At 72.4% G+C, this 57671-nt stretch carries 49 protein-coding genes, 2 rRNA genes and 3 pseudogenes (1 of these 54 running past the window's edge); 16 read left to right on the top strand and 38 right to left on the bottom strand.

The features are described 5' to 3' along the window. Positions 1–322, bottom strand: partial view of a S1 family peptidase gene (locus AB0L56_RS07595; RefSeq protein WP_365420071.1) — the 5' portion only. The gene continues 587 nt to the left of window position 1, outside the view; the window shows 322 of its 909 coding nt (coding positions 1–322); its start codon is at positions 320–322; its stop codon lies off the left edge, out of view. 290 nt (positions 323–612) lie between these two features. Continuing rightward, positions 613–1764: a DUF5685 family protein gene (locus tag AB0L56_RS07590; RefSeq protein ID WP_361032879.1), complete on the bottom strand. Its 1152-nt coding sequence runs from the start codon at positions 1762–1764 to the stop codon at positions 613–615. 290 nt (positions 1765–2054) lie between these two features. Between AB0L56_RS07590 and AB0L56_RS07585 the strand changes: the two genes are divergently transcribed. Continuing rightward, entirely contained in the window at positions 2055–2492 is a 438-nt protein-coding gene (locus tag AB0L56_RS07585; RefSeq protein WP_361032876.1) for a cell division protein SepF, read from the top strand. A gap of 52 nt (positions 2493–2544) precedes the next feature. Here the strand turns inward: AB0L56_RS07585 and AB0L56_RS07580 are convergent, their stop codons facing one another. Further along, positions 2545–3735, bottom strand: coding sequence for an acyl-CoA dehydrogenase family protein (locus AB0L56_RS07580; protein WP_365420066.1), 1191 nt, complete (start codon positions 3733–3735; stop codon positions 2545–2547). Positions 3736–3881: 146 nt separating this feature from the next. Further along, positions 3882–5483 (bottom strand): MFS transporter, encoded by a 1602-nt coding sequence (locus AB0L56_RS07575; protein WP_361032870.1) that lies wholly within the window; start codon positions 5481–5483, stop codon positions 3882–3884. Positions 5484–5752: 269 nt separating this feature from the next. Here AB0L56_RS07575 and AB0L56_RS07570 point away from each other — a divergent pair, with 269 nt between their 5' ends. Together AB0L56_RS07570 and AB0L56_RS07565 are read left to right on the top strand one after the other, a co-directional pair. After that, positions 5753–7048, top strand: a complete 1296-nt coding sequence (locus tag AB0L56_RS07570) for a mannosyltransferase family protein (RefSeq protein WP_365420063.1) — start codon at positions 5753–5755, stop codon at positions 7046–7048. A 235-nt stretch (positions 7049–7283) separates the two neighbouring features. Continuing rightward, positions 7284–8282: a phosphatase PAP2 family protein gene (locus tag AB0L56_RS07565; protein ID WP_361032864.1), complete on the top strand. Its 999-nt coding sequence runs from the start codon at positions 7284–7286 to the stop codon at positions 8280–8282. 10 nt (positions 8283–8292) lie between these two features. On the opposite strand, the gene AB0L56_RS07560 is transcribed toward AB0L56_RS07565, so the two are convergent. Next, the gene (locus tag AB0L56_RS07560) at positions 8293–8508 is read right to left on the bottom strand and encodes an I78 family peptidase inhibitor (RefSeq protein ID WP_361032862.1); all 216 of its coding nucleotides are present in this window, start codon (positions 8506–8508) and stop codon (positions 8293–8295) included. A gap of 417 nt (positions 8509–8925) precedes the next feature. Between AB0L56_RS07560 and ctaD the strand changes: the two are divergent. After that, positions 8926–10611: pseudogene (gene ctaD / locus AB0L56_RS07555) on the top strand (cytochrome c oxidase subunit I); the annotation flags it as partial. Here ctaD and AB0L56_RS07550 read toward each other — a convergent pair. The 3 genes from AB0L56_RS07550 to AB0L56_RS07540 all read right to left on the bottom strand — a co-directional run bounded on the left by AB0L56_RS07550 (position 10502) and on the right by AB0L56_RS07540 (position 13459). Beyond that, a complete protein-coding gene (locus AB0L56_RS07550) occupies positions 10502–11542 on the bottom strand; it encodes a YafY family protein (RefSeq protein WP_365420059.1) in 1041 nt (346 codons plus the stop codon). The pseudogene ctaD and the gene AB0L56_RS07550 sit on opposite strands and share 110 nt — an antisense overlap. Positions 11543–11616: 74 nt before the next feature. After that, positions 11617–12918 (bottom strand): ABC transporter substrate-binding protein, encoded by a 1302-nt coding sequence (locus AB0L56_RS07545; RefSeq protein WP_365420057.1) that lies wholly within the window; start codon positions 12916–12918, stop codon positions 11617–11619. Next, positions 12887–13459, bottom strand: a complete 573-nt coding sequence (locus AB0L56_RS07540) for a hypothetical protein (RefSeq protein ID WP_361033146.1) — start codon at positions 13457–13459, stop codon at positions 12887–12889. Before AB0L56_RS07540 ends, AB0L56_RS07545 begins: the two co-directional genes overlap by 32 nt. 132 nt (positions 13460–13591) lie before the next feature. On the opposite strand from AB0L56_RS07540, the gene AB0L56_RS07535 reads away from it, so the two are divergent. The 4 genes and pseudogenes from AB0L56_RS07535 to AB0L56_RS07520 all read left to right on the top strand — a co-directional run. Further along, on the top strand, positions 13592–14071 hold the full coding sequence (locus AB0L56_RS07535; protein WP_365420055.1) for a hypothetical protein: 480 nt from the start codon (positions 13592–13594) through the stop codon (positions 14069–14071). A 12-nt stretch (positions 14072–14083) separates the two neighbouring features. Beyond that, positions 14084–17182 carry an ATP-binding cassette domain-containing protein gene (locus tag AB0L56_RS07530; RefSeq protein WP_365420052.1) on the top strand — a complete coding sequence of 1033 codons (3099 nt, stop codon included), beginning with the start codon at positions 14084–14086 and terminating at the stop codon, positions 17180–17182. Next, positions 17179–17832: an ATP-binding cassette domain-containing protein gene (locus AB0L56_RS07525; RefSeq protein ID WP_365420050.1), complete on the top strand. Its 654-nt coding sequence runs from the start codon at positions 17179–17181 to the stop codon at positions 17830–17832. The genes AB0L56_RS07530 and AB0L56_RS07525 overlap by 4 nt, the downstream gene beginning before the upstream one ends. Positions 17833–17870: 38 nt before the next feature. Further along, positions 17871–18101 (top strand): annotated as a pseudogene (locus AB0L56_RS07520) (ABC transporter); the annotation flags it as partial. A 65-nt stretch (positions 18102–18166) separates the two neighbouring features. On the opposite strand, the gene AB0L56_RS07515 reads toward AB0L56_RS07520, so the two are convergent. After that, entirely contained in the window at positions 18167–18796 is a 630-nt protein-coding gene (locus tag AB0L56_RS07515) for a transglycosylase family protein (RefSeq protein ID WP_365420048.1), read from the bottom strand. 538 nt (positions 18797–19334) lie between these two features. On the opposite strand from AB0L56_RS07515, the gene AB0L56_RS07510 reads away from it, so the two are divergent. Beyond that, positions 19335–20114 carry a hypothetical protein gene (locus AB0L56_RS07510; RefSeq protein WP_361032842.1) on the top strand — a complete coding sequence of 260 codons (780 nt, stop codon included), beginning with the start codon at positions 19335–19337 and terminating at the stop codon, positions 20112–20114. A gap of 97 nt (positions 20115–20211) precedes the next feature. Further along, on the top strand, positions 20212–20616 hold the full coding sequence (locus tag AB0L56_RS07505) for a hypothetical protein (protein WP_361032840.1): 405 nt from the start codon (positions 20212–20214) through the stop codon (positions 20614–20616). Between the two features lie 59 nt (positions 20617–20675). Here AB0L56_RS07505 and der read toward each other — a convergent pair whose 3' ends face one another. The 5 genes from der to aroH form a co-directional block, all read right to left on the bottom strand. Then, entirely contained in the window at positions 20676–22166 is a 1491-nt protein-coding gene (gene der, locus AB0L56_RS07500) for a ribosome biogenesis GTPase Der (RefSeq protein ID WP_365420046.1), read from the bottom strand. Between the two features lie 75 nt (positions 22167–22241). Beyond that, a complete protein-coding gene (locus tag AB0L56_RS07495) occupies positions 22242–22901 on the bottom strand; it encodes a lysophospholipid acyltransferase family protein (protein ID WP_365420043.1) in 660 nt (219 codons plus the stop codon). Next, a complete protein-coding gene (gene cmk / locus AB0L56_RS07490; RefSeq protein ID WP_361032831.1) occupies positions 22898–23584 on the bottom strand; it encodes a (d)CMP kinase in 687 nt (228 codons plus the stop codon). Before cmk ends, AB0L56_RS07495 begins: the two co-directional genes overlap by 4 nt. Before the next feature lie 133 nt (positions 23585–23717). Beyond that, positions 23718–24803, bottom strand: a complete 1086-nt coding sequence (locus AB0L56_RS07485) for a prephenate dehydrogenase (protein ID WP_365420039.1) — start codon at positions 24801–24803, stop codon at positions 23718–23720. After that, positions 24800–25162 (bottom strand): chorismate mutase, encoded by a 363-nt coding sequence (gene aroH, locus AB0L56_RS07480; RefSeq protein ID WP_361032825.1) that lies wholly within the window; start codon positions 25160–25162, stop codon positions 24800–24802. The genes AB0L56_RS07485 and aroH overlap by 4 nt, the downstream gene beginning before the upstream one ends. 191 nt (positions 25163–25353) lie before the next feature. On the opposite strand from aroH, the gene AB0L56_RS07475 reads away from it, so the two are divergent. Beyond that, entirely contained in the window at positions 25354–25779 is a 426-nt protein-coding gene (locus AB0L56_RS07475; RefSeq protein ID WP_365420036.1) for a Rieske (2Fe-2S) protein, read from the top strand. Positions 25780–25801: 22 nt separating this feature from the next. Beyond that, positions 25802–26548: pseudogene (locus AB0L56_RS07470) on the top strand (nucleotidyltransferase domain-containing protein). Here AB0L56_RS07470 and AB0L56_RS07465 read toward each other — a convergent pair. From AB0L56_RS07465 to AB0L56_RS07415, 11 genes are all read right to left on the bottom strand, one after another. Then, a complete protein-coding gene (locus AB0L56_RS07465) occupies positions 26516–27538 on the bottom strand; it encodes an ADP-ribosylglycohydrolase family protein (RefSeq protein WP_365420034.1) in 1023 nt (340 codons plus the stop codon). The pseudogene AB0L56_RS07470 and the gene AB0L56_RS07465 sit on opposite strands and share 33 nt — an antisense overlap. Continuing rightward, positions 27535–28254, bottom strand: a complete 720-nt coding sequence (locus tag AB0L56_RS07460) for an NUDIX domain-containing protein (RefSeq protein ID WP_361032814.1) — start codon at positions 28252–28254, stop codon at positions 27535–27537. The genes AB0L56_RS07465 and AB0L56_RS07460 overlap by 4 nt, the downstream gene beginning before the upstream one ends. A 96-nt stretch (positions 28255–28350) precedes the next feature. Further along, positions 28351–29388 carry a pseudouridine synthase gene (locus AB0L56_RS07455; protein WP_361032811.1) on the bottom strand — a complete coding sequence of 346 codons (1038 nt, stop codon included), beginning with the start codon at positions 29386–29388 and terminating at the stop codon, positions 28351–28353. Then, on the bottom strand, positions 29388–30053 hold the full coding sequence (gene scpB / locus AB0L56_RS07450) for an SMC-Scp complex subunit ScpB (protein ID WP_361032808.1): 666 nt from the start codon (positions 30051–30053) through the stop codon (positions 29388–29390). The genes AB0L56_RS07455 and scpB overlap by 1 nt, the downstream gene beginning before the upstream one ends. Beyond that, positions 30050–31069, bottom strand: a complete 1020-nt coding sequence (locus AB0L56_RS07445) for a segregation/condensation protein A (RefSeq protein ID WP_365420655.1) — start codon at positions 31067–31069, stop codon at positions 30050–30052. Before AB0L56_RS07445 ends, scpB begins: the two co-directional genes overlap by 4 nt. A gap of 588 nt (positions 31070–31657) precedes the next feature. After that, positions 31658–32209, bottom strand: coding sequence for a hypothetical protein (locus AB0L56_RS07440; RefSeq protein WP_361032802.1), 552 nt, complete (start codon positions 32207–32209; stop codon positions 31658–31660). Beyond that, positions 32194–33330 carry a ParA family protein gene (locus AB0L56_RS07435; protein ID WP_361032799.1) on the bottom strand — a complete coding sequence of 379 codons (1137 nt, stop codon included), beginning with the start codon at positions 33328–33330 and terminating at the stop codon, positions 32194–32196. The genes AB0L56_RS07440 and AB0L56_RS07435 overlap by 16 nt, the downstream gene beginning before the upstream one ends. A gap of 412 nt (positions 33331–33742) precedes the next feature. Further along, a complete protein-coding gene (gene ald, locus AB0L56_RS07430; RefSeq protein ID WP_361032796.1) occupies positions 33743–34867 on the bottom strand; it encodes an alanine dehydrogenase in 1125 nt (374 codons plus the stop codon). A 146-nt stretch (positions 34868–35013) separates the two neighbouring features. Next, positions 35014–37071 carry a tetratricopeptide repeat protein gene (locus AB0L56_RS07425; protein WP_361032793.1) on the bottom strand — a complete coding sequence of 686 codons (2058 nt, stop codon included), beginning with the start codon at positions 37069–37071 and terminating at the stop codon, positions 35014–35016. Between the two features lie 206 nt (positions 37072–37277). After that, positions 37278–37904 (bottom strand): NUDIX hydrolase, encoded by a 627-nt coding sequence (locus tag AB0L56_RS07420; RefSeq protein ID WP_365420029.1) that lies wholly within the window; start codon positions 37902–37904, stop codon positions 37278–37280. 110 nt (positions 37905–38014) lie between these two features. Continuing rightward, entirely contained in the window at positions 38015–39664 is a 1650-nt protein-coding gene (locus AB0L56_RS07415) for a CTP synthase (protein WP_361032787.1), read from the bottom strand. 463 nt (positions 39665–40127) lie between these two features. On the opposite strand from AB0L56_RS07415, the gene AB0L56_RS07410 reads away from it, so the two are divergent. Then, positions 40128–41930, top strand: coding sequence for a glycoside hydrolase family 15 protein (locus AB0L56_RS07410; protein ID WP_365420652.1), 1803 nt, complete (start codon positions 40128–40130; stop codon positions 41928–41930). 135 nt (positions 41931–42065) lie between these two features. Beyond that, entirely contained in the window at positions 42066–43697 is a 1632-nt protein-coding gene (locus AB0L56_RS07405; protein ID WP_361032784.1) for a PucR family transcriptional regulator ligand-binding domain-containing protein, read from the top strand. Between the two features lie 14 nt (positions 43698–43711). Here the strand turns inward: AB0L56_RS07405 and AB0L56_RS07400 are convergent, their stop codons facing one another. From AB0L56_RS07400 to AB0L56_RS07380, 5 genes are all read right to left on the bottom strand, one after another. After that, positions 43712–44833: a glycosyltransferase family 4 protein gene (locus AB0L56_RS07400; RefSeq protein ID WP_365420025.1), complete on the bottom strand. Its 1122-nt coding sequence runs from the start codon at positions 44831–44833 to the stop codon at positions 43712–43714. 863 nt (positions 44834–45696) lie between these two features. Further along, positions 45697–47439 carry a DNA repair protein RecN gene (recN, locus tag AB0L56_RS07395; RefSeq protein ID WP_365420023.1) on the bottom strand — a complete coding sequence of 581 codons (1743 nt, stop codon included), beginning with the start codon at positions 47437–47439 and terminating at the stop codon, positions 45697–45699. A 164-nt stretch (positions 47440–47603) separates the two neighbouring features. Continuing rightward, positions 47604–48509, bottom strand: a complete 906-nt coding sequence (locus AB0L56_RS07390; protein ID WP_365420021.1) for an NAD kinase — start codon at positions 48507–48509, stop codon at positions 47604–47606. Next, positions 48506–49321 (bottom strand): TlyA family RNA methyltransferase, encoded by an 816-nt coding sequence (locus AB0L56_RS07385; RefSeq protein WP_365420018.1) that lies wholly within the window; start codon positions 49319–49321, stop codon positions 48506–48508. The genes AB0L56_RS07390 and AB0L56_RS07385 overlap by 4 nt, the downstream gene beginning before the upstream one ends. Before the next feature lie 7 nt (positions 49322–49328). Beyond that, on the bottom strand, positions 49329–49643 hold the full coding sequence (locus AB0L56_RS07380) for a hypothetical protein (protein ID WP_365420015.1): 315 nt from the start codon (positions 49641–49643) through the stop codon (positions 49329–49331). Positions 49644–49685: 42 nt separating this feature from the next. Here AB0L56_RS07380 and AB0L56_RS07375 point away from each other — a divergent pair, with 42 nt between their 5' ends. Further along, the gene (locus AB0L56_RS07375; protein WP_365420012.1) at positions 49686–50033 is read left to right on the top strand and encodes a sterol-binding protein; all 348 of its coding nucleotides are present in this window, start codon (positions 49686–49688) and stop codon (positions 50031–50033) included. Between the two features lie 3 nt (positions 50034–50036). Here the strand turns inward: AB0L56_RS07375 and AB0L56_RS07370 are convergent, their stop codons facing one another. From AB0L56_RS07370 to AB0L56_RS07355, 4 genes are all read right to left on the bottom strand, one after another. Then, complete coding sequence (locus AB0L56_RS07370; protein ID WP_365420009.1) at positions 50037–50921, bottom strand: ABC transporter ATP-binding protein; 885 nt, start codon at positions 50919–50921, stop codon at positions 50037–50039. Beyond that, entirely contained in the window at positions 50918–51955 is a 1038-nt protein-coding gene (locus AB0L56_RS07365; RefSeq protein WP_361032760.1) for an iron chelate uptake ABC transporter family permease subunit, read from the bottom strand. Before AB0L56_RS07365 ends, AB0L56_RS07370 begins: the two co-directional genes overlap by 4 nt. After that, positions 51952–52995: an iron chelate uptake ABC transporter family permease subunit gene (locus AB0L56_RS07360; RefSeq protein ID WP_365420005.1), complete on the bottom strand. Its 1044-nt coding sequence runs from the start codon at positions 52993–52995 to the stop codon at positions 51952–51954. The genes AB0L56_RS07365 and AB0L56_RS07360 overlap by 4 nt, the downstream gene beginning before the upstream one ends. 69 nt (positions 52996–53064) lie before the next feature. Next, positions 53065–54093: an HAD-IIA family hydrolase gene (locus AB0L56_RS07355; RefSeq protein WP_365420002.1), complete on the bottom strand. Its 1029-nt coding sequence runs from the start codon at positions 54091–54093 to the stop codon at positions 53065–53067. Between the two features lie 68 nt (positions 54094–54161). On the opposite strand from AB0L56_RS07355, the gene AB0L56_RS07350 reads away from it, so the two are divergent. Next, positions 54162–55454: a DUF1015 domain-containing protein gene (locus AB0L56_RS07350; protein ID WP_365419999.1), complete on the top strand. Its 1293-nt coding sequence runs from the start codon at positions 54162–54164 to the stop codon at positions 55452–55454. 58 nt (positions 55455–55512) lie between these two features. On the opposite strand, the gene AB0L56_RS07345 is transcribed toward AB0L56_RS07350, so the two are convergent. The 4 genes from AB0L56_RS07345 to AB0L56_RS07330 form a co-directional block, all read right to left on the bottom strand. After that, positions 55513–56238 (bottom strand): hypothetical protein, encoded by a 726-nt coding sequence (locus AB0L56_RS07345; RefSeq protein WP_361033140.1) that lies wholly within the window; start codon positions 56236–56238, stop codon positions 55513–55515. Then, the gene (locus AB0L56_RS07340; protein WP_365420648.1) at positions 56130–57164 is read right to left on the bottom strand and encodes a hypothetical protein; all 1035 of its coding nucleotides are present in this window, start codon (positions 57162–57164) and stop codon (positions 56130–56132) included. Before AB0L56_RS07340 ends, AB0L56_RS07345 begins: the two co-directional genes overlap by 109 nt. Positions 57165–57377: 213 nt before the next feature. Continuing rightward, a 5S ribosomal RNA gene (rrf, locus tag AB0L56_RS07335) occupies positions 57378–57494 on the bottom strand. Positions 57495–57598: 104 nt separating this feature from the next. Further along, positions 57599–57671: ribosomal RNA gene (locus AB0L56_RS07330) — 23S ribosomal RNA — on the bottom strand; the annotation flags it as partial.

The following is a 57671-nucleotide window of genomic DNA, read 5'->3' as shown; positions in this document are numbered from 1 at the left end:
TGCGCTTGATGGTGATCGCCCCGGCCTCGTCCCCGGCCTGCCGCTTGATCTTGTTGATCTCGGCCTGGGAGACGGTGCTGTCGACGGTGACGAGCACCCGGTTGGTCTTGCTGTCGACGGCCCAGGCGGTGCCGGGGATGTCGGCCTTCAGCACCGAGCCGCTGACGCTCTTGAGCTCGGCGGAGCTGAAGGTGGTGGGGGTCTCGGCCGCGTTCGCGCTGGGGACCACGATCGCGGCAGCGGCCAGGAGACCGGTGGATACGGCGATCAGCCGAGTGCGTCTCGACATGCCGCTGCGGGGGGTAGTGCGCTTGATCCTCACTTGCGTTCCTCCACAAAGGAAGTAGGGGGCCCTCGTGGGGTCGGGGGGCCCGTGAGGCGCAGCCAGTGAGCAGAGTGCCCGGATTCCGAACACGTCGTGCCCCTGACAAGCGCTGATGGCGAGTATTCGGCCGACCGACCGTTCGGCGCAAGGGTGCCTTTCGGCCGTCAAGTTTTGAACCAAGTAGGGGATTTGACCCGGTGGAAGGGTTGCGTCACCAGCGATCACATCAAGTTGACGACGGGTCGAACAGCCGCACCCTGTCCGGAAGTCGACCCTCCGGATCCGGTTCAGCAGTCGCACCCGCAGTCGCAGCCGCCGTCCTCACCGCAGCACCGGCAGCAGTTGCAGCACTCACCGCAGTCGCAGCATCCGCTGGAGTCGCAGGTGGTGCAGCACCCCTCCTTGTGCTCGCGGGTCCAGGGGTCCTCGTAACTGCCGCAGCACAACTGGCAGGTGCAGGCGAGTCCCAGCCAGACCGCGCAGCCGGCGACCAGCCCGCGCCGGTCGCGGCGCGGCGGCTCGGGAGGCAGCGGGGCGCCGGGTCCGCCGGGAGGGGCGTAGGGACCGCCGGCGTGGGCACAGGAGACCGTACCGAAGGCACGATGGACGGAGTTGGGCAGTTCATGGACGAGCAGTCGGTGCGCGAGACGGCCGTCGGTGAACTCCACTTCCCGCAGGGCGAGCCGGATGCCGTGCACCGCGTCGTCCGCGAGCCGACGGGCCTCCTCGAGCGGGGTGCCCGTGGCGGTGAGCGGGTTCCAGGCGCCCGAGGCGGCGTCGGCCTCCCGGTCCTCCACCGCGTCCAGCAGATGCGCGAGGCGCCCGAAGAGCGCCCCGGCCTCGGCGAGGGGCCCCGCGTTGTGCGGCCGCCCGGCGAGCACCGCGGTGTGCGCGAAGGCCGCCGCGGTCGCGGTCTCGGTCGGCTCGGTGACCGTGAGGATCGGGGTGCCGGGCCCGGCGAGCGTCTCGACGCCGGTCTGCCGGTCCACGGCGTCGAGGAGGACGGCCGTGTCGAACCCGATGTCCGTACCGGTCCGCGCCCCGGCCCGGTCCCAGCTCGCGGCCACCCGGCGCGCGGCGAGCGCGACCGGCCCGCGCGCCAGCAGCCCGTCCCCGTCGGCGACATGGTCGCGCACCTTGGCGGAGGCGAGGACCAGGGAGACGGCCGCCGCGAGCCGCGCGCCCTCACCGTGCGCGACGGACGCGGTGCGCATGCCGCGCAGCGGACAGGGTCCCGCGGTGCGCCGTCCCGCTGCGGCGGGGCCGGACTGAGCCTCCGTCAGAACGGATATCAGAAGCCCGTCGTAATTGGTGACGATGCGCGCGAGCTGTCCGTGATCTCCGCGCAACGCCAGACACAGCCCGCACAAATGAGCCATCCACTGGGCGGTGAGCTTCTCCCCGAGCCGGTGCCGACACGGCCTGACCATTCCGAACACGACGCTCCCCCATGCAGTTGTACGACGCTGAGCGGCCGCATCGTATCGGCCACGGCGTTCACCCGTACGCACCCCTCATCACCCGGACGCGGGGAAGAATCATATTTCACTCACAGTCAGCAGCCGTTTACCTCAAGACCCTTGGGAAACCCGGACTCTCGACGGATTGGCCGTGCACCAGTACCGTCACAAACCCCCCGCGCGGCGACTATCCACTTGGCGCGCCATCCGCATCATGGACGACCATAGGGATGCGGAAAGCAGAAAGACCGCTGTGAGAGGAGGCGTCCATGGGATCGGTACGCAAGGCGAGTGCCTGGCTTGGCCTCGTCGACGACAACGAAGACGAGCGTTACTACGACGACGACTACTCCGACGGGCCCGAGTCCGGGGAGGCCTGGGTCACCGATCCGCGCGTCAAGGTGGCCGCGGACGTCGCCGAGGAGAAGGGCCGCCGCATCGGCACGGTCACCCCGGACAGCTTCCGGGACGCCCGCGCGATCGGCGAGCTGTTCCGCGAGGGCGTTCCGGTCATCATGAACCTCACGGCGATGGACGCCGGTGACGCCAAGCGCGTCGTCGACTTCGCCGCGGGCCTGATCTTCGGTCTGCGCGGTTCCATCGAGCGGGTGTCCAACCGGGTGTTCCTGCTCAGCCCGGCCGACACCGAGGTGGTCAGCGGTGAGCCGGCCGCGCACCGTTCGGACGGCTTCTTCAACCAGAGCTGAGGCAGGGCCGCTCGCCGGCCCTGCCTCAGTGTGAGGTCCTCCGCGGCCGGGTCTACCGGAACGCGTCGATTCCGGTGAGCGCCTTGCCCAGCACGAGCTGGTGCATTTCGACGGTGCCCTCATAGGTGAGCACCGATTCCAGGTTCGTCGCGTGCCGCATCACCGGGTATTCGAGCGAGATCCCGTTGGCCCCGAGGATCGTACGGGCCGTACGGCAGATGTCGATGGCCTCGCGGACGTTGTTGAGCTTGCCGAAGCTGACCTGCTCGGGACGCAGGCGGCCGGCGTCCATGCGCCGCCCCAGATGATGGGCGAGCAGAATCCCCTTGTGCAGTTCGACCGCCATGTCGGCGAGCTTGGCCTGGGTCAGCTGGAACCCGCCGATGGGCCGCCCGAACTGCTCCCGCGACGTCGCGTAGTCGACGGCCGCCTCGAACGAGCTCCGCGCGGCGCCCATCGCGCCCCAGACGATCCCGTACCGGGCGTGCGACAGACAGCTCAGCGGCCCCTTGAGCCCGGTCACCTCCGGCAGTACGGCGTCGGCGGGCAGCCGTACGTCGTCCATGACCAGTTCGCTGGTGACGGAGGCGCGCAGGGACCACTTGTGCTTGATCTCGGGCGCCGAGAAGCCGGCGCTGTCGGTGGGCACGGCGAAGCCGCGGATCCCCTCGTCGGTCCGCGCCCACACCACGGCGACACCGGCCACGGAGCCGTTGGTGATCCACATCTTGCGCCCGTTGAGCACCCAGTCCCCACCGTCACGCTTGGCGTACGTGCGCATCGAGCCGGGGTCGGAGCCGATGTCGGGCTCGGTGAGGCCGAAGCAGCCGATGACCTCGCCGGAGGCCATCCGGGGCAGCCACCGCTGCTTCTGCTCCTCGCTGCCGAAGCGGTGGATGGCGTACATGGCGAGCGAGCCCTGCACGGAGACCAGGGAGCGGATCCCGGAGTCGGCCGCCTCCAGTTCCAGACAGGCCAGCCCGTACTGCACGGCACTCGCCCCCGCGCACCCGTACCCGTCGAGGGACATGCCGAGCGCGCCGATCCCGCCGAGCTCCCGAGCCAGCTCCCGGATGCCGGGCAGCTCGCCCTTCTCGTACCAGTCGGCGACGTACGGCAGGACGCGGTCCGCCGCCCAGCCGCGCACCGTGTCGCGGATCGCCAGGTCCTCGGGTTCGAGCAGATCGTCGAGGCCGAGGGGGTCGGCGGGGTCGAAGGGAGGCAACTTCGCGGACGCGGACATGGGGGCACCCTCCAGGGACGGTAAAACTAGCACCGCTAGTCTCGACTCCGGGCCGACGCTACGCCGCAGTCTCCCGCACGTCCACCCTGCAGGGCTCGGATGCGCGGGAGGGACCGCGCCCGGGAAGGACAGGAGATCAAACCGGGTCAGACCGAGACACGGGACTCCACCGTTGCCCGCGGCGCGGGCACCTCCACGGCCGCCGCCTCGCACTGCATCGCCCGCGGCAGCCGCAGTGCCATCACCGCCCCGAGCAGCAGCAGCCCCGCACTCACCAGCAGGGTCACATGCAGCCCGTGCACGAAGGAGTGGCGCGCCGCGTGCCGCAGCGCGTCCCCCGTGGGCCCGCCGAGCTGCGCCGCCACCTTGTACGCCTCCCCCAGGGAATGCGCCGCCGCCGAGGAGGAATCAGCCGGCACCCCGGGCACACCGGCGACGCCGGGCGCGTAGGCCGCGTTCATGACGGTGCCGAGGAGCGCGATCCCTATCCCGGCGCCCAGCTGGTACGAGGTCTCGCCGATCGCCGCCGCCCCGCCGGCCTGTTCCGGCGGCGCCTCGCTGAGCATCGACTCGTACGCGCCGAACAGCGTGGTCTCCAGGCCGAAGCCGAGCAGGACGAAGCCGGTGAGCAGCAGCGGGGCGTTGTCGTGCCCGCCCATCGCGGTCAGCAGCACCACCGCGCCGGCCGTCAGACAGAAGCCCGCGCAGACCATGCGGCGCGGGCCGAACCGGCGCAGCATGCGCGCGCCCGCCAGCCCGGCCGCCATCGCCGCGATCGTCAGCGGCAGCAGGCGCAGCCCGGTCTCCAGCGGGGAGAGGCCCAGGACGAGCTGGAGGTACTGCGCCGCGATCAGTTCCAGACCCACCAGGGCGAGCATCGCCAGCACGATGCAGCCCACGGACGTGCCGAACGCCGGACGGGCGAACATCCGCAGGTCGACCAGCGGATGCGCCCGGCGCCGCTGCCGGCGCACGAAGGCGGTGAGGAGTCCGGCGCCCAAGATCAGCGGCAGCACCGTCCACATGCCGGTGACGGATGCCCCGCCGCCGAGCCGCTTCACCCCGAGGACCAGCGCGAAGAGTCCGGCGGCGGCCATCAGCGCGCCGGCCACGTCCCAGGGGCCGTTGCCGTCGCCCTTGGACTCCGGCAGCAGGATCCGCCCCACCGGCAGGCTGACCAGCATCAGCGGGATGTTGACCAGGAACACCGAGCCCCACCAGAAGTGCTCCAGCAGGAAGCCGCCGAGCAGGGGCCCGAGCGCGGCGCCCACCGCGGCGACCGCGCTCCACAGACCGATGGCGAGTGCCCGTTCACGCCGGTCCGGGAAGACCTGGCGCAGAATCGACAGGGTGGCCGGCATGATCATGGCGCCGCCGACGCCGAGCAGCGCCCGCGCCACGATCAGCACCTGGGCGTTGTCCGCGAGGGCCGCCATGCCGGAGGCGACGCCGAACAGGGCGTAGCCGAGGAGGAGCACACGTCTGCGGCCGACCCGGTCGCCCAGGGTGCCGAAGAGGATCAGCAGCGAGGCGCAGACCAAGGGGTAGGCGTCAACGATCCAGAGCAGTTCCACCGCGCCGGGCCTGAGGTCCTCGGTGACGGCGGGGACCGCCACGTGCAGCACAGTGGCGTCGACGGCGACCAGCAGCAGGCTGACGCAGAGGACGACAAGCACCACCCAGCGGTTGGCACCGGCCCCGGCCGCCCGACGGCGCAGCGCGGCGGCGGCCGTGGTCGTCCCGGACATGTACACGTACCTCCCAGATGTTCCCTCGCGCTCGGCGGGCTCACGGGGTGGGGGACTCCCCCGCGACTCGGCCGGAGAGGAGCGGTGTCTGTCTCCGGCCCGCGCAACGAACGGCGAGTGACACGTCAGAGTACGCCAGCGGACGCGGAGGTCGCGTGGCGGACCTCTCACAGCTCCGGCGGATCGGTGTGGCGTACACCACTCCCCTCGTCCGGTTCACACGCTGCGGGGGGCGGGGCCGGTTCCGGACCGGGTCGATAATCGGGCCCGTGAACGTTCTCGAGACACGCGCCGTACCGGCCCGCCCCGGAGCACTGCGCCGGGCCGCACCGGCGCTCCTCGGGTACGCCGCCGTGCGCGCCCTGGGCCTGGTGGTGCTGTTCCTGTGGAGCGAGGCGCGCGGCAAGAGCGCGTACACGCTGCTGACCGCCCGCTGGGACGCGCTCTGGTACACGCGGGTCGCCGAGCTGGGATACGGCTACGAGGTGCGGCTGCCGGGCGGCGACGTGCACTCCAACCTGGCGTTCTTCCCCCTGCTGCCGTGGCTGGAGCGGCTGGTGGCGGCGGTGTCGCCGCTGTCGTACGCCGACGGGGGGTTCCTCGTCGCGGTGCTCGCCTCGCTCGCCGCCGCAGGGGGCGTCTTCGCCGTGGCGGACCATGTGTACGGGCGGCGTGCCGGGGTGTACGCGGTGCTGCTGTGGGCGGTGCTGCCGGTCGGGATCGTGCAGTCGATGGCGTACAGCGAGTCCCTGTTCACCGCGCTCGCCGCGTGGTCGCTGTACGCCGTGCTGACGGGCCGGTGGGTGACGGCGGGCCTTCTGGCGTGCCTGGCGGGGCTGACCCGGCCGGTGGGGCTCGCGGTGGTCGCGGCGGTGTGGGCGGCGGCCGTCGTGTCCTTCCTGCGGGAACGCGCCGGCTCCGGGCGCGGGGACACCTCCTTCGTGCGGAGTGGGAGCGCGGTTGCGCCGGACGGCGCGCGGGCCGGTGAGAGCGCCGGTCCGTCCTCGGCCGCGCCGCGCATACGCACCTCGGACGGCGCGCCCCGCACCCCAGGCGCCCTGGGCGTGCGCCCGCGCCGGATCCTCGGCATGCTGCTCGCGCCCCTGGGAGCCGCCGGTTACGTTCTGTGGGTGGGGCACCGGACCGGTCAGGGTCCGCTGGGATATCTCGACGTGCAGGCCGGGTGGCGGAACGGGTTCGACGGCGGCTACGCCTTCGCCCGCTTCGTCGCCGCCAAGTTCACGTCGTACCCGTCCGCCCTGGCGGGGCTCGGACTGGTCCTCGGGGTCTGCCTGGTGGTGTGGCTGTACGCGGTCGGCGTACGGCAGCGGCAGCCGCTCCCCCTGCTCGTGTACAGCGGTGTCGTCACCGCGCTCGCCCTGTGCGCGTCGAGCTATTTCGGCTCCAAGCCCCGACTGCTGCTGCCCGCGTTCCCCCTGCTGCTGCCGCTCGCCCGGGCCCTGGCCCGGCAGCGCGCGCCCCGGCCGGCACTGGTGGTGGGAGCCGTCGCGGTGGCCTCGGCGGTGTACGGCGCCTTCTGGCTGAACGGCTCGGGCCCGCCTTGATCCCCGGCCCGCCCGGGCGGCCGATGGGCGGCGGCTGAATTCTGCCACCAGGCCCCGGTGAACGAATTCAAAAGCGGGAAAAAATTGCCGCCCCGAACGGTCGAAGAAATTGAAGGCCACGGACCGGATTCGTCGGAAATAAAGATTCTATCTGAGAGGAATCCCACATCACATCGTCATCACAAAGACGCTGATTCGTCAGGGTTCCGCGCTCACTCGCTGTAACGTCGATTGGGTGCGTACCGAACGGAACCACACCCGTCTGGACCGGGTGTTCGCGAGGCTGGACCGAGAGCCGGAACGACCGGCTCACATCGGCATGCCGCGAATGAGCCGGCACCGGATGGTGCTCTTCGGGGCCACCCTGGCCTTCTATGTGGCGATCGTGTGGGCCGTAGTGATCACCTCCTGGCTGGTCCGGCTGGACTGGCAGGTGATGTTCTTCCGCCCCTACCAGCAGTGGCCGGAGATCCACGCCTTCGTCGACTACTACGTGGTGCTCGGCCAGCGCGGCCCGACCGCCGTGATGGTCGCGGCCTGGCTGGGCTGGCGGTCCTGGCGGCAGCACACGTTGCGCCCGCTGCTCGCTCTGGGCGTCTCCCTGCTGCTGCTCAACGTCACCGTGGGTGCCGCGAAGTACGGCATGGGGCGCCTCGGACCGCACTACGCGACCGAGATCGGCTCGAACGAGATGTGGCTCGGCGGCGATATATTTCCCAGCGGCCACACCGCGAACGCCGTGGTGACCTGGGGGATCCTGGCCTATCTGGCCTCCACCCCGAGAGCGCGCCGCTGGCTGTCCGCCCTGTCCGCGGTGACCTCGCTCGGCGTGGGGCTGTCCACCGTCTACATCGGCACGCACTGGCTGAGCGACGTCGTCCTCGGATGGGCGGCGGGCCTGCTGATCCTGCTCGCGCTGCCCTGGTTCGAGCCGGTGATCGCGCGCGCCGAGGCCCGTCTCCTCGGCCTGCGCGACCGCTGGCGGGCCCGCAGAAGCCGTATCGCGTCGGCGGGTCCGGTCGGGCGGCCCGTCGTGCTCGAGCCGCTCACCGACCGCCCGGACCAGACTCCCGAGCCGGTCGGCGCGGGCCGTCCGTCCCGGTCGCCGGCGTATCTGGCGCCCGGCCCGCACACCTCCCGCGCGGAGCGCTCTCCGGTCACCCCGGCGGGCAGCCGCCGCCCGCCGCACCCGGAGCGTCACCCGCGCGGTACGACGTCGGCGACCCGTCCCTGACGGCCGGGGCTCAGCCCTTCCAGGCCCGGGCCACCCGGCCGTCCTTCACCTCGAAGTTCAGCCGGCCCACGCGGTACTCCATGGTGATGATCGTCCCCGGAGCCAGCGCCCGCACCGTCGACCAGCCGCGCTCACGCGCGAGGTGCTCGGCCCGGTCGGCGGCGAGGCCGACATAGGCGTCCGGGCTGTCGTCGGGTTCCGCGGGGGGTGTCGGAATGGATGCCATACCGCCACGCTATGCCCTGGCCCGTGACCGGGGAAGTCCGCACCGGGAACGCGGGGACCGTCCGCCGGCGGTCACACTTGTGTCACAGGATCACGACAGACGTTCATCCCGAAGACCTTCACCCGTATGGGCGGTCCGGTACGCCTTCCGAGGTATTCGAACGTAATTCCCGCGTGTCACACCGCCTTCGCCATAAACCCCGGCGGAAAGTGCCGGGGGAAGCGCTCCCGGGATCCCCTCCCTTTTCTCCGCCGCGTATGACAACGGAAACCTGTGCACACAAAAGGCACTCGTCCTCATGACTGATCCGCACGCCCTCTGTCGCAGTGCGTGAGGAGGCGAGCATCATGGCGTGGGCCCGGAGTACATGTGGCGTGCTCCGGCGGGCCCGGCGCGCGACGAGCGAAGGGGCGAGCGATGGGGACGCAGACCATTCGGGCGACGGAGCAGCCGGCGCGTCCGCGCCGGGAGCGGCTCGGGCGGGTGATGATCGACTGGCTGACCACGACCGATCACAAGAAGATCGGTCATCTGTACCTGATCACATCGTTCGTGTTCTTCCTGATCGCCGGCGTCATGGCGCTGCTGATGCGCGCCGAGCTGGCCCGGCCGGGATTACAGATCGTCGACAACCAGCAGTTCAACCAGCTGTTCACGATGCACGGCACGATCATGCTGCTGCTGTTCGCGACGCCCAGCTTCGCGGGATTCGCCAACGAACTCATGCCGCTGCAGATCGGCGCGCCCGATGTGGCCTTCCCGCGGCTCAACATGTTCTCGTACTGGCTGTTCCTCTTCGGCGGGCTGATCGTGCTCGGATCGCTGGTGGTGACCGGGGGGCCGGCCGCCTACGGCTGGTTCGCCTACGCGCCGCTGAACAGCATGCGGTACTCCCCCGGCCTCGGCCCCGACCTGTGGATCATGGGGCTCGCGCTGGCCGGCTTCGGCACGATCCTCGGCGCGGTCAACTTCATCACGACGATCATCGGAATGCGCGCCCCCGGGATGACGATGTTCCGGATGCCGCTGTTCACCTGGAACACGCTGTTCACGTCGATTCTGATCCTGCTGGCGTTCCCGGTGCTCGCGGCGGCGCTGCTGGTGCTGGAGGCGGACCGGCGGTTCGGCTCCCAGGTCTTCGAGGCCCCCCACGGCGGGGCGCTTCTCTGGCAGCACCTGTTCTGGTTCTTCGGCCATCCCGAGGTCTACATCATCGCGCTGCCGTTCTTCGGCATCGTCACGGAGATCATTCCGGTCTTCAGCCGCAAGCCGCTGTTCGGCTATCTGACGCTGGTGGGCGCCACCATGGCCATCACCGGCCTGTCGGTCGTGGTGTGGGCGCACCATATGTTCGCCACGGGCGCGGTGCTGCTGCCGTTCTTCTCCTTCATGAGCTTCCTGATCGCGGTGCCGACGGGCGTGAAGTTCTTCAACTGGACCGGCACCATGATCAAGGGCTCGCTGTCCTTCGAGACACCCATGCTGTGGGCCATCGGGTTCCTGGTGTCGTTCCTGTTCGGCGGGCTGACCGGGGTGCTGCTGGCGTCGCCGCCGCTGGACTTCCATGTGACGGACTCGTACTTCGTGGTGGCGCACTTCCACTACGTCGTCTTCGGCACGGTCGTCTTCGCGACCTTCGCGGGGTTCTACTTCTGGTGGCCCAAGTTCACCGGGAAGATGCTCGACGAACGGCTCGGCAAGATCCAGTTCTGGACCCTGTTCATCGGTTTCCACACCACGTTCCTGGTGCAGCACTGGCTGGGCGCCGAGGGCATGCCGCGCCGCTACGCGGACTATCTGGCGGCCGATGGCTTCACCGCGCTCAACACCGTCTCGACCATCGGCTCCTTCCTGCTCGGCCTGTCCACGCTGCCGTTCCTCTACAACGTCTGGAGGACCGCCAAGTACGGCACGAAGGTCGAGGTCGACGACCCCTGGGGCTACGGCCGCTCGCTGGAGTGGGCGACCTCCTGTCCGCCGCCGCGGCACAATTTCACGACCCTGCCCCGGGTCCGTTCGGAGTCGCCGGCGTTCGACCTGCACCATCCCGAGTACGCGGCCCTGACGTCCCAGCCCGAGCCAAAGAGCGAGCAAGCCGGTCGTGAGCAGCCCTGACCGCGTCGACCAGCTCGACCGGTTCCAGCACCTCGAAGTCGAAGCCCAGCAGCATCACATGGATGACCATGACGTCCAGGCTCGCGGCCCCGGTCCGCAGCAGGCAGCTGTCCGGGCCCTCCGCCTCGAGCGTCCCCGTCGAGGGTGAGATCCGCTCGGCGGCCTCCTCCAGCGGCACCAGCAGGCGGATCACGGCGTGTGTGGCGTACGCGCGGGTGGAGACGCCCCGGGAGACATAGGCGGCGAGGTCGTCGGCGGGCGGCTCGCGCGGGACGAAGCGCGGCCCGTGCGGCGGCCTGGGCGTGATGCGGTCCGCGCGGAAGGTGCGCCAGTCCTCGCGGTCGAGGTCCCAGGCGACCAGGTACCAGCGGCGCTCGGAGCACACCAGGCGGTGCGGTTCGACGGTGCGGCGGGTGGGCGTGCCGTCGTGCCCCCGGTACTCGAAGCGCAGCCTCTCGGCGTCCCGGCAGAGGTTGGCCAGCTCGGTCAGCACGGCCGGGTCGACGGCGTCCGCGCGGGGGCCGCGCAGCATCGGCACGGTGAAGGCGTTCAGGGCGCCCACGCGGCGGCGCAGCCGGTTCGGCAGTACTTGTTCCAGCTTGGCGAGGGCCCGTACGGAGGTCTCGCCGATGCCCTCGACGCCCTGTCCGGCGGCGGTGCGCAGCCCGACGGCGACGGCCACGGCCTCCTCGTCGTCCAGCAGCAGCGGCGGCAGTTCCGCGCCCGCGCCCAGTTGGTAGCCACCGCCGGTGCCCGGGCTGGCGTTGACGGGGTAGCCGAGCTCGCGCAGCCGGTCGACATCCCGGCGCACGGTGCGGGCACTGACCCCGAGTCGTACGGCCAGATCGGCGCCGGACCACTCGCGGTGGGCCTGGAGCAGGGACAGCAGACGCAGCAGACGTGCCGAGGTCTCCACCATGGCGGGGAGTCTGCCAGGCCTCGCGGACAGGTTCTGTCCTGAAGGTGTCGGAAGAGGGGCAGCGGGACGGGAAATCAGGGCTTGTAGGCGAGTTGCGGCACCCGGAAGCAGGTGCGGTTCATGTCGCCCTGGGTGACCCAGCCCTCTCCGTCGCGCCAGCGGGCCACGGACAGGCAGGTCCTGCTGGTCTTCGGAGGCTCGGGGGACGGGGTGAACGAGACAGGGAGCAGCAGTCCGCCCGCGGTGTAGCCGTCGGCACGGTTGACGTAGGCGTCGACGCACGCGCGCGTGATGCCGGTGCGGGCGCAGGATGTCGCCGCGCCGGTGAACCAGCGGGCGGCGGCCCACCCCTCCAGCTGCCACTGGGAGTGCGTCCTCAGGTGCTCGGTGGCGTCGCGGAACGCCCGTACGGCGGCGTGGCCGGTGTCCTCGTAGTTGCGGCTGGAGCCGGTCGCCCACAGGGCGTTGCGGCAGCGCGGGGCGTCCTTGTAGTCCTCGGCGACGGTGGACGTCCAGTTCTGCACGTTGGTCACCTTGGCGGTGACCTGTGCGCCGACGTCGTCCATGGCCTCGCAGAGGCGGGCGTTGCCATGGGCGTCGATGGCGTCGAAGACCAGGTCGGCCCCTTGTTCCTTCAGATCGGCGGCCACCGCGCGGAAGTTGGGCAGCGCGAAGTCGACCTGTTCGGTGACCACCTCGTACCCCTCGGTCTTGAGGCCCCGTTCGACGAGACGGGCGTAGGCGGCGGACGCGGACTGGTTGTAGGAGACGACGGCGGCGGTGCGGGCGCCGTGCTCGCGCTTGAAGTAGCGGTAGACCTCGGTGCCGCCGTACAGCGTGCCGTCCCAGCCGGGGGTGCCGTTCCTGGGGGCGTTGCTGCCGTAGATGCTGTAGAGGTGCGGGTAGGTGTCGTAGGCGGTCCCGATGGGCTGGCCGCCGATGTCGGGCGCGCCCGCGCGGGAGACCCGGGAGGCGCCCGCGTAGTCCAGGGCGGTGGTGGCCACCAGGGCGACGACCTTCTCCTCGTCGAGCAGCCTGTGCACGCACTCGTTGTTGCCGACGCCGCTGCCGCCGTCGTCGCACAGCCGCACCTCGACGCGGCGGCCGTCGATGCCGCCGCGCGCGTTGAGCCGCTCGAACCAGGCCCGTGCGCCGTCGCGCGGGCCGGTGAAGGCGCTGCCGCCGACCGGGCTGGTGGCGCTGGTGATGATGCCGACCCGGACGGGCTCGCCCGTGTCCCGGGTGGCGGCGGGCGGGCGGCGGTCCCCGCCCCCGAAGTCGCTCTCCGGCAACCGGCTGCCGCACGCCGCGGTCAGGGCCAGCAGCAGCGCCGCGGCGAGTGCGCTAGCACCCCGGGACGTTCGGCGTCGAGCCATCGCCGCTCAGTCGCACCAGAGCGCACAGGGACTTCGCGGACACCTTCCAGATGCCGTCCTGCTCGACGGCGGTTCCGGAGGCGTCCGGGAGGGCGGTGGCGCCCCTCAGGGTCAGGGCGAAGGACACGTCCGCCTCGGTCGGCGAGGTGAACGCGATATCGGTGACCTGCGCCTGCACCTGCCGGATCCGTTCGTCACCGCTGAACGCCTCGAGGACGGGACTCAACACGTCGCCGTTCTCCAGGAGGTTCTTCTTCTCCTCCAGGGAGGTCTCCGGGCTGAAGAACTTCTCCCAGTTCTGCCGGATCTCCTGCTCAGCCGCCGCGCGGTCCGCGGGCGCGCTGGCCGGTGCACTCGTCGTACGCTCCGCCGGAGTCGTCGGGGACGGGCTCTCGCCGCCCCCGCCGTCGTCGCCGCATGCCGCGAGGACCGGCCCGAGGACCAGCACCAGGGCGGCGGTGATCGCCGTGCCCCGCCCCGCCGTCCGTGGGCCACGTCCCCTCTTCGCGTTCCCCCGCGTGAGATCGCTGCCGAGAACCATCTGGCTCACCAATCGGGTGTCGGTCCGGGCCATGTCCGCCCGGTGCTTTCAGGGTCAGCTCGCAGGGGGCATAGTGCAAGCCATCGGCTGACATGGACAGGCACACGGACGGACCCCTGAGGGGTGGGAGCCATGACGCGGACAGCCCGGCTGCGGACCGCCCACCCCGCGCTGTGGGCGGGCTCGGCGGCGCTCGGCGCGGGCGCGTTGCTGTGCGTGCTCGGCTGGTACGGGATCTCGGGTGAACGTTACGCCGAACGGCAACTGCCCTACCTGGCCTCCTGCACCGTTCCCGGGGCCGCGCTGATCGTCGCGGGGGCGGTGCTGCTCGTCCACGGCCGGGACGCCGTCGCCGCGCTGCGCGTGGAGGAGCTGTACGGCCTGCTGGTCGCCGCCGAGCCGGCCGACGCCGACGCCTCCGCCCGGCCGGCCGACGCGCCGGTAGCTGTCGGCAGGGAGATGCTGATGGTGCCGGGCGGGACGCTGTGGCACCGCGCGGACTGCCCGCTGGTCGCGGGGAAGCCGGAGGCGGTGCCGGTGGACGGCAAGCTGATCGCGAGCGGTGAGCTGCGGCCGTGCCCGATCTGCGAGCCCGCCGACGAAACCGGCTGACGCCGGCCGCCGATGTCCTCGCTGACGTACGACCTCACGCTGGCCGGTCTGTCGGTGGGCGCCGCCGCCGCGCTCACCGGGATCGGCCTGATCGTGACGTACCGGGCGACCGGGGTGCTGAACTTCGCGCACGGGGCGATCGCCATGGTGTGCGCGTATGTACTGCGCGCCCTGGTGGTCGACGCGGGCTGGCCACTGTGGTGGGCGGCGGCACTGACCCTGCTGGTCGTCGCGCCCGGCATCGGAGTGGTGCTGGAGCGGTTCGTGTTCCGGCCGCTGTCCGTGCGGGGCGGCGACCCGGCGCGGACGCTGGTGGCGTCCATCGGCGTGTTCGTGCTGCTGGTGGGCGGCGCGGCGCTGGTGTGGGGGCAGGGCGCGCGGGACGACGCGCCGGTGCTGGTGGCGGCCGAGCCGTGGGGGCAGCTCGCGGTGGTGGCGGTGCTGGCCGTCGGGGCCGGGGCGGTGATCCGCCGGACGCGGTTCGGGCGGGAGCTGCGGGCCGTGGTGGACAACCGGCAACTGGCCGTGCTCACCGGTGTGGACGCGGACCGGGTGGCGGCGGCCGGCTGGGCCTTCGGCTCGTTCACGGCCGGTCTGACCGGGGTGCTGCTGGCGCCGTACGTACGGCTCGACCCGTACGGGCTGCCGCTGCTCGTCATGGAGGTGGTGGCGGTCGCGGTCGCCGCGCGGATGCGCAGTCTGACGGTGGCGGTGGGCGTCGCGCTGGGCATCGGGGTGGCGCAGAGTCAGCTGACCCGGCTGCACCCGTCCGGGTGGGGCGAGCCGCTGCTCCAGGCGGTCGGCGCCAACCTCTTCGTCGTGTCACTGCTGTTCGCCGCGCTGTTGCTGCCCGGCGTCGGCACACACGACGCCCTCCCGCGCGCGGCCGTCGCACGGGTGCCGGATCCTCCGGGCGCCTGGATCGCGGCGGGGGCGCTGTTCCTGCTGCCGCTGGGCTTCGCCGGGGACGATCTGCGGACGGCGGTGCAGGTGCCGGCCCTGGGGGTGATCCTGCTGTCGCTGGTGGTGGTCACCGGCCACGGCGGGCAGATCTCGCTCGGGCAGGCGGCGTACGCGGGTCTGGGCGCCCTGTCGACGGCGCTGCTCGCGGCCGGGCGCTTCCCCGGGCTGCCCGCGCTTCCGGAGCTGGCCGCGCTGGCGGTGGCGGTCGTCCTTGTCGCCCCGCTCGGCCTGCTGACGGGCTGGCCGGCGATCGGCCGCCGGGGGCTGGCCCTGGCCCTGGCGACGTTCGCGGTCGGTGTGGCCGTGAGCCGGTTCGTCTTCGACCAGCCGTACGCCACGTCCGGGCTCTCGCTGGGCCGGCCGGCGGGCTTCGACGGGGACCGCGCGTACTACGTCCTGGAACTGGTGCTGCTGGCGGCTGCGCTGGCGACGGTCGTGGCGCTGCGGCGGGGCCGTACGGGCCGTGCGCTGGCGGCGATGCGGGACCACGAGGCCGGGGCGCGGGCGGCGGGGGTGCGCGTGCCGTCGCTGAAGCTGTGGGCCTTCGTCTCCGGCGCCGCGCTGGCCGCGCTCGGGGGCGGCATGCTCGGCATGGGGGTGCGCGCCTTCGACCCCGCCGCGTACGACCCCGTGCGGGGCCTGCTCTGGTTCACCGCGGTGGTGGTCCTGGGGGCGGACAGCGCCCTGGGCGCGCTGCTGGGGGCGGCGCTGCTGGTGGGCCTGGACGCGGGCACGCGCGGGGGCGTGGCGGCGGCGGTGATCGGCGTCCTGGCGGTGCTGATGGGCCGTTTCCCGGAGGGCCCGTACGAGAGGCTGCGGGGACTCACCCGCCGCCTCCGGCCGACCGGCGCACCGCACCTGACCCCGCTGGGCGCCCGCCTACGCCACCGCCTACGCGGCCCGGAGCCCGAGCCGGGGCCCGCCCCAAACCCCAGGGGAGCCACGGCAACGGGCCCGGGCCCGGACAGGAGGCCCACCCTCCACCCCCTCTCGTCGGGGCATCGCCCACCCGGCCCCCCACCGGCCACGACCGACCCCACGAACACCGACGAGCAAGGGCCCGCCGCCCCCAAACGCCAGGACAACGGCCCCGGCACGACCCCAGCACACCACCCCCACCCGGCCGACCGCCCCCCCGACACAGGCGAGGCGCCGGAAGAGGGGCCGGGCGGCCGGGAATTCGTGGGGCGGGGCGGGGACGCGGGGGACGTGTCCGGTGGCCGAGGGCCCCGGCCCAATGGGGCAGAGGGCATCACCGGGCCCCCACAGGCACCCGGTGAGGACGCAGGACACGCGACCCCGGACGGGACCGCCGACGCCACGAGGCGGGAGGGCACCGCCGGGGTGTCGTCCGATGCGCGGCCGGGCGGTCGGGGGGCGTGGCTCGCGGCGGGGGGTGTGCCTCCCGGGGGGCGCGGCGGCTTTGGGGTTTCCGGGGGCGGGGCCGCCGTGTCCTTCGTTCTCGAGGCTCGCGGGCTGTATGTCCGCTACGGCGGGTTCACCGCGCTGGACGGGGTGGACATCGGGGTTCCGGCGGGCCGGGTGACCGCCGTCGTCGGGCCCAATGGGGCCGGGAAGAGCACGTTGTTCCACTGTCTCGCGGGGACCGTGCGACCCGTGCGCGGGGCCGTTCTGCTCGGGGGACGGGACGTCACCCGGCTGCCCGCGCAGGCCCGCACCCGGCTCGGCATCGCACGGACGTTCCAGCAGCTGGCGGTCTTCCCGACGCTCACCGTGGCCGACAACGTGCGGGTGGGCGCCGAGCAGGCCCGCCCGGGCCACCCCGGCGTGGTGGAGCGGATGCTGCGGCTCTTCGGGCTGGACGGGCCGGCCCGGGCGCTGCCGGCCGCCGGTCTGCCCACCGGGGCGCTGCGCCGCGTGGAGCTCGCCCGGGCCGTCGCCACCGCCCCGCGCGTGCTGCTGCTCGACGAGCCCGCCGCCGGGCTGGACACCGCCGAGATCGCCGCGCTGGCCCGGATCCTGAGGGCGCTGGCCGCCGACGGCACGGCGCTCCTGGTCGTCGAGCACGACCTCGACCTGGTCGCCGACCTCGCCGACGTCGTCCATGTGATGACGGCCGGCCGGATCGTCGCCTCGGGGCCGCCGGGACGTGTCCTGGACACCCTGGGGGAGGCGACCGGACCATGACCACCGTCTCCCTGCGCGACGCGCGCGTGCGCTACGGCCCGCTGGAGGCCCTGCACGGCGTCGGCCTCACCGCCCCGGGCCCCGGCCTCACCGTGCTGCTGGGCCGCAACGGCTCCGGACGTTCGACCGCACTGCGGGCGCTCGCCGGTGCCGTGCCGCTGTCCGGCGGGTCGGTGTGGTGGGACGGGGAGGACGTGACGGACGTACCGGCGTACGAGCGGGCCCGGCGCGGGCTGTGCCTGGTGCCGGAGCGGCGAGCCGTGTTCGGCTCCCTCACCGTGCGCGAGAACCTCGCCCTCACCGCCTCCGACCCGGCCCCCGCCCTCAACGCCTATCCGCGGCTGGAGCCGCTGATGGAGCGTCGCGCCGGCACGCTCTCCGGCGGTGAGCAGCGCATGCTGGCCCTGTCCCGGGTGTGGCTGGCCCGCCCCCGCGTGGCACTCGTCGACGAGCCCGCCCAGGGCATGTCCCCGGCGGTGGCGGCCCGCACCTACGCGCTCCTCGCCGCGCTCGACGCGTGCGTGATCATCGCCGAGCAGCGGCTGCCCCCCGCCCTGCACGGCCACCCCGCCATCGTGTACGAACTGCGCCGGGGCTCCGTGACGTTCGCCGGCGAGGCGAGCGAACTCGGCCGCTCGCGCCCTCCGTAGCCGCGCCGCCAAAAGTCCCGTCCGGCCGCCCGCAGTGGCTGGCCCGCCCCCGCGTGGCACTCGTCGACGAGCCCGCCCAGGGCATGTCCCCGGCGGTGGCGGCCCGCACCTACGCGCTCCTCGCCGCGCTCGACGCGTGCGTGATCATCGCCGAGCAGCGGCTGCCCCCCGCCCTGCACGGCCACCCCGCCATCGTGTACGAACTGCGCCGGGGCTCCGTGACGTTCGCCCGCGAGGCGAGCGAACTCGGCCGCTCGCGCCCTCCGTAGCCGCGCCGCAAAGGCCCCGTCCGGCCGCCCGGACGGGGCCCGTGTCCCGGCGAGGGAGTGGCGGCTCAGATGTCCAGCCGCTGCCCGGGCACGATCAGGTCGGGATCCCCGCCGATGACGGACCTGTTGGCCTCGTAGAGCCGCTGCCAGCTCGTTCCGTGCCGCGCGGCGATCCCGCTCAGCGTGTCCCCCGCGCGGACGGTGTAGTCACCGCGGGACGTCCCCCGGTCCGTGTGCCCGGCCGAACGGCCCGCCGCGGTGGACGAGTTCGGCTTGGAGGGCGCCTGCCCCGCGGTCACCGGGGCCGCGCCGGGCGCGCCCTCAGACGCCCCCGCGCGGGACGAGCAGGTGGGCCAGGCGCCCCACCCCTGGGCGCGCTGCACCTTCGTGGCGACCGCGATCTGCTGGGACTTGGTGGCCCGGTCGGCGGTGGGCGCGTACGCCGTGCCGCCGTAGGCGCGCCAGGTGGCGGCGGAGAACTGGAGTCCGCCGTAGTAGCCGTTGCCGGTGTTGATGTGCCAGTCGCCGCCGCTCTCGCACTGGGCGATGCGGTCCCACACTCCGCTGTCCGCCGCCGCGGCGGATCCGGTCGCGGCCAGCAGTCCCAGCGGAGCGAGCAGTGCCGCTCCGGCCAGGACGGCCGCCGTACGGGTCCTGCGGACGTGGTCGCGGGTGTTATCGGCACATTCGGACATATAGGTCCTTCCCGAAGGACTCGGGGGCCCCAAGACGGAACGCGCTCACCACGCCATGGGGCGGGTGACCAGCGCTCGCCCCGTCCGCCTGCGGGTCGTACGGTCGTGCGGTTCGTGCGGTCGGCGGACGTACCCGAGCGGTGCTCGCTGCACACGGCGGAGGAATCTAAGGAGCCTTGGCGGTCCGGATCAACCAATGCCCCGTCATGCCAGGCCAGTTGCCCCTTACCTCGGGTATCGGCGATTTCCGGCCACCCACTTCATTCCTTGATTTCCGGATTTGTCGACCAGGCCAGGGCTCGGCCTGTGAGCCACCTCACCCACCCAACGGCCGTACGCTTAGCCGCAGTTGACGATGAGTGCCCGATTCCGCACCGGACGTGACCGTGTGCGCTGGATGGTTCGATTCCGTTCGCCCTGGGGCGTGACTCCCGCCACAGATCACCCGTTGTCTTCTTCATGAGCCGGGGACCCACCCCGGACCACGGGCCGGGAGCCACCCGGTCGTGCCACGCACCGCATCCCGAGGGAGCCACCCGTGCCGCGCATGCTCGACGTCAGCGACGAGGTACGCGCCGAGATCGGCGACGAAGAAGCAGCCCGCCTGCTCGCCGGAGAGTCCGCCCCGGGCAGTTACGACTGCACCTCCTGCCGCACCCCGGGCGACCCGGAGCAGGAGCGCACCAGCACCGTTCTGTTCATCGGGGACGAGACCGCCGTGCTCGCCTTCGCCCACTCCACCTGCCTGCCCTCGCAGGTCGTCCAGGTCACCGAGGAGCAGCTCCAGGGTGCCGTGCGGGCCATCGGCGGCGCCCCGGAGGCGGAGTCCGCGAAGGCCACCCCGGAACAGGCCGTGCTCGGTGTGACCAGCGGACTGGTCCTGATCTCCGGGGAGTTGCACCCGGCGCTGGTCGTCGAGCCGACCGCGCCGGTCGCCCGGCCCGGTTCGCTCGGGGCCGGTGACGACTTCCTGCCGCTGCTCATCGAGCAGGGCTTCATGCCCCTGACCGAGCTGGCGGCCGTGCCCCCGGTCCTGCACGGCTGGTCGGTGCTGCTCGCGGCGGGCCAGCTGCACGCCGTGCTCCAGCCGAACCCGAGCGGCGGCCGTCCGGTGGCCTGGTGGCAGGCCCACCAGCCGCTCCAGGTCACCGACGGCTGGCGGTCGGCCGCGAACAAGCACCAGCAGGTGCTGATGTTCGCCGCCCCGGTCGGCTCGATCGGCCGCCAGCCGCGCGAGGACCTGCTGCGCGACGCGCTGGACAAGGCGGCGGCGAACGGCAAGCTGGTCGCAGCCGCGCTGCCGCTGGCCGGCATCTGACCGGCCCGCCGGGGCCCGGCCGGAGCGGCCGGGAACGTCACCGGCGAAAGCCCCAAAAGGGCCGCATCCCTTGGTGGGCGGGGTCGTTTGGAGATACGTGCACGCATATGACGTTCCCCGCCGCCAGTCCCTCGCCTCGGTCCCCGCACCCGTGCGCCCGGCGCAGGACTCCCGGAGCGGCCTCTCGGCCACGCCGATCTACGACGCCCTCTACACCGAGTACGTCAAGTCCTTCCGTTCGCTGCCGGGCGACCGCAGCGGCGAGGAGGAGCTGGGCTTCACCGCCTTCGGGAACATCCCGCACAGTACGGGCTCCTACGGCGGCCACAGCCCCGGATCGTTCGGCGCCTCCCTGGTGAGCGGCGCGTACGGCACCCACGCCGCGGAGGCGGGCGACGCTCAGCCGCCGCAGTGGCAGCGGGTCGGCACGGTCGGCCGGAACACCTCGGGGATGCACCACGTCCCGGCCGGACTGCCCCCGGCCCCGCGCAGAGGCGCCTGACCGGACACAGCGAAGGGGCGGTCCCGGTGGGACCGCCCCTTCGCCCTGTCCGTCGTGCGCTACTTCTTCCTGCCGCGCTTCTCCCGCACCCGCACGGAGATGTGGATCGGCGTCCCCTCGAAGCCGAACTCCTCGCGCAGACGCCGCTCGATGAAGCGCCGGTAGCCCGCCTCGATGAAACCGGAGGCGAACAGCACGAACCGCGGCGGCTTGGTGCCCGCCTGGGTGCCGAAGAGGATCCTCGGCTGCTTGCCGCCCCGCACGGGGTGCGGGTGGGCGGCGACCAGCTCGCCGAGGAAGGCGTTGAGCCTGCCCGTCGGGACCCGGGTCTCCCAGCCCTCCAGGGCCGTCTCGATGGCCGGGACGAGCTTCTCCATGTGCCGGCCGGTGCGCGCCGAGACATTCACCCGCGGCGCCCACGCGACCTGCCCGAGCTCGGTCTCGATCTCCCGCTCCAGGTAGTAGCGGCGCTCCTCGTCGAGGGTGTCCCACTTGTTGTACGCGAGGACGAGCGCGCGGCCCGCCTCGACGGCCATGGTGACAATGCGCTGGTCCTGCACGGAGATGGACTCCGAACCGTCGATGAGGACGACGGCCACCTCGGCCTTCTCGACGGCGGCGGCGGTGCGCAGCGAGGCGTAGTAGTCGGCGCCCTGCTGGAGGTGGACGCGCTTGCGGATGCCCGCCGTGTCCACGAACTTCCAGGTCTTGCCGCCCAGTTCGATGATCTCGTCGACCGGGTCGCGGGTGGTGCCGGCGAGTTCGTTGACGACGACCCGCTCCTCGCCCGCGACCTTGTTCAGCAGCGAGGACTTCCCGACGTTGGGGCGGCCGATCAGGGCGACGCGGCGGGGGCCGCCGGCGGCGGCACCGAAGGTCTGCGCCGGGGCCTCCGGGAGGGCCTCCAGGACCTTGTCCAGCATGTCCCCGGTGCCGCGGCCGTGCAGGGCGGAGACCGGGTGCGGCTCGCCCAGGCCCAGGGACCACAGATAGGCCGCGTCGGCCTCGCCGCTCGGGCCGTCCACCTTGTTGGCGCACAGCACGACCGGCTTTCCGGCCTTGCGCAGCAGCCGGACGACGGCCTCGTCGGTGTCGGTGGCGCCGACCTTGGCGTCCACGACGAAGACGACCGCGTCGGCGGCCTCGATGGCGTACTCCGCCTGGGCGGCCACGGAGGCGTCGATGCCGAGGACGTCCTGCTCCCAGCCGCCGGTGTCGACGACCTTGAAGCGGCGGCCCGCCCACTCGGCCTCGTAGGTGACACGGTCGCGGGTGACGCCCGGCTTGTCCTCGACGACGGCCTCGCGGCGGCCGATGATGCGGTTCACGAGGGTCGACTTGCCGACATTGGGCCGGCCGACGACGGCGAGCACCGGCAGCGGGCCATGGCCCGCCGCCTCGATGGCGCCCTCGACGTCCTCGAGGTCGAAGCCCTCCTCCGCGGCGAGCTCCATGAACTCCGCGAACTCGGCATCGCCCAGCGCCCCGTGATCGTGCTCGTGCGCACCCTCGTACGCGTCCGAGCCGTCGGGCTGGATGTGGTCGTTCATGAAGTCCGTACCTCGTCGTTCATCGTGGTGATCGGTGGACCCCGCACACAACGTGATCCACTACTGAAGTCTGGCCTAGCGCCCGGTGAGGCGCCTGGCGTTTTCCAGGTGCGCGGTGAGCTGCTTCTGGATGCGCTCGGTCGCCTCGTCCAGCGCCTTGCGCGTACGTCTGCCGCTGCCGCCCGCCCGGTGCCCGACTGCCTCGAAGGGGTCGCCGAAGACGACGTCGACCCGCGAGCGCAGCGGAGGCAGTGCCTTTATCAACCGTCCGGGCCGGTCGGAACTTCCCAGCACCGCGACCGGAACGATCGGCGCCCCGCTGCGCACCGCGAAGTACGCGAGGCCGGCGCGCAGGGCCGCGAAGTCGCCCTCACCCCGGGTGCCCTCCGGGAAGATGCCCAACACACCGCCGCTCTCCAGTACGCCGAGCGCCTGCATGATGGCGGCGCGGTCGGCGGTCGAACGGTCCACCTTCACCTGGCCGATGCCGAGCAGAAAGGGGTCGAGCGGGCCGATGAACGCCTCCTTCTTGATCAGGAAGTGCGTCGGCCGGGGCGCCACACCCATGACCATCGGGCCGTCGATGTTGTGGGAGTGGTTCACGGCGAAGATCACCGGGCCGCTCGCGGGCACCCGCCAGGCGCCGAGCACACGCGGCTTCCACAGCCCGTACATCAGGCCGACGCCGATGCGCCGCCCGACCTCGGCGCCCCGCAGCGATGGGACGTCGGTCACTTCCCCGCCCGCTTCTCCTCGACGAGCGTGACGACACACTCGATGACCTGCTGCAGGGTCAGGTCGGTGGTGTCCACCTCGACGGCGTCGCCGGCCTTGGCCAGCGGCGAGGTCTTGCGGCCGGAGTCGGCCGCGTCCCGCTTGATCAGGGCCTCGCGGGTGGTGTGCAGGTCGGCGCTCTTCAGCTCGCCGCTGCGGCGGGCGGCACGCGCCTCCGGGGAGGCGGTGAGGAAGATCTTCAGATCGGCGTCGGGCAGCACGGTGGTGCCGATGTCCCGGCCCTCGACGACGATGCCGGTGACGGCGGCGGAGGCGATGGTGCGCTGCAGCTCGGTGATCCGGGCGCGTACCTCGGGCACCGCGCTGACCGCGCTGACCTTGGAGGTGACGTCCTGCTCGCGGATCGGGCCGGCCACGTCCACGCCGTCGACGGTGATGGTGGGGTTGCGGGGGTCGGTACCGGAGAGGATCTCGGGCTTGCCGGCGACGGCGGCGATCGCGGAGGGGTCCTCTATGTCGATGCCGTTGTTCACCATCCACCAGGTGATCGCCCGGTACTGGGCGCCGGTGTCCAGGTAGCTCAGGCCGAGCTGCGCCGCCACGGCCTTCGAGGTGCTCGACTTGCCCGTGCCGGAGGGGCCGTCGATGGCGACAATCACGGGCTGGGCGGCGCCGTTTTCCACGGGGGAACACCTTCCTGGTGCGGTGGATTGGGGTGTACGGGGGCGCGGACACGCCCCGCACCAGGTTACCGGCCCCCCGGGACCCTTCCGACAGGCGGACGATCCGGCCCTTCGGGGGCAGGGCCGGAGGCGGTCACTGGCGGATCGCCCAGCCCCGTTCACGCAGCCCCGCGGTGAGGACCGGTGCCGCCTTGGGCTCCACCATGAGCTGCACCAGACCGGCCTGCTGTCCGGTGGCGTGCTCGATGCGGACGTCCTCGATGTTGACCCCGGCACGGCCGGCGTCGGCGAAGATACGGGCCAGCTGGCCCGGCTGGTCGTCGATGAGCACCGCCACGACCTCGTAGACCCGCGGCGCGGAGCCGTGCTTGCCGGGGACGCGGACCCGGCCCGCGTTGCCCCGCCTCAGGACGTCCTCGATGCCGGTGCTGCCCTGCCGGCGCTTGTCCTCGTCGGAGGACTGCAGCGCGCGCAGGGCCCGCACGGTCTCCTCCAGGTCACCGGCGACGTCCGTGAGCAGGTCGGCGACCGGTCCGGGGTTGGCGGACAGGATGTCGATCCACATCCGGGGGTCGGACGCGGCGATCCGCGTCACGTCCCGGATGCCCTGCCCGCACAGCCGTACGGCGGCCTCGTCCGCGTGCTCCAGACGCGCGGCGACCATGCTGGACACCAGGTGGGGCATGTGGGAGACGAGGGCGACGGCCCGGTCGTGGGCGTCGGCGTCCATGACGACCGGCACGGCCCGGCAGTGCGAGACCAGCTCCAGGGCGAGGTTCAGCACCTCCGTGTCGGTGTCCCGGGTGGGGGTGAGCACCCAGGGGCGGCCCTCGAAGAGGTCACCGCTGGCGGCCAGCGGACCGGACTTCTCCCGGCCCGACATGGGGTGGGTGCCGAGGTAGGACGACAGGTCCAGCCCGCGTGCCTCGAGCTCGCGGCGTGGTCCGCCCTTGACGCTGGCCACGTCGATGCAGCCGCGGGCCGCGCCGCGCCCTATCACGTCGGCGAGCACGTCGGCCACATGGGCGGGAGGGGCGGCGACGATCGCCAGGTCCACCGGGCCCTCGGGCGCCTCGTCCGTACCGGCGCCGAGGGCGGCGGCCGTACGGGCCTGCTCCGGGTCCTGGTCGGCGAGGTGGACGACGACGCCCCGCTGGGACAGGGCGAGGGCGGCCGAGGTGCCGATGAGTCCGGTGCCGATGACGAGTGCGGTTCTCACTGGGCGATGTCCTTGCGCAGGGCGGCCGCGGCACCGAGGTACACGTGCGCGATATCGGCGCGGGGCTTGTCGGACTCGATGTGCGCGAGGACCCGGACGACACGGGGCATGGCGCCCTCGATGTCGAGTTCCTGGGCGCAGATCAGGGGGACGTCGACGATGCCCAGCTTGCGGGCGGCGGCGGCCGGAAAGTCGCTGTGCAGGTCGGGGGTGGCCGTGAACCAGATGCTGATCAGGTCGTCCGTGTGCAGACCGTTGCGCTCCAGAACGGCCGTGAGCAGCGCGCCGACCTGCTCCTCCATATGACCGGCCTCGTCCCGTTCCAGCTGGACGGCCCCCCGGACCGCGCGTACCGCCACGACGATGCTCCTTGCTGACGTCCATGTGCTGTTCGGTCGTCCAGCGTAGTCAGAGCGCGCGGAGCGGGCGTCGCGCGCTCGCCCGCTGAGACGGGCGGGGTGTGCTTTTCATGGTGGTTCGCGGCAGGTTGCTTCGCGTTCGGTGCGTTCGGTGCCAAGATGCAGAAACCTCTGACTCCGGGAGTGACGACATGACCCCTCGCACGACGCGCCGTACGGTTCTGCTCGCGACGGGCGCCGTGGCGCTGGCCGCCGGCTGCGGCTCGGACGGCGGAGACGGCGACGAGGGCGGCACCACGTCGGACACCGCCACTCCGGACACCCCGGCCGGGCAGGTGCTGGTCTCGACCGCCGACGTACCGGTGGGCGGTGGCACGATCCTCAAGGACGAGAAGATCGTGGTCACCCAGCCCGCGGAGGGCGACTTCAAGGCCTTCTCGGCGGTCTGCACACACCAGAACTGTCTCGTGGGCGATGTCGCGGACGGCACGATCAACTGCACCTGTCACGGCAGCCGGTTCAGGATCGCCGACGGCTCGGTGGAGCGGGGCCCGGCGACCAGGCCGCTGCCCGAGGAGCAGATCACGGTGGAGGGAAGTTCGATCCGCCGGGCGTGATCCGCCGCGTACCCTCCCGGGCATGCGCCCGGAGACTCTGGTCGGCGACCACACGATCTACGCCTGTGTCATGGGCTCCCGTGCCTTCGGTCTGGCCACGGAGGCCAGTGACACCGACCGCCGGGGCGTCTTCCTCGCGCCCACTCGCCTGTTCTGGCGCTTCGAGAAGCCGCCGACGCATGTCGAGGGGCCGGCGGAGGAACAGTTCAGCTGGGAGCTGGAACGCTTCTGCGAGCTGGCGCTGCGCGCCAACCCCAGCATCCTGGAGTGCCTGCACTCCCCGCTGGTGGAGTACGCCGACGCCACCGGCCGTGAGCTGCTGTCCCTGCGCGGCGCGCTTTCCCCGCAGGGCCCACGAGACGTTCACGCGGTACGCCCACGGCCGGCGCCGCAAGCTGGAAGCCGATGTCCGCTCCCACGGCGCCCCGCGCTGGAAGGACGCCATGCATCTGCTGCGTCTCCTGACCAGCGCCCGCGACCTCCTGCGCACGGGCGCCCTCACGATCGACGTGGGCGAGGAAGCGAGCTGCTGCTCGCGGTCAAGCGGGGCGAGGTCCCCTGGCCAGAGGTGGAGTCCCGGATGGCCCGGCTGGCCGAGGAGGGCGCCGAGGCCGCCCGGCGCAGTCCCCTGCCCGAGGAGTTGGACCGCCGCCGGGTCGAGGACTTCCTCGTCCGCACCCGCCGCGCCTCGGCCCTCCGGACGGATCCGTCCGACGAGGTCGTGCGGGGCGATCGGTCAGGCGTCCCAGAGCGTGCCCAGTTTCAGTAGCTCGCCCCGGTACTCGATGCGGTCCGCCCATGCGGCGGGCCAGGCGTCCGCGCCCAGGTACGCGCCCGCGAAGGCGCCGGTCAGGCAGGCGATGGAGTCGGAGTCGCCGGAGGTGCAGGCGGCGCGGCGCAGGGCGGTGAGGGGTTCGTCGACGAAGAGGAGGAAGCAGAGCAGGCCGGTCGCCAGGGCCTCCTCCGCGATCCAGCCCTCGCCCGTGGCCAGGCAGGGGTCGGTCTCCGGGGAGACGGTGCGTACGGCGTCCTGGAGGCGTCCCAGGATCTCCAGGCACTCGTCCCAGCCGCGCGCGATGAAGTGCTCGGGGGTGGGGTCCTGGGACCGGGTCCACAGGTCGCCGAGCCAGAACTCGTGGTAGCGGGTGCGGTTGTCGTAGGCGTAGGAGCGCAGCAGTCCGACCAGGCCGGCCGGCTCGGCGCCCTCGGCCAGCAGCCGTACGGCGTGGGCGGTGAGGTCGGAGGCGGCGACGGCGGTGGGGTGGCCGTGGGTGAGGGCCGCCTGCAACTGGGCGGCGCCCGCGCGCTGTTCGTCGGTCAAGGCCGGGGCCAGTCCTATGGGCGCGACGCGCATGTTGGCGCCGCAGCCCTTGGAGCCGATCTGACTGGCGTCCTGCCAGCGCCGCTCCTCCCGTGCCAGCAGGTAACAGGCCTTGAGGCAGGTGTTGCCAGGGGCCCGGTTGTTCTCGGGCGAGCGGTACCACTCCACGAACTCCTCGCGCACCGGCCGCTCGAGCCGCTTCGGGGTGAGCGGCCCGCGGTCCATCGCCGTGCGCAGGCCCCGTCCGAGCGCGAGGGTCATCTGGGTGTCGTCCGTGACGATCGCCGGGTTCGGCAGCTCCATCTCCCGCCACGGGCCGGTCTTGGCCAGGATCGCGGGGACGTCGTTGAACTCGGTGGGGAAGCCCAGCGCGTCCCCGAGGGCGAGGCCGGTGAGCGCACCTGTCGCGGCGCGCCTGGTGGCGGTGGTCGTGGTCATGCGGGACGTCCTTCCGGAGTGGGCCGCAGCAGCGGTGGGTGAAGGGCGGTGGCGGTGCCCGCGCGGTACAGCGCGGCGGGTTTGCCGCGGCCGCCGGTGAGGCGCGCGGCGCCGGGGACGGCTTCGACGAAGCCCGGGGTGGCGAGGACCTTGCGGCGGAAGTTGGGCCGGTCCAGGGGCCTGCCCCAGACGCTCTCGTAGACCTGTTGCAGCTCCCCGAGGGTGAACTCGGGCGGGCAGAAGGCCGTGGCGAGGCAGGTGTACTCGAGCTTGCCCCCCACGCGTTCCCGCGCGTCGGCCAGGATCCGGTCGTGGTCGAAGGCAAGCCCCCGCGCGGAGTCGTACGGCGTCCAGCGGGCCCGTGCCGCGTCGCTGCCGGCGTGCGCCTCCGGCGCGTCGGGCAGCAGGGCGGCGAAGGCGACGGAGACGACCCGCATCCGGGGGTCGCGGCCGGGTTCGCTGTAGGTCCGCAGCTGCTCCAGGTGCAGCCCGGAGACGTCCGTCAGCCCGGTCTCCTCGCCCAGCTCGCGCCGCGCGGCGCGTTCCGCGGACTCGTCCGGCAGGACGAAGCCTCCAGGCAGCGCCCACTGTCCGGCGTACGGCTCCTGGCCGCGCTCGACGAGCAGCACATGCAGGGCGCCCGCGCGGAGGGTGAACACGGCGAGGTCGACGGTGACGGCGAAGGGTTCGAAGGCGTGTTTGTCATAGCCGTCCATGACCGGCACCCCCTTTAATAGTCACAGCGACTATAAAAGGGGGTGCCGGTCGATGACAAGCCTTCGGAGGCCGGCTGGAGGCCGGCTAGAGGTCCGCTAGAGGTCGACCTCCTGCATCAGCATCCCGACCTCGGTGTTGGACAGCCGCCGCAGCCAGCCCGACTTCTGGTCGCCCAGGGTGATCGGCCCGAAGGCGGTGCGCACCAGCTTGTCGACCGGGAACCCGGCCTCCGCGAGCATGCGGCGCACGATGTGCTTGCGACCCTCGTGCAGGGTCACCTCGACGAGGTAGTTCTTGCCGGTCTGCTCGACGACCCGGAAGTGGTCGGCACGCGCGTAGCCGTCCTCCAGCTGGATGCCGTCCTTGAGCTTCTTGCCCAGGTCGCGCGGGATGGGGCCGACGATGTGCGCGAGATAGGTCTTCTTCACGCCGTACCGCGGGTGGGTCAGCCGGTGCGCCAGCTCGCCGTGGTTGGTGAGCAGGATGACACCCTCGGTCTCGGTGTCGAGCCGGCCGACGTGGAAGAGCCGGGTCTCACGGTTGGTGACGTAGTCACCGAGGCACTGGCGCCCCTCGGGGTCCTCCATGGTCGACACGACACCGGCGGGCTTGTTCAGCGAGAAGAACTGGTACGACTGCGTGGCGACGGTCAGGCCGTCGACCTTGACCTCGTCCTTCTCCGGGTCGACCCGCTTGCCCTGCTCCAGGACGATCTCGCCGTTGACCTCTACCCTGGCCTGCTCGATCAGTTCCTCACAGGCGCGCCGGGAGCCGTAGCCCGCGCGCGCCAGCACCTTCTGCAGGCGCTCGCCCTCCTGTTCGGCGCCGGGGAAGGTCTTGGGGAGCTTCACGTCCTTCTTGGCCGCGTACCGGTCGCGATTGCGCTCCTCCATCCGCGTCTCGTACTCACGCGAACGCCCGGGAGCGGTACGGCCGCCCTTCCGGGATGCCGGCTTGGCGCCCCCGCGCCCCGACTTGGGGCCCTCCTTGGTGGCGCCGGGACCGACGTCGTAGCGGCGCTCCTCGGGGCGGGGCTTGCGGGGGCGGCCCTGCCCCTGCTTCTGGTCCCTGTTGTTGCCGGCGCCACGGTGGTTACCGCGCCCGCCGCTCTTTCCGCTGCCGCTGCTTCGCATCAGAATTCCGTCGTCGTCGTGTTCGTCGGGGGACCGTCGTCCGGATCCGGGGCGTCCGGATCGAACGACGGCACGCCTTCCTGTGTCTCGGCCTCGATCGCCTCCGCCTCCGGGAGGAAGGGCGCGAGTTCCGGGAGCTCGTCCAGACCGCGCAGGCCCATCCGCTCCAGGAAGTAGTTCGTCGTCGTGTACAGGATCGCACCTGTTTCGGGTTCCGTGCCCGCCTCCTCGATCAGACCGCGCTGCAGCAGGGTCCGCATCACACCGTCGCAGTTGACTCCGCGGACGGCGGACACGCGGCTGCGGCTGACCGGCTGCCGGTAGGCGACGACCGCGAGGGTCTCCAGGGCGGCCTGGGTGAGCCGGGCCTGCTGGCCGTCGAGGACGAAGCGCTCGACGGCCGCGGCGTATTCGGGGCGGGTGTAGAAGCGCCAGCCGCCCGCGACGAGCCGCAGCTCGAAGCCGCGGCCCTGGACGGTGTACTCGTCGGCGAGCGCGCGCAGCGCGTCGGCGACCTGGCGCCTGGGGCGCTCCAGGATCTTCGCCAGGTGCTCCTCGGTCGCGGGCTCGTCCACGACCATGAGGACCGCCTCCAGGGCGGGCCTGAGATCGAGGTCCGCGACGGTGGGCAGCCCCGCGGGGTTCTCGGTGGTTTCCTCGCTCACGGCTTCCTCTCCTCCTGGGGCTGCTCGGGGGGCCGGTCGAACTCGTCGGTCACCGTCGGCGCGGTGTCCCCGTCCCCGCCGGTCCAGCGCACGGTCAGCTCGCCGAGCGCGGTCTCCTGGTCGAGGGCGACGGCCTTCTCGCGGTACAGCTCCAGGAGGGCGAGGAACCGTGCCACGACGGTGAGCGTGTCGTCCGTGTCCGCGATCAGCTCCCGGAAGCCGGCCTGACCGAGCTCCTTGAGCCGCGCGATGACGATCCCGGCCTGTTCCTGCACGCTGACCAGCGGTGCGTGGATGTGGTCGACGTACACCTGCGGCTTCGGCTTCGGCTGCATCGCCTTGACCGCGAGACGCGCGAAGCCCTCGGCGCCGATGCTGATGACGACCTCGGGCAGCAGCTCGGCGTGGTGCGGTTCGAGTCCGACGATACGGGGGTGGCGCCGGGCCTCGTCGTCGAGCCGCCGGCTGAAGATGTCGGCGATCTGCTTGTACGCGCGGTACTGCAGCAGCCGGGCGAACAGCAGGTCGCGGGCCTCCAGCAGGGCGAGGTCGGCTTCGTCCTCCACCTCGGCGGCGGGCAGCAGCCGTGCGGCCTTGAGGTCGAGCAGCGTGGCGGCGACGACGAGGAACTCGGTCGTCTCGTCCAGGTCCCAGTCCGGCCCCATGGCCCGGATGTACGCCATGAACTCGTCGGTGACCTTGGACAGGGCGACCTCGGTGACATCCAGCTTGTGCTTCGCGATCAGCTGGAGCAGCAGGTCGAACGGCCCCTCGAAGTTCGCCAGCCGAACCTTGAACCGCCCGTCGTCGTCCTCGGCCTCCGCAACACCGCCGACGGCATCGGGCGCCGACGCACCAGGATGCCCGGCGGGCGCCTCCCCCTCGAGCACCCCCTCCAACGGCCCGGACGACCCGGCCCCGTCGGCCGAGGCCCCCTCCGCCTCCGCAACACCGCCGACGCCATCGGGCGCCGACGCACCAGGATCCGCGGCCCGCGCCTCCCCCTCAAGCACCAGGTCCGACCGGCCGGACGCCCCGGCCCCATCGGCCGGCACCCCCTCCGCCTCCGCAACACCGCCAACGGCATCGGGCGCCGACGCACCAGGATGCCCGGCGCCCGCCTCCCCCTCGAGCACCACGCCCGACGGGCCGGACGACCCAGCCCCCTCGGCCTCCGTGGGGCCCACGGGACCCTGCACGTCCACGGACGTGGCAGCCGACGCGTCCTGTGCCCGGGTCGGCGCAACCCGGCGCCCTGCCTCCGCCCCGGCATCCGAGGACCCGCCGTCGACGTCCGCACCACCCGGCCCACCGCCGCTCGGCTCGACCGGGACATCACCCCGCGCGGAAAGCCCCGCGCCCGCCGCGTCGCCGGGCCCCGTGGCCGGTCGCCCGGCGTCGTGGGTTCCGGCCGCCGGTGGCGGCGCGGGGGACGGGGCCACCCGGGTTTCCGGGGCCGGGCCCGCCCCGGGTGGGCCGGGATCGGCGGGAGGGTCCGGCGTCGGCGGCGCCCCGCCCGGGCCCCTGCCCAGGGCGCGGCGCCGGGGCGGCCGGTCGCCGGGGGCGGGTGCGTCGTTCGAGGTCATGGCCTCCGCAGGCTACCGCTACCGTCCACGGAGGCGTCGTACGAGGATGCTGGCGTCCCCCCGGCTCTCCAGGTCGGCGAGGACCACGGCGACCGCCTCGCGGACGATCCGGCCGCGGTCGACAGCGAGGCCGTGCTCGCCGCGCAGGACCAGACGCGCGTGCTCGAGGTCCATCAACTCCTCGGCGGAGACATACACGGTGATCTTCTCGTCGTGCCGCTCCCGGCCGCTGGGCCGCCGTGCCGCCGCTCGTCCCCGCTTGCGCGGCGCCGCGCCCTCCTGGGCCGCCTGACGCCGCCCGGAGCCCGAGGCGCCCCGGCTGCGGGACTCACCGGCGTCGGCCGGCTCCGCGTCCGCCGCGACATGCTCCGCGCCCTCGCCGTCGCCGCCCTGTGCGGGCACCGACTGCGGCGCGTCCTCCTGGGCGGCCGCGGCCGCGTCGCCCTCCCCCGCCGGAGCGGGAACCCGGGCGTCGCCGTTGGCGCGCCGGGGAGTGGACGCCTGGAGCGCCATCCCCCCTGTCGTACGGAAGAGTTCGTCGGCCCCCGGCAGACTCACTCGGCGTGACACCGGGCGAGCACCTCCCTGGCGAGCTGGCGGTAGGCGGCGGCACCGACGGAGTTGGACGCGTACGTGGTGATCGGCTCACCGGCCACCGTGGTCTCCGGGAAGCGGACCGTGCGCCCGATGACCGTGTGGTAGACGTGGTCGTCGAACGCCTCGACCACCCGCGCGAGCACCTCACGGCTGTGCACCGTGCGCGAGTCGTACATGGTGGCGAGGATGCCGTCGAGCTCCAGGTCGGGGTTGAGGCGCTCCTGGACCTTCTCGATGGTCTCGGTCAGCAGCGCCACACCGCGCAGCGCGAAGAACTCGCACTCCAGCGGCACGATCACCTTGTGCGCCGCGGTCAGCGCGTTGACCGTGAGCAGGCCGAGCGAGGGCTGGCAGTCGATCACGATGTAGTCGTAGTCGTCCATCAGCGGCTTCAGCGCCCGCTGCAGCGTGGACTCGCGCGCGACCTCGCTCACCAGCTGCACCTCGGCCGCCGACAGGTCGATGTTGCTGGGCAGCAGGTCCATGTTGGGGACCGCGGTCTTCAGCAGCACCTCGTCGGCCGCCATGCCCCGCTCCATGAGCAGGTTGTAGACGGTGAGGTCGAGTTCCATCGGGTTGACGCCGAGGCCGACCGACAGCGCGCCCTGCGGGTCGAAGTCCACGAGCAGCACCCGGCGTCCGTACTCCGCGAGCGCGGCACCCAGGTTGATGGTCGACGTGGTCTTGCCGACGCCGCCCTTCTGGTTGCACATCGCGATGATCTTCGCGGGGCCGTGGTCGGTCAGCGGGCCCGGGATCGGGAAGTACGGCAACGGGCGTCCGGTCGGACCGATGCGCTCACGGCGCTGGCGCGCCGCGTCGGGCGCGAGCGTGGCCGCGTACTCGGGATCCGGCTCGTACTCGGCGTCGGGATCGTAGAAGTGCCCCTCGGGCAGTTCGTCGTAGTCGGCGAAATGGTTGTGGGGCGCGCCACTTCCGTCGCCGGCCATGGCGTTCACGTGATGGCCATCCATGCTCTGGTGTGCTGGGTGAGTCACCCCAGGAGTCCGGTGACTCTGGTGGGCTGCGAAGGTGCGCACAGCGATGGAGCCGACAGCAGCGAATCCCGCGGACCCCTGGCCCGGCGCGGGCATTCCTGGTTGACCACCCCCGGGAGTAAATGTCGACTCATTCACAAGTCGTCTTACCTCCTTGGTGACCAGGAAACTTCTAGACAGGTCAGCGTGGCACCATGCCGACGATTGGCGACTCTATGGCGTGTCGGCCGTCCGCAGCAACACAATCCGCCGGACCCGGCCCGATGTGTCGGCAATGAAACATCCCTCTGTCAAGGGCGTACGGCCGTCGCACGGCAGGTTTCACGGATGTGCGAATCGGCAGAAGGGTTACGTTCGAGGCGAGTTGTCCAGTAATCAGGAAGTGACCATACACACATCCGGCCGGACCTTGTCGGGCAAGGTCCGGCCGGATACGCGGTGTTGACGACCCGAGTTGACGTGTCGCCTTTTCCGGTAGGTGACTTGGTCGACTTACCGTCCGGACGGGTCAGCCGAGCAGCGAGGCGAGCTCGACGTGCTCCAGGCCGTGCGCCTCGGCGACCTCCCGGTAAACGACCTTGCCGTCATGCGTGTTGAGGCCCTTGGCGAGCGCCGGGTCGCGGCGCAGCGCGTCCACCCAGCCCCGGTTGGCGAGTTCCACGATGTACGGCAGCGTGGCGTTGGTCAGCGCGTAGGTGGAGGTGTTGGGCACCGCGCCGGGCATGTTGGCGACGCAGTAGAACACCGACTCGTGGACCTTGAAGGTCGGTTCGGCATGCGTGGTCGGGTGGGAGTCCTCGAAGCAGCCGCCCTGGTCGATCGCGATGTCGACAAGGACACTTCCGGCCTTCATCCGCGAGACCAGCTCGTTGGTGACGAGCTTCGGGGCCTTGGCGCCGGGGACGAGCACCGCACCGATCACCAGGTCCGCCTCCAGGCAGGCCTTCTCCAGCTCGAAGGCGTTGGAGACGACGGTCTGGATCTTCGAGCCGAAGACCTTGTCGGCCTCCCTGAGCTTGTTGATGTCCTTGTCGAGCAGGGTCACGTGGAAGCCCATGCCGATGGCGATCTGCGCGGCGTTCCAGCCGGAGACGCCGGCGCCGATGACGACCGCGCGGCCGGCCAGCACGCCGGGGACGCCGCCGGGGAGCACACCGCGGCCGCCGTGGGCGCGCATCAGGTGGTAGGCGCCGACCTGGGTGGACAGCCGGCCCGCGACCTCGGACATCGGGGCGAGCAGCGGCAGCGCGCGGGTGGGCAGCTCGACGGTCTCGTAGGCGATCGCGGTCGTACCGGACTCCAGGAGGGCGTCCGTGCACTCCCTGGACGCCGCCAGGTGCAGGTAGGTGAAGAGCGTCTGGTCCTTGCGCAGGCGGTGGTACTCCTCCGCGACGGGCTCCTTGACCTTCAGCAGCAGGTCGGCGGCGGCCCAGACCTCGTCGGCGGTGTCCAGGATCTGCCCGCCCGCGGCGATGTACTCGCCGTCCGGGATCGAGGAGCCGACGCCGGCGCCGCGCTCGATGACGACCTGGTGGCCGTGGCGCACGAGCTCGTGCACGCCGGCGGGGGTGATGGCCACCCGGAACTCGTTGTTCTTGACCTCGCGGGGGATGCCGACCTTCACGTCGATCACGGTCCTTGGATCAGAGGGTATTCAGAGATATGGGGCTATCACTACACATACCCGGGCACGCTCGGGCACACCGGGAGAGACCGCAGAAGATGGTGCGGCAGAGCCAGTCTAATGAAGGCGTTCCCGCTGTCTAGCCTTCCTTTGCATCAATCTTGCGCGGATGCGCTACGGATTTCGCAGGCGTTCTCGCCATGTTGCGCTTCGGAGTCGTCTTCCGGGGCGTCCTCGGCGAGCATCCGCTCGGCAGTGGCCCGGTGCAGTGCGGCCGACGCGGGGTCGCCGAGGTGCTCGAAGGAGTCGGCGAGCCGCAGATGCAGCGCGGCCTGCAGGCGGGTGTCCTCGGCCCGCTGTGCCCACTCCAGGGCCTGCCCGCAGGTGCGCAGCGACTCCTCGAGCCGGCCCGCGTACTCCTGCACCCGGGCCAGTTCGCTCAAGGCCCGTGCCTGGGCGGCGACATCCCCGTTCTTGCGGTGCCCGGCGACGGCCGCGCGCCAGTTGCGCAGCGCCTCGCCGTAGCGGCCGGCGTAGGTGTGGGCGGCGCCGATGCGTCCGTAGAGCCGGGCGGCCTCCGCGCGCTCGTCCCGGGCGAGCCGCTCGGTCAGGGCCCGGCCGAACCAGTCCGCGGCCCGGTCGTAGTTCCCGAGCTCGAGATGCGCGCCGCCTACGGATTCCATCGCACGGCCGGTCGCGTACGGGTCGTTCGCCTCGCGTCCGGCGTCCAGCGCGGCCCGGTAGCGCACCAGGGCGTCCGCCGTACGGCCGGTGCGGGCATCGAGGTCGCCGAGGTTCAGCAGGGCGGCGGCCCGCTCCCGGGGCAGTGCCCGGCGCTCGGCGACGTCGAGGACCAGGCCGTGGATGTCGTACAGATCGCTCGCGGCGGCCTGGGTGCCGAAGTGGGCGACCAGGGCGCGCACCAGCTGGGCCATCAGCCGCCGGGCCAGGGTGTCCAGCTCCCCGTCGGCGACCGCGAGCCGGGCGGCCGCCAGGAGGGCGGGGCGGCGCAGGCGCAGCCAGTCGGCGGCGGCCCGGGGGCTGGGAAAGCGCAGGGCGCGCGGCATGCCGAGGAGCTTCTCGTGCGCCTGGGGGCTGTCGGTCTCGGTGATCGCCCTGCACGACTGGAGCAGCCGTACGGTCCGCTCCAGCATGCGGGCGCGGGCCAGCTGGAGCTCGCCGGGCCGCTCGTGGGCCTGGGCGAGGTCGTGCAGCACGGGGTGCAGACAGCGGGGCACGCGGTACTGGGGCAGGGCGGAACCCACCGAGTGCAGCAGGCCCTGGGCGGCGAAGTCGTCGAGGGTGGTGCGGGCGGCCTCCACGGAGCAGCCGGCCAGCGCGGCGGCGGTGTGCGGGTCGGTCAGGCCTCCCGGGGCGAGGCTGAGCAGGCGCAGGGTCCGGGCGGCGGGCGCGCGCAGTGAGTCGTGCACCAGCCGCGCGACCCGGCCGACGACGGTGCCCTGGCCGGTGTCCGTGTGCAGCTGCTTCGCCAGGTCGGCGACGGCGGCCTGGGGCCGGGCGGCGAGCCAGCCCCCGGCCAGCACCAGGGCGGCCGGCTGGCCCTGGCACTGCTCGGCGAGCCGTTCGGCGGCCCGGGGGTCGACGGTGACGCGCACCGATCCGGTGAACCGGGACAGCAGCTCCACCCCGGACTTGGTGTCGAGGCCGCCGAGGGTGCAGGGGCGGACGTCGGCGATACCGGTGAGGGGCCCCGAGGAGACGGTGACGGCCAGGCAGTCCGGGTTGTCCGGGAGCAGTGCGTCGACCTGCTCGGCGTCGGCCGCGTCGTCCAGCAGGAGCAGCGCCCGGCGGCCGGCCAGGGCGGTGCGCAGCGCCTCGGTGAGATCGTCCTCGGGGGCTCCGGCGGGGGCGGGCTCCGCCAGCGCGTCGAGCAGCTCGCGCGCGGCTCGCCCGACGGGCACGCGCGTGCCGTCGGGTTCGCTCAGGCGGGTGCGCAGTACCCCGCCGGGGTAGCGGTCGGCGACCTGGCGTACGAGCTCCTCGGCGAGGGCCGTCCGGCCGGAGCCGGACCGGCCGGCGATGAGCAGTACGCGCGCGCGGGGTGCCTTGCGGCCGGAGAGGGTGTCCAGTCCCGCGCGCTCGATGTCGGCGCGCAGTTCCTTCAACTCCCTCGTACGGCCCAGGAATCGGCCTTCCGGGGCAGCGTCCCGAGGGGGCCGCACACCGTCCGGGTCCACCGCCTGATCCGTCACGGGCCACACTCCCGTCCCACCGCACGCGCCGGCCCGCCGGGTCTCCCGGTCGGGCGTTTTTCGAAGCCTAGTTCACGCTCTGCGACGTTCCGTGAGGAGCGCTGTGCCGGGGACAAGACTCCCTCGATCGGATCAGCAGATCGTCAGACCAAAGGGTCAGCGGTGCCGGTAACAGGGGGCGGCGCGACGCGGCGCCACCGTGGGCGTCACGCCTCGAAGGGCCGCGCCGGCCACGGTGCCTGTGCCGGGCGCAGCGCGTCCAGGCCGTCACCGGTCCGCGCGGCGACGAGTGAAAGGACGCCCACCACCAGACAGTTGTTGTGCAGGTCGCCGGCCAGCACCCCGCGCACCAGCTCCGCGACGGGGACCCGGGCCAGCTCCATGTCCGCTTCCTCGTCCTCCACTTCGAACCGGTCGCCCTCGGCCTCCGACAGCCCCCGCGCGAGGAAGATCCGTACGGCCTCGTCGCAGCCGCCGGGCGTGGTGTAGACGTCGGTCAGGACCCGCCAGTCCTCCGCCTTGACGTGCGCCTCCTCGTACAGCTCCCGCTGCGCGGCGTGCAGCGGGTTCTCGCCGGCAACGTCGAGCAGGCCGGCCGGGATCTCCCACAGCTTCTGGCGCACCGGGTGCCGGTACTGGCGCACCACCACGACCCGGTCGGCGTCGTCAAGGGCGAGGACGGCCACGGACCCGGGGTGGACCTGGTAGTCGCGGCGGACCACGGTGCCGTCCGGCATGACCACGTCGTCCGTGCGGACGGAGGTCTTGTTGCCCACGAACGGGGTGGCGGTCGCGCGGATCTCCCACTCCTCGGGGGTGTCCTTGATCGTCATGCCTGTCCTTCCCGACGTACAGCGGTCGTGCGCCTGCCCTGGGTGAAAAAAGCGGCCGGGGTGCGCCACCTTTGAAGGTTCGCACCCCGGCAACCGTACAACTGGGTGTGTTACTTCGAGATCTTCCGCTCGACCGCGGCCTTCACCAGGCCCGCGAAGAGCGGGTGCGGACGGGTCGGACGCGAGCGCAGCTCCGGGTGCGCCTGGGTCGCGACCAGGTACGGGTGGACCTCGCGCGGGTACTCGACGTACTCCACGAGCTTGCCGTCCGGGGAGGTGCCGGAGAAGACGATGCCCGCCTTCTTCTCGAGCTCCGCGCGGTAGGCGTTGTTCACCTCGTAGCGGTGCCGGTGGCGCTCCTCGACGTACTCCTTGCCGTCGTACACCTCGCGCACGATCGATCCCTCGGCCAGCTTGGCCGGGTACATGCCGAGCCGCATGGTGCCGCCCATGTCGCCCTCACCGGCGACGATGTCCAGCTGCTCGGCCATGGTGGAGATGACCGGGTGGGAGGTGGCCGGGTCGAACTCGGAGGAGTTGGCGTCGGAGATGTCCGCCAGGTTGCGCGCGGCCTCGATCACGATGCACTGAAGACCGAGGCAGAGGCCCAGCAGCGGGATCCGGTTCTCCCGGGCGTACTTGATCGCGCCGACCTTGCCGAGCACCCCGCGGTCGCCGAAGCCGCCCGGGATGCAGATGCCGTCGACGTCCCCGAGCTGCGCCTGGGCGCCCGCCGGGGTCTTGCAGTCGTCCGAGGTGACCCACTTGATCTTCACACGGGCCTTGTTGGCGAAGCCGCCCGCGCGCAGCGCCTCGGTGACCGAGAGATAGGCGTCCGGGAGGTCGATGTACTTGCCGACCAGGGCGAGGGTGACCTCGTGGTCGGGGTTGTGGACCCGGTCGAGCAGGTCGTCCCAGGTCGTCCAGTCCACGTCGCGGAAGGGCAGGTCCAGCTTGCGGACCACGTAGGCGTCCAGGCCCTCGCCGTGCACGGTCTTGGGGATGTCGTAGATCGAGCGGGCGTCGGGGCAGGCGACCACGGCGGCCTCGTCGACGTCGCACATCAGCGAGATCTTCCGCTTGATGGCGGTGGGCACCTCGCGGTCGCAGCGCAGCACGATCGCGTCCGGCTGGATACCGATGTTGCGCAGTGCCGCAACCGAGTGCTGGGTCGGCTTCGTCTTCAGCTCACCCGAGGGGCCGATATAGGGCAGGAGAGAGATATGGACCACGAAGACGTTGTCGCGGCCGACCTCGTGGCGCACCTGCCGGACGGTCTCCAGGAACGGCAGCGACTCGATGTCGCCGACCGTGCCGCCGACCTCGGTGATCACCACGTCGACCTCGTCGGTCGCCATCCGGCGGATCCGGTGCTTGATCTCGTTGGTGATGTGCGGGATGACCTGCACGGTGTCGCCCAGGTACTCGCCGCGCCGCTCCTTGGCGATCACGGTGGAGTAGATCTGGCCCGTGGTGACATTGGCGGAGCCGTCCAGGTCACGGTCGAGGAAGCGCTCGTAGTGCCCGATGTCCAGGTCGGTCTCGGCGCCGTCGTTGGTGACGAACACCTCGCCGTGCTGGAAGGGGTTCATCGTGCCAGGGTCGACATTGAGATACGGGTCCAGCTTCTGCATCACGACGCGCAGACCCCGGGCCTTGAGCAGCATGCCGAGGCTGGAGGCCGTCAGACCCTTGCCGAGGGAGGAGGCGACGCCCCCGGTGACGAAGATGTGCTTGGTCGTCGAAGATTTGGGCGGCATGGCCAAAGGGGGGCTCCCGTGGTCGCGGTCTGTGGGTGCGGTTCCGGGGTTTCTCGCCCACCGGTCCACGGGCTACCAGCGTATCAGCGCCGCGCGGCGATGGCTCACGGCCACGCTCCGCGCACGCGTCGGTACAGGGTACGCACCGCACACCGGAGCCTCACCCCTTGCTCACTCGTTCGGCGGACCCGCGTTGCCTCGAGCGGCACACAGATCATCTACGTGCGTCGTATCCTGCTCGGACACCTCGCTGCCGAGCCCGGCCGGCCGAACGGCACCACCCCCGCCCGTAAGTTCCGGAACAACGTGAGCTCGTCAGTTCGTTGAGCAACAATTGGCGCTTTGCATTCACGGCTGAGCGACTGCTTTGCTTCACAGCTCAACGACGCATTGCAAAAAACCCTTGACCGCACCAGCGACAACCCCCTTGAGGGGTGACGTGGCCGTTCGACTGGAGATGCACGTGGCCGGGCGCATCGAAGACTACGCACTCATCGGAGACATGCAGACCGCCGCGCTGGTCTGCCGGGACGGCACGGTGGACTGGCTCTGCCTGCCCCGCTTCGACTCGCACGCCATCTTCGCCGGCCTGTTGGGCACCGAGGAACACGGCTTCTGGCGGCTGGGCCCCGCGCACGCCGCCGACGCCGAACCGCCCACCGCGACCCGGCGCGGCTACCGCGGCGACTCACTGATCCTGGAATCGGAGTGGGACACCCCGCGCGGCACGGTCCGGGTGACGGATTTCATGCCCCCGCGCGACGGCGCCCCGCAGCTGATCCGCATCGTGGAGGGCGTCTCGGGCCGGGTGCCCATGCGCTCGGCGCTCCGGATGCGGTTCTCCTACGGCCGGGTCGTGCCCTGGGTGCACCGGCACGAGGGGCGTACGGTCGCCGTCGCCGGCCCGGACTCGGTGTGGTTCGACACCTCCGTGAAGACCTACGGCAAGGCGCTGACCACGTACTCGGACTTCACCGTCGCGCCGGGTGAGCGGATCGCGTTCACCCTGTCCTGGGAGCCGTCCCACAAGCAGCCCCCGGGGCTGCCGGAGCCGGAGCAGTCGCTGCAGGCGACGGAGGACTTCTGGCGCGCGTGGGTCGAGCACTGTACGTACCACGGCCCCTACCGGGAGGCCGTGATCCGCTCCCTGATCACGCTCAAGGCCCTCACCTACGCGCCGACCGGCGGCATCGTCGCCGCGCCCACCACCTCCCTGCCGGAGGACATCGGCGGCGTCCGCAACTGGGACTACCGCTACACCTGGCTCCGGGACGCGGCGATCACCCTGTCCTCGCTGCTGCGCACCGGCTACCGCGAGGAGGCCCGCGCCTGGCGCGAGTGGCTGCTGCGCGCGGTGGCCGGCGACCCGGAGAACCTGCAGATCATGTACGGCATCGCCGGCGAGCGCGAGCTCGGCGAGGCGGAGCTGGACTGGCTGCCCGGCTATGAGAACTCCGCCCCGGTCCGGGTGGGCAACGGCGCGGCGCACCAGCTCCAGCTCGATGTGTACGGCGAGGTCACCGAGGCCCTGCACCTGGCCCATATGACGGGCCTGGCCCGCAACGACTACGCCTCGCTGCTCCAGCTGAAGCTGATCCGGTACCTGGAGAAGCACTGGCAGGAGCCGGACGAGGGCATCTGGGAGGTGCGCGGACCTCGGCGCCACTTCGTGCACTCCAAGGTGATGGCCTGGGTCGCCGTCGACCGCACCATCAAGCTCATCGAGTCCGGCGACGCCGACGGCCCGCTGGACAGGTGGAAGCAGCTGCGCGACGACATCCACCGGGACGTGTGCGAAAAGGGCTACGACAAGGAACGCAACACCTTCACCCAGGCCTACGGCTCCAAGGAGCTCGACGCCTCCCTGCTGCTGATCCCGCAGATGGGCTTCCTGCCGCCGGACGACAAGCGCGTGATCGGCACCATCGAGGCGATCCAGCGCGAGCTGTCGACGTCCGACGGTTTCATCCTGCGCTACCCGACCGATGGAGCGCACCAGGGCGTCGACGGCCTGCCCGGCGACGAGGGGGCGTTTCTCGCCTGCTCGTTCTGGATGGCGGACGACCTGGCGATGATCGGCCGGGTGGACGAGGCGAGGAAGCTCTTCGAGAAGCTGCTCGCCCTGCGCAACGACCTCGGCCTCCTCGCGGAGGAATGGGACCCGCGTCTGCAGCGCCAGGTCGGCAACTTCCCCCAGGCCTTCAGCCACGTGCCCCTCATCGACACGGCCCTACGCCTGACGGCCTCGGGAGCATACGGGGGCTGAGCCACGGCTACCGGGGCGCGAGCGCCGTCGGAGTCCGCTCGCCGCCCCGGCCACCCGCCTCCGGTAGACGATCTTCACCGCGCCAACCCCGGGCCACGGATGTACCAGGGACATCCGCGCAGGTAGCGTCCCGGTATGGACAGCGGATACGAGACCCGGGGTGCCGGGATCACCGTGCGGCGGGCGCTGGAGCTGCCCGGGCTGCGCAGTGGGCTGCCGGAGGTGGTGGCGGGCGCCGACCGGCTGGGGCGCTCGGTGCGCTGGGTGCACGCGGGCGAGGTGCCGAACATCGCCTCGCTGCTCAAGGGCGGCGAACTGCTGCTGACCACCGGGTACGGACTGGGCACCCGCCCGGCCGAGCAGCGGGCGTTCGTGCGGACGCTGGCCGAGCGGGGCATCGCGGCGCTCGTGGTGGAGCTGGGCCCGCGCTTCACCCGGCTGCCCGCCGCCCTCGTCGACGCGGCCCGGACGGCGGGCCTGCCGCTGGTCCAGCTGCACCGAGAGGTGCCGTTCGTGGCGGTCACCGAGGAGATCCACACCGAGATCGTCAACGGGCACTACGCGCTGCTGCAACGCGCGGAGGAGGTGCACCGCCGCTGCACCGAGGCGCTGCTGGGCGGCGGCGGGGTTCCCCAGGTCCTGGAGATCCTCGCCGGGTTCACCGGAAACCCGGTGTTCCTGGAGACAACCGACGGACAGCTGCTGTACGCGGCCGGCGAGGGCCCCGAGGGCGCGGACCCGCTCCAGGTGTGGGAAGGGCTGCGCGAGCGGCACCGGGACGATCCGCCGGCCGGTACGGCCCTGGTGGACGTGCCCGGCGGCGGCCCCGGCAGCGGCGGCGTACGGGCGCGGCTGGTGCTGCTGCCGGTCCGCAGCACGCCGGAGCCGGTGCACCGGATGGCGGCCGAGCGGGCCGCGGGCATCCTCGCGGTGGTGCTGATGCAGGCGCGTCAGGAGGAGGAGCTGGCGGCGCGGGGCCGCGGGGACTTCCTCACCGACCTCGCCGAGGGCCGTGTCACCGCTCAGGACGCGCCCGCGCAGGCGCGTGTGCTCGGCTTCAAGCCCGGCAGCGGGCCGCTGCTTCCGGTGGTGATGCGGCTCGGCGACGCGCTGTCCCCGCAGGGCGGCGGCTGGGCGGTGCTGGCGCGTGCGGTGGGTGAGGAGCTGGCCTCGCTCGGGGTGCCCGTGCTGCTCGGGGTGCGGCCGGTCGAGGGGCGGGTGGTGCTGCTGCTCGGGCTGCGCGCCGAGGCGGAGAGGCCGGCGGTCGCGGACCGGGTGGCGGCCGCGCTGCGGGCCGGGGTGGAGCGCGCGGGGATGCTACGGCCGGGTGGCGGGCCGCCCGTCGTGGTGGTCGGGCCCTCCGGCGGCTGGGCGGCGGCGTCCACGGGGCTGCGGCACGCGGCGGAGACCGCCACCGCGGCGCAGGGCCTGCCCGACCGTCCCTGGTACGACGCCCGCCGGCTGGACATCGACCTGCTGCTGTGGCGGCTGCGTGACCATCCGGACCTGGCGGCGTTCGTGGACCGTGCGATCGGTCCGGTCCTCGATCATGACCGGCGCTCCAGACCGCCGTTGCTGCCCACACTGGAGACCTATCTGGCACACGCCGGACGCAAGGCGGAGACGGCACGCGAACTGCATCTGAACCGGCAGACGCTGTACAACCGGCTTGCCCGCATCGGGGAGTTGCTGGGCACCGACCTCGACGACCCGGGGACCGTCCTGGCGTTGAGCCTCGCCCTGCGGGCCCGGCGGCACGTGCCCTGACCGCGCGGGCCGGGTCAGACCAGCGGCCGGGGCAGGGTCAACTCGTCGTACACGCTGAGCACCTGAGCGACCGTCTCGTCCTCGGTCGGCCAGGTGGCCACCTGCCGCACACCCCGTTCCCTGAGCAGCTCCCGCCGCCCGGGATCGGCCAGCAGCCGTACGACGGCGTCGGCGAGCGCCCGCGCATTGCCGTACGGGACGAGTTCGGCGGCGTCGCCGACGAGTTCGGGGATGCCGCCCACGCGGGTCGCGACGAGCGGCACGCGCGCGTGGAGCGCCTCCTGGGCGAGCGGGGAGCGCGCCTCCCACCGGCTCGGCAGCAGCGCGATGTCGGCGGCGGCGAGCAGATCGGCGGCGTCCTCGCGCCGGCCGGCGAGCCGGACGGGCAGTTCCTCGTCCTCGATCCGGCGCTGGAGTTCCCCGCGCAGCGGTCCCTCCCCCGCGAGCACCACCAGCGGAACCGGGTCGAGGCGCCGCCACGCGTGGGCGGCGTCCAGCAGGACGTCGTAGCCCCGGTGCCGTTCGAGGGAGCCGATGGCGATGAGCAACGGGCGTCCGATGGCGCCGAGTTCGGCCCTCACCTTGGACCGCAGCCGGTCGGGGTCGTCCGGCTCCGGGGGAGTTCGGGGACCGGGGAGGGAGACGGCGGCCAGCCGCGCGTCCCGCGCTCCCGTGCGGCGCGCCCGGTCCACGAGGGGGGACGTCGTGCCGAGCACCACGGTGGCCGCCTTGACGACGCGCCGCTCCAGCACGCGCAGGAAGTGGGCGCGCGGGCCGTCGGCGTGCGCGCGGTCGTGCCAGGTGACGATGAGCGGTGTACGCCGGCCGCTGAGGGCGAGCACGGTTCTGAACGAGGCGTGCAGCCCGTGCGCGTGCACCAGGTCGGCGCCCGTGCAGGCGGCCCGCAGCGCGGCCACCGAACCCGGGTCGCTGCTGCGCGGCACATGCACGTGGTCGGCGCCGACACCGGTGAAGCCGTAGGTGCGATCCGCCTCCACGGGAGCGCACACCGTGACCCGCACGCCCCGTGCGACGAGCCCCGCGGCCAGCGAGCGCACATGGGCGCCGCTGGCGGCGTTGCCACCGCCCAGCACCTGCACGGTGCGCATGGACGAGTGGCTGCTCACGGGGGTCACGTGGCCGGGCTCCTGGTTCGGGTCGGACGGTCACGAAGAACGTACAGAAGGACCGTGCGGAGGGGGTGTACCGCGCGGTTCCCTACGCGTACTGCGTCAAGCATGCCAGGGCGCACACCCGTTCCGGGAACCACCGGAGCAGTATCACCGGTCCACCCCTGTCACCGGATCACCCGGACGAGTGACAGGGAGGCCCCTTCCGACCCTGCTCGCTGACGCACCGGCGTCCAACCAAGGTCGCGCACCCGCGCCCCTGAAGGGGAGCTGCTCCCACGCCCATCGGCAACCCACCCGGCGTCCAACAGCCGTCGCGCAGTTCCCCGCGCCCCCGAAGGGGAGCCACTCCCACGCCCATCCGTAACCCACCCGGCGTCGGACGGACGTCGCGCAGTTCCCCGCGCCCCTGAAGGGAGCCACTCCCACGCCCATCCGTAACCCACCCGGCATCGGACGGACGTCGCGCAGTTCCCCGCGCCCCTGAAGGGAGCCACTCCCACGCCCATCCGTAACCCACCCGGCGTCCGACAGCCGTCGCGCAGTTCCCCGCGCCCCCGGAGGGGAGCCACTCCCACGCCCATCGGCAACCTACCCGGCGTCCAACCACCGTCGCGCAGTTCCCCGCGCCCCCGGAGGGGAGCCACTCCCACGCCCATCGGCAACCCACCCGGCGTCCAACCACCGTCGCGCAGTTCCCCGCGCCCCCGGAGGGGAGCCACTCCCACGCCCATCGGCAACCCACCCGGCATCGGACGGACGTCGCGCAGTTCCCCGCGCCCCCGGAGGGGAGCCACTCCCACGCCCATCGGCAACCCACCCGGCATCGGACGGACGTCGCGCAGTTCCCTGTGCCCCTGGGGGGTGAGCTACATGTCCGCTCGTGCCGTGGCCAGGAGTTCCTCCGCGTGTGCGCGGGCGGTCTCGGAGTTCTCCTGGCCGGCGAGCATCCGGGACAGCTCCCGGACGCGGTCCTCGCCCTCGAGCACCTTCACGCCGGAACGGGTGACCGATCCGTCGTTGGTCTTCTCCACCAGCAGTTGCCGGTCGGCGAACGCGGCCACCTGCGGCAGATGCGTGACGACCACGACCTGCGCCGTCTTCGCCAGCCGCGCGAGCCGCCGCCCGATCTCCACCGCCGCCTTGCCGCCCACACCGGCGTCGACCTCGTCGAAGAGGTAGGTGGGCACCGGGTCCGTTCCCGCGAACACGACCTCCACGGCCAGCATCACCCGCGACAGCTCACCGCCGGACGCCCCCTTGGCGATGGGCCGGGGCGGCGCCCCCGGGTGGGGGGCCAGCAGCAGCTCGACCTCGTCCACGCCCGACGGCCCGTAGGCGACCGTCCGGCCGCCGACCTCGACGCCCTCCGGGTCCTCGGTCTGCCGGATGTCGAACGACACGCGCGCGTGCGGCATCGCGAGCGAGGCCAGCTCCGCGGTCACGGCCGCCGCGAACCGCTCCGCCGCCTCCGTCCGCGCGTCGGTCAGCTCCTGCGCCAGGACGCCCAGTTCGGCGCGGAGTGCGTCACGCTCGGCGGTGAGCTCACCGATCCGCTCGTCGTCGCCGTCCAGTTCGGTCAGCCGCGCGGTGCTCCGCTCGGCCCACGCCAGTACGCCGGAGACATCCTCGCCGTACTTGCGGACCAGCCCGGTGAGCGCGGCCCGCCGCTCCTCGACCGCCGCCAGCCGCAGCGGATCGGAGTCGAGGTCGTCGGCGTACCCCGCCAGTTCCCCCGCGACGTCCCGCAGCAGGATGCCGATCTCCCCGATCCGGTCGGTCAGCGCCGCCAACGCGGGATCGTGGGCCCGCACTGCCTCCAGGGCCCGCTGGGCGCCCGCGACGAGCGTCCCGGCGTCCACGCCCTCCGGGTCCTCCGGATTCCCGGCCAGCGCGGCGTGCGCGACCGCCGCGGCGGACGCCAGCGCCTCCGCGTGCCCGAGCCGCTCGGCCTCCTCCGCCAGCTCCACGTCCTCACCCGCGCGGGGCTCCACGGCGGCGATCTCCTCGAGCCCGAAACGCAGCAGGTCGGCCTCTTGCGCCCGCTCCCGCGCGCGCGTGGTGATCTCCTCCAGCTCCGTGGTGACGGCCCGCAGCCGCTTGTACGCCTCGCCGTACTTGCCGAGCGGCCCGGCGACCGCGTACCCGGCATACCGGTCGAGCGCCTGCCGCTGCCGGGACAGCTTCAGCAGCCCCTGCTGGTCGGTCTGCCCGTGCACGGCCACGAGGTCGTCGGCGAGCTCCGCGAGCAGCCCCACCGGCACGCTCCGCCCGCCCAGGTGCGCCCGTGAGCGCCCCTCGGCGGAAACCGTACGGCTGACCAGCAGCGTCCCGTCGTCCAGCTCGGCCCCGGCCTCCTCGGCGCGCACGACCGCCGCAGTGCCCTCGGGCACGGCGATCCGTCCCTCGACGACCGCGTTCCGCGCGCCGATCCGCACCAGGGCCGCATCCGCGCGTCCGCCCAGCAGCAGGCCCAGGCTGGTGACCACCATGGTCTTGCCCGCGCCCGTCTCACCGGTGACGGCGGTGAAGCCGGGCGACAACTCGACAACAGCGTCGTCGATGACACCGAGCGACCGTATCCGCATCTCCTCAAGCACGGACACGACCATACGAGGTCCCAGCCGGGGAGTGCGACCGCCCCGCCCTTGTCACCCAGGGGAGTGGACATCCTCAGGGGCGCGGGGCTGTATCGACATGCGGCTCCGCCGCGTGAGCGCGACAAGCCACGATCACCCGCAGCCGCCCACGCTCCGCAACCACACCGTCGAGACAGCTAATGCGGCGCCCCCCGCCACCCGGACACCGGCAGCGCGAACTTCGCGACCAACCGGTCGGTGAAGGACGCATGGTGCAACCGTGCCAACCGCACCGGCACCGCCCCCCGCCGCACCTCCACCCGCGCGCCCCGCGGCAGCTCGACCGTGCGCCGCCCGTCGCACCACAGCACCCCCGGAGGGACGTGCGGCAGCACCTCCACCGCCAGCACCGAGTTCGGCGAGGTCACCAGCGGCTTGGCGAACAGCGCGTGCGCGCTGATCGGCACCAAAAGCAGCGCCTCGACCTCGGGCCACACCACGGGCCCGCCGGCGGAGAAGGCGTACGCGGTGGACCCGGTCGGGGTCGCGCAGACGATCCCGTCGCAGCCGAACGCGGTGACCGGCCTGCCGTCGATCTCCAGCACGACCTCCAGCATCCGCTCGGCGGACACCTTCTGCACGGCCGCCTCGTTCAGCGCCCAGTCCGTGTGCACGATATCGCCGTTGGACTGCACCACGACGTCGACGGTCATCCGTTCCTCGACCTCGTACGACCGGCTCACCACCCGGTCGACAACCTTGTCGAGATCGTCCCGCTCGGCCTCGGCGAGGAAGCCGACCCGTCCGAGGTTGACGCCGAGCATGGGCACCCCGGAGGCGCGGGCGAACTCGGCGCCGCGCAGCAGCGTGCCGTCACCGCCCAGCACGATCAGCAGCTCGCAGTCGTCCAGACACTGCGGCGTGGCCTCCTTGACGGTCTCCACGTCGTCCGGCAGCGGCAGATCGCGGGCCTCGTCCTCCAGGACCCGCACGCCGAGGCCGCTGCGCAGCAGCCCTCTGACCACGAGTTCGGCGCTGCGGATGGCCGCGGGCCGCCCGGTGTGGGCCAGCAGGAAAACAGTACGAGCTCGGTTCTGGGTCAATGGGGCCCCTCCGCCACAGCACGGTCAACATCGGCCGGGTCCAGTTCCGGAGCCCCGGCCCGCAGCCACAAGAAGTATTCGACGTTCCCCGAGGGCCCGGGCAGCGGACTCGCCGTCACGCCCATCGCCCCGAGCCCCAGCTCCCAGGCCTTCGCGGCCACTCCCCGCACGGCCTCGGCACGCAGCTGCGGGCTGCGGACGACTCCGCCGCTGCCCAGCCGCTCCTTGCCCACCTCGAACTGCGGTTTCACCATCATCACCAGGTCGGCGTCCGGCTTCACGCACCTTTTCAGGGCGGGCAGCACCAGTCCGAGCGGGATGAAGGACAGATCCCCCACGACCAGATCCACAGGCTCCCCATCGATCACCTCGAGCGTCAACTCCCGTACGTTCGTACGGTCCTTGACGGTGACGCGTTCATCGTTGCGCAGACTCCAGGCGAGTTGTCCGTATCCGACGTCCACCGCGACCACGTGCGCGGCCCCGGCCCGCAGCAGCACATCGGTGAAGCCGCCGGTGGAGGCGCCGGCGTCGAGCGCCCGCCGCCCCTCGACGACCAGTCCGCGCGGTACGAAGGCGTCGAGGGCGCCGGCCAGCTTGTGCCCGCCGCGCGAGACGTAGTCCGGGTCACCGGCGTCCTCGGCGACGACGATCGCGGCGGCCGTCTCCACCTGAGTGGCGGACTTGGTCGCGACCGTCTTGCCGACGCTGACCCGGCCGGCGGCGATCAGCTGGCCGGCGTGCTCGCGCGAGCGCGCGAGTTTCCGGCGGACCAGCTCCGCGTCGAGACGGCGGCGTGCGACTCCTGCCACGTTCGGTTCAGCTCCTGTGTCCGTGTGCCGACGGGGGCCCTGGCGGCCCCGGGGGTCCCGGGCGGGCGTCGAGCGCGGTGAGCGCCTCGCGCAGCCCCCCGTGTACATCCTCGTACACCTCGAGATGGCCGTCGGTGGTCAGGTGGTCGGCATCGGCCAGCCGCTGCACGTGGGTGTCCACCTCGGCGTGCCCGGTGGGGGTACGCGGCACGCCCAGGGGCGCGGGGGCGGCGGGGCCGTCGTCGGACGGCACGGGCCCGGCGCGGTCCGGTTCCCCGGTGTCCGGCTCCGCGGTCCCGGCCTGCGGCGCTGCGTCGTTCATGCCCCGACGCTACCGCGAACGGCTGCGGTACCGTCGTCCGCGATGGCCACGATCGAGGAGTGCCGTGCCGCACTCGACAAGCTTTCGGACAGCATGCAGAGCGCCGAGGGGGACGTCCGCGCGGCCGCGGCGATGGACCGCTCCGTCAGCTGTCACATCACCGACCTGGAGGTGACCTTCGCCGGCCGGCTCACGGGCGGCCGGATCGAGGTGCACGACACACTTCCCGGCCCGCCGCGCGAGAAGGCGCAGATACGGCTCGCCATGACGGGTGACGACCTGGTGGCCCTGGTCGACGGCGAGCTGCACTTCGCCAAGGCCTGGGGCTCGGGCCGGGTGCGGCTGGAGGCGGGGCTGCGCGACCTGTTCCGCCTCAGAAAGCTGCTGTGACGCTCAGGAGGCCCGTGCGGCGCCCGCCTTCTCCGCCGCCTTGCGCTCGGCCCGTGCCGTGCGGGCGGCCGGCACCACGAGCGGGGTGCCCGTCTCGGGGTCGTCGATGACCTGGCAGCGCAGCCCGAAAACCTCCTCCACCAGCCCGGCGGTGACGATGTCCTTCGGCGTGCCCTGGGCGATGACACTGCCCTCGCGCAGGGCGATGAGATGAGTGGCGTACCGCGCGGCGTGGTTGAGGTCGTGCAGGACGGCGACGAGGGTGCGCCCGTGCTCCTCGTGCAGGTCCGCGCACAGGTCCAGGACGTCGATCTGGTGCTGGATGTCGAGGTAGGTGGTCGGCTCGTCGAGCAGCAGCAGCGGGGTCTGCTGGGCCAGCGCCATGGCGATCCACACGCGCTGGCGCTGACCGCCGGAGAGCTCGTCGACGTAGCGTTCCGCCAGCTCGGCGACGCCGGTGCGGGCCATCGACTCCCATACGACGCGTTCGTCCTCGGCGGACCACTGGCGCAGCAGGCCCTGGTGCGGGTAGCGGCCGCGGCCAACCAGGTCGCCGACCGTGATGCCGTCGGGCGCGATGGACGACTGGGGCAGCAGTCCCAGGGTGCGGGCGACCTTCTTGGCGGGCATCGACTGGATGACCTGGCCGTCGAGCAGGACCCGTCCCTCCTGGGGCTTGAGCATCCGTGACAGGGCCCGCAGCAGGGTCGACTTGCCGCAGGCGTTCGGCCCGACGATGACGGTGAAGGAGTTGTCCGGTATCTCCACCGACAGCTGTTCGGCGATGACCCGCTGGTCGTAGGCCAGGGTGACGTTCTCGGCGGACAGTCGGTTCACGGTGCTCCTTCGGTGGTTCGGCCCGCTGGTGTCGGTGCGTCCGCGGCTCATATCCGTCCCGCCCTGCGCTCGGTGACCAGCAGCCACAGCAGATAGACACCGCCGAGCACGCCGGTGACCACGCCCACGGGCAGCTGGTCGGCGCCGAACGCCCGCTGCGAGATCCAGTCGGCACCGACGAGCAGCGCGGCGCCCATGCACAGCGCCGCCACCAGGTTCGGCCCCGGGGAACGGGTCAGCCGCCGGGCGAGCTGCGGCGCGGTGAGCGCGACGAAGCTGACCGGTCCGGCGGCGGCCGTCGCGGACGCGGTGAGCAGCACGGCCGCCAGCATCAGCACCAGCCGTACCCGCTCGACGCGCACGCCGAGGGCGTACGAGACATCGTCGCCCATCTCCATCATCCTGAGCGCCCCGGAATGGGCGAGGACCAGCGGTACGAGAACGGCGCACAGGGCGAGCAGCGGCCAGACCTGGTCCCAGTCACGGCCGTTCAGGGATCCGGTCATCCAGACGACCGCGCGGGCGGCGTCCATAATGTCGGACTTGGTGAGCAGATAGCCGTTGACGGCCGTGACGATCGCGGAGACACCGATGCCGACCAGGACCAGACGGTAGCCGTGGACGCCCCGCTTCCAGGCGAGTACGTAGATGGCGAACCCGGTGAGCAGTCCGCCGGCGAGCGCGCCGAGCGCGACCTGGTTGGCGGTGCCGGAGAACAGCACGATCACCGTGAGGGCGCCGGCCGTCGCCCCCTGGCCGAGACCGAGGACGTCGGGGCTGCCCAGCGGATTACGGGAGACGGACTGGAACAGCGCGCCGCCGAGCCCGAGCGAGGCGCCGACCAGCAGCCCGACCAGGACCCGGGGCAGCCGCAGCTCGTTGACGATGAACTCCTGGCCGGCGTTGCCCTCGCCCACCAGCGTCCTGAGCACGTCGGCGGCGGGGATCGGGAAGTCGCCGGTGCCGATCAGCGCGACACTCGCGGCGAGCGCCACGGCCAGCAGCAGGACGACGACGGTGAAGGCGCGCACGTCCAGCCGGAACGACAGGCCGCCGGGGGTTCGCACCGCGCGGTTGGTCTTCACAGCTGGGCCGTCCTCCGCCGTCGTACGAGAAAGATGAAGACCGGGCCGCCGAGGATCGCGGTGACGATGCCGACCTGGACCTCGGCGGGCCGGGCCACGATCCGGCCGAGCACATCGGCGCCCAGCAGCAGCACCGGCGACAGGATCGCCGCGTACGGCAGGATCCAGCGCAGGTCGGGCCCGGTGAAGGACCGCACGACGTGCGGCACCATCAGACCGACGAACATGATCGGCCCGCAGGCGGCGGTCGCGGCGCCGCACAGCACGGTCGCGGCCAGCATGGACAGCGCCCGGGTGCGGTTCAGGTTCGCGCCGAGGGCCTTGGCGGTGTCGTCGCCCATCGCCATGGCGTTCAGCGGCCGGGCGAGCGCCAGCGCCAGCAGGGAACCGGCCAGCAGGAAGGGCACAACCTGCTGGATGGCCGCGTCACTGCCGGAGGCCAGCGAACCCACCGTCCAGAACCGCATCCGGCCGAGCGCCGCGTGGTCCAGGATCATGATGGCCTGCAGATAGCCGTAGAGCGCCGCGCTGATGGCCGTACCGGCGAGCACCAGCCGCACCGGCGTCGCGCCCCTGCTGCCGCCGAGGAACCACACCAGCGCGCCGACCGCCGCCGCGCCGAGGAACGCGAACCACACATACCCGGACAGCGAGGTGACCCCGAAGAAGGTGACGGCGGTGACCACCGCCGCCGACGCGCCCGCGTTGATGCCGAGCAGTCCGGGGTCGGCCAGCGGGTTGCGGGTCAGCGCCTGGAGGACCGCTCCCGCCAGCCCGAGAGCGGCGCCCGCAAGCAGTCCCAGAACGGTTCGTGACAGCCTGTCGGCCACGACGACGTCGCCGTAGGTGCCCGAAGCGCCGAACAGACCGTGCCACACCTGTTCCAGGGACAGCTCCTTCGCCCCGACGGCGATACTGGCCAGCGCGACGACCACCAGGACCGCGACGGAAACCGGCAGCCCGAGGACGCGTATCGCCCGGCGCTTCGGGGGCGCGGAGGCACTCTCCGCGCGCTGTTCGGGGGGACTCTCGACCAACACGCGGTTAGGTTAGCCTACCCTGCCAATCGATCATGATCCGCAGGCCCGTCCACCCGCCCTCACGGGGGTTCACCATCCCAGCCGTGCCAGCGCCTTCCCACTGTCCAGCTCGCACATACCGTCACCGGCCGCCGTCCACGCTGCCGCGCACAGCGCCCGCAGCCCGTCCGTCGCGGTCCCTTCCCCGTCGAGCTCCAGCTCCGCGGCCCCGGCCCTCGCCGTCCAGCCACCGCACCGGAACCCGTCGCCCGCCGCGACGACCTCGGGCTGCCCGGTGAGCAGCCCCCGCAGGTCGGCGTCGACATACGTCGGCCGGTGCCGCGGGGGTGCGGCGAGGAGCAGCGCGCCGTCCGTCACCCCGGTCAGCACCAGCAGCGAGTCGACCCCGCCGTTGAACGCGCCCTCGATGTCCGTGTCCAGCCGGTCACCCACGACCAGCGGCCGCTTGGCGCCCGTCCGCAGGATCGTCTCCCGGTGCATCGGCGGCAGCGGCTTGCCCGCCACCTGCGGCTCGGCCCCCGTCGCGATCCGTACGACCTCCACGGCCGCGCCGTTACCCGGCGCGATGCCCCGGTCGCTGGGGATCGTCAGGTCCGTGTTGGACGCGAACCACGGCACCCCGCGCGCGACGGCGTACGACGCCTCCGCGAAGCGCCCCCACGGCAGTTCGGGCCCGCCGTAGCCCTGCACGACCGCCGCCGGATCGTCGTCCGCCGATTCCACCGGCAGCAGGCCGCGTTCGCGCAACGCCACCCGCAGCCCCTCCCCTCCGACGACCAGGACCCGGGAGCCCTCCGGCACCTGCTCGCTGATCAGCCGGGCAACCGCCTGGGCGGATGTGATGATGTCACCGGCCTGTGCGGGGATGCCCAGCTCGGTCAGATGCGCGGCCACGGCGTCCGGGGTGCGCAGCGCATTGTTGGTCACGTAGGCGAGGTGCATGCCGCCCTCGCGGGCCGTGGCGAGCGATTCCACCGCATGGACGATGGCCCTCCCGCCCGCGTACACCACACCGTCGAGGTCGAGCAGCGCCGTGTCGTACGCCTCGTTCAGGGCCCGCCCACTGCCCTCGGGCCTCGTCCTGACGCTCCGGCTCATTCCGCACTCCTCGTTCGACGGCTTTCCTCCGATCATCCCCCATGCCCGCGAACCCTTACGATGCCGAGATGAACACTGCAGGTCACTCGGAAGCAAAGGCGCCCCGGGTCCTGGAACTCACCCCGTTCCGCGGCCTCCGTTACGACCCCGACCGGGTCGGCAGCCTGGCCGCCGTGACATCCCCGCCGTACGACGTCGTCGTCCGTCCCGACGGCCTGCACCACCTCCAGTCCGCCGACCCCCACAACATCGTCCGGCTGATCCTGCCCGAGGCCGCCACGCCCGAGGCCCGCAACGCCCAGGCCGCCGAGACGCTCCGCCGCTGGCGCTCCGAGGGCGTCCTGACCGCCGACCCCGAACCTGGCCTGTACGTCTACGAGCAGCGCGACGGCGACGGCATGCTGCAGCGCGGCATCATCGGCGTCCTGCGGGTCTCCGATCCCGACGAGCAGCTGGTGCTGCCGCACGAGGACGTCATGCCGCACATCGTCGCCGACCGCGCGGATCTGATGCGGGCCACCTCCGCGAACCTGGAGCCCCTGCTGCTCACCTACCGGGGCGGCGACGGCGAGGCGACCGTCACGGCCGGCCTGATCGAACGCACAGCCGTACAGCCGCCCCTGCTCGCGACCACCACGGAGGACGGTTTCCACCACCGGCTGTGGTCCGTCACCGACCCCTGCGACCTGGCCGGGGTGCAGAAGGAACTCGCCGGACACCAGGCGCTCATCGCCGACGGCCACCACCGCTGGGCGACCTACCGGCGTCTCCGGGCGGAGCACCCCTCCCCCGGCCCCTGGGACCACGGCCTGGTGCTCCTCGTCGACACCGCCCGCTACCCCCTGCGGGTGCGCGCCATCCACCGGCTGCTGCACCAGGTGCCGGTCGCGGACGCCGTGGCCGCGCTCGACGGCCTCTTCCGCGTCCGCCGCGTGCAGGTACCGCTGTCCGAGGCGATGGACGCCCTGGCCGAGGCGGCCGCGAAGGGCAACGCCTTCCTCCTCGCCGGAGACGGCGCCTTCCACCTCGTCGACCGGCCGGATCCCGAGCTGCTGGCGCACACGGTCCCCGCCGACCGGCCGGCGGCCTGGCGCACCCTGGACGCGACGGTGCTGCACGCCACGCTCCTCGACCATGTCTGGCGCGTCCCGGACGCCCCCGCGCACATCGCGTACATCCACGACACGGCCGCCACGGTCGAGAAGGCGGAACGCGACGGCGGCACGGCCGTGCTGATGCATCCGGTGCACGAGGACCTCGTCCGCGACCTGGCGCGTCAGGGCGTCACGATGCCGCGCAAGTCGACGTCCTTCGGCCCCAAGCCGGCCTCGGGTCTGGTACTGCGGGCGCTCGATCTATGACGAAGGGGCGGGCCTCCGGAGAGACCCGCCCCTTCGTCCCGGTTGCGCGCCGGGGACGTCAGTCCTTGTCGTCGTCCTCGTTCACGACGTCGTCGGCCTCGTCCTCGGCGAGGGCGTCCATGAACTCCACGCCGTCCAGCTCGGCCAGCCGGTCGGAGGCGTCGGTGCTGCCCTCCCGGTCGGCCTCGACGGCCTTGGCGAACCACTCGCGTGCCTCACCGCTCCGGCCGGCCGCGAGCAGCGCGTCCGCGTACGCGTAGCGCAGCCGCGCGGTCCACGGCTGGACGGAGTGGGACGCCAGCTCGGAGCTCTGCAGCGTCACGATTGCCGCGTCGAGCTGTCCCAGGTCACGCCGGGCGCCGGCGGCGACGAGCCGCATCTCCACCTGGCCGGCCTTGTCCAGCTTCTGCACCTCGGGCGCCCCGGCCATGTCCAGCGCCTTCTCCGGCCGGCCGAGCCCGCGCTCGCAGTCGGCCATGAGCGGCCACAGCTCCACGGTCCCGGTCATCCGCCGCGCGGCCCGGAACTCGGCGAGCGCCTCGGAGTACTTCTGGTTGGCGTACGCGGCGAAACCGGCGGCCTCGCGGACGGCCGCGACGCGTGACGCCAGCCGCAGGGCGACCCTGGAGTAGCCGTAGGCGCCCTCGGGGTCCTCGTCGATGAGCCGGGCGACCATCACCAGGTTCTTGGCGACGTCCTCCGCGAGCGTCTTGGGCAGGCTCTGCAGCTCCTGCCGTACGTCCTTGTCGATCTCCTCGCCCGTGACGTCCTCGGGGATCGGCAGCCGCTTGATGGGCTCGCGGTCGCGGTCCCGGTCACGGTCGTCGCGGAAGCGCCCGCCGCCCTGCCGGTCGTCCCGGCCGCGGTAGCCGCCGGGGCGTCCGCCGCGTTCGTCCCGGCGAGGACCGCGCCCCCGGTCATCGCGGCCACGGTAGCCGCCACGGTCCCGGTCGTCGCGACGGCTGTCGTCACGACGGAAGCCGCCACGGTCGTCGCGGCCACCCCGGTCGTCGCGGCGGTAACCGCCGCGGTCCCGGTCGCCGCCACGGCTGTCGTCACGCCGGTACCCGCCACGGTCGCCGCGGTCATCGCGCCGGAAGCCACCGCGGTCGTCGCGGCCACCCCGGTCGTCGCGGCGGTAGCCGCCGCGATCCCGGTCGTCGCGACGAGTGTCCTCGCGACGGTATCCGCCACGGTCGCCGCGGTCGCCTTCACGTCGGTCGTCCCTGCGGTCGTCACGGCGGTCGTCACGGCCGCGGTAGCCGCCGCGATCCCGGTCGTCCCGCCGGTCATCGCGCCGGAACCCGCCACGGTCACCCCGGTCGTCCCCCCGGTCATCGCGCCGGAAGCCACCGCGGTCGCCACGGTCGCCACGGTCGTCGCGGCGGTAGCCACCGCGGTCCCGGTCGCCGCCACGGCTGTCGTCACGCCGGTACCCGCCACGGTCGCCGCGGTCGCCTTCGCGTCGATCGTCCCTGCGGTCGTCACGGCGATCGTCCCTGCGGTCGTCACGGCCGCGGTAGCCACCGCGTTCACCACCGCGGTTGTCGTCGCGCCCGCGGAAATCACCGCGCTCCGGCCGGCCACCGGCACGGTCGTCGCGGCGGAACCCACGGTCACGGTCGCCACCCCGGTCCCTGTCACGGTCCCGGTCGTCACGACGGAAAGGAGGACGCTCTCCGCTGCCACGGAATCCACGGTCGCGGTCATCGCGATCGCCTCGGCGCGGACCGCCGCGCTGGCCGCCACGGTCGGCGCGGTTCGGCCGGTCACCACTGTCCCGTCGCCTCTGGTCGCGCTCCGGTCGGTCGTCGGGAGAGTTGGTGGACATCGGTGACTCCTGTCTTCGGTACCGCAAGCATAAATAAAAAAGGACCCCTGGTCCCAGCTGAACGCTGGTGACCAGGGGTCCTTCCAAAGATTGTTCGGCGGCGTCCTACTCTCCCACAGGGTCCCCCCTGCAGTACCATCGGCGCTGTAAGGCTTAGCTTCCGGGTTCGGAATGTAACCGGGCGTTTCCCCTACGCTATGACCACCGAAACCCTAATGGTTTCGAGCGAACAAGCACACTCTTCTATTGTGTGTTCTGCTCAAAGCCGACAACGGTCGTTGTCTCAGAACTAACACAGTGGACGCGAGCAACTGAGGACAAGCCCTCGGCCTATTAGTACCGGTCAACTCCACACGTTACCGTGCTTCCATATCCGGCCTATCAAC

Source organism: Streptomyces sp. NPDC052079, assembly GCF_040680275.1.
Classification (GTDB): domain Bacteria; phylum Actinomycetota; class Actinomycetes; order Streptomycetales; family Streptomycetaceae; genus Streptomyces.
Note: the sequence above shows the minus strand (reverse complement) of the source record. Positions and strands in the feature narration are given on the sequence as shown.

Coding starts and splice junctions, on each gene's coding strand:
- AB0L56_RS07585 (WP_361032876.1), top strand. CDS start 2,055: ATGGGATCGGTACGCAAGGCGAGTGCCTGGCTTGGCCTCGTCGACGAC.
- AB0L56_RS07580 (WP_365420066.1), bottom strand. CDS start 3,735: ATGTCCGCGTCCGCGAAGTTGCCTCCCTTCGACCCCGCCGACCCCCTC.
- AB0L56_RS07575 (WP_361032870.1), bottom strand. CDS start 5,483: ATGTCCGGGACGACCACGGCCGCCGCCGCGCTGCGCCGTCGGGCGGCC.
- AB0L56_RS07560 (WP_361032862.1), bottom strand. CDS start 8,508: ATGGCATCCATTCCGACACCCCCCGCGGAACCCGACGACAGCCCGGAC.
- AB0L56_RS07550 (WP_365420059.1), bottom strand. CDS start 11,542: ATGGTGGAGACCTCGGCACGTCTGCTGCGTCTGCTGTCCCTGCTCCAG.
- AB0L56_RS07545 (WP_365420057.1), bottom strand. CDS start 12,918: ATGGCTCGACGCCGAACGTCCCGGGGTGCTAGCGCACTCGCCGCGGCG.
- AB0L56_RS07540 (WP_361033146.1), bottom strand. CDS start 13,459: ATGGTTCTCGGCAGCGATCTCACGCGGGGGAACGCGAAGAGGGGACGT.
- AB0L56_RS07535 (WP_365420055.1), top strand. CDS start 13,592: ATGACGCGGACAGCCCGGCTGCGGACCGCCCACCCCGCGCTGTGGGCG.
- AB0L56_RS07530 (WP_365420052.1), top strand. CDS start 14,084: ATGTCCTCGCTGACGTACGACCTCACGCTGGCCGGTCTGTCGGTGGGC.
- AB0L56_RS07525 (WP_365420050.1), top strand. CDS start 17,179: ATGACCACCGTCTCCCTGCGCGACGCGCGCGTGCGCTACGGCCCGCTG.
- AB0L56_RS07515 (WP_365420048.1), bottom strand. CDS start 18,796: ATGTCCGAATGTGCCGATAACACCCGCGACCACGTCCGCAGGACCCGT.
- der (WP_365420046.1), bottom strand. CDS start 22,166: ATGAACGACCACATCCAGCCCGACGGCTCGGACGCGTACGAGGGTGCG.
- AB0L56_RS07475 (WP_365420036.1), top strand. CDS start 25,354: ATGACCCCTCGCACGACGCGCCGTACGGTTCTGCTCGCGACGGGCGCC.
- AB0L56_RS07465 (WP_365420034.1), bottom strand. CDS start 27,538: ATGACCACGACCACCGCCACCAGGCGCGCCGCGACAGGTGCGCTCACC.
- AB0L56_RS07460 (WP_361032814.1), bottom strand. CDS start 28,254: ATGGACGGCTATGACAAACACGCCTTCGAACCCTTCGCCGTCACCGTC.
- AB0L56_RS07455 (WP_361032811.1), bottom strand. CDS start 29,388: ATGCGAAGCAGCGGCAGCGGAAAGAGCGGCGGGCGCGGTAACCACCGT.
- AB0L56_RS07435 (WP_361032799.1), bottom strand. CDS start 33,330: ATGCCCGCGCCGGGCCAGGGGTCCGCGGGATTCGCTGCTGTCGGCTCC.
- AB0L56_RS07420 (WP_365420029.1), bottom strand. CDS start 37,904: ATGACGATCAAGGACACCCCCGAGGAGTGGGAGATCCGCGCGACCGCC.
- AB0L56_RS07415 (WP_361032787.1), bottom strand. CDS start 39,664: ATGCCGCCCAAATCTTCGACGACCAAGCACATCTTCGTCACCGGGGGC.
- AB0L56_RS07405 (WP_361032784.1), top strand. CDS start 42,066: ATGGACAGCGGATACGAGACCCGGGGTGCCGGGATCACCGTGCGGCGG.
- recN (WP_365420023.1), bottom strand. CDS start 47,439: ATGGTCGTGTCCGTGCTTGAGGAGATGCGGATACGGTCGCTCGGTGTC.
- AB0L56_RS07380 (WP_365420015.1), bottom strand. CDS start 49,643: ATGAACGACGCAGCGCCGCAGGCCGGGACCGCGGAGCCGGACACCGGG.
- AB0L56_RS07375 (WP_365420012.1), top strand. CDS start 49,686: ATGGCCACGATCGAGGAGTGCCGTGCCGCACTCGACAAGCTTTCGGAC.
- AB0L56_RS07370 (WP_365420009.1), bottom strand. CDS start 50,921: ATGAGCCGCGGACGCACCGACACCAGCGGGCCGAACCACCGAAGGAGC.
- AB0L56_RS07355 (WP_365420002.1), bottom strand. CDS start 54,093: ATGAGCCGGAGCGTCAGGACGAGGCCCGAGGGCAGTGGGCGGGCCCTG.
- AB0L56_RS07350 (WP_365419999.1), top strand. CDS start 54,162: ATGAACACTGCAGGTCACTCGGAAGCAAAGGCGCCCCGGGTCCTGGAA.
- AB0L56_RS07340 (WP_365420648.1), bottom strand. CDS start 57,164: ATGACCGCGACCGTGGATTCCGTGGCAGCGGAGAGCGTCCTCCTTTCC.